The sequence below is a fragment of the Pseudomonas sp. RL_15y_Pfl2_60 genome, from assembly GCF_963970595.1.
Taxonomy (GTDB): Bacteria; Pseudomonadota; Gammaproteobacteria; order Pseudomonadales; family Pseudomonadaceae; genus Aquipseudomonas.
The window spans coordinates 346,029-403,699 of the sequence record NZ_CAXAOE010000005.1; the positions used below are offsets into that span (position 1 = coordinate 346,029).

At 55.9% G+C, this 57,671-nt stretch carries 47 protein-coding genes and 2 pseudogenes (2 of these 49 cut by a window edge); 19 read left to right on the forward strand and 30 right to left on the reverse strand.

Annotation, left to right across the window (positions count from 1 at the left end; genetic code table 11):
- Positions 1-79, forward strand: the end of a protein-coding gene (locus tag AACY26_RS15810) for a hypothetical protein (RefSeq protein WP_339515556.1). Its footprint begins 224 nt before the window's first position; the window shows 79 of its 303 coding nt (coding positions 225-303); its start codon lies beyond the left edge, outside the window; it ends in the stop codon at positions 77-79.
- 168 nt (positions 80-247) lie between these two features.
- On the opposite strand, the gene AACY26_RS15815 is transcribed toward AACY26_RS15810, so the two are convergent.
- A complete protein-coding gene (locus tag AACY26_RS15815) occupies positions 248-877 on the reverse strand; it encodes a glutathione S-transferase family protein (RefSeq protein WP_445261312.1) in 630 nt (209 codons plus the stop codon).
- Between the two features lie 245 nt (positions 878-1,122).
- Here AACY26_RS15815 and AACY26_RS15820 point away from each other — a divergent pair, with 245 nt between their 5' ends.
- Both AACY26_RS15820 and AACY26_RS15825 read left to right on the forward strand, forming a co-directional pair.
- Complete coding sequence (locus tag AACY26_RS15820; RefSeq protein WP_339515557.1) at positions 1,123-1,389, forward strand: DUF4212 domain-containing protein; 267 nt, start codon at positions 1,123-1,125, stop codon at positions 1,387-1,389.
- A gap of 10 nt (positions 1,390-1,399) precedes the next feature.
- A complete protein-coding gene (locus AACY26_RS15825) occupies positions 1,400-3,166 on the forward strand; it encodes a sodium:solute symporter family protein (protein ID WP_339515558.1) in 1,767 nt (588 codons plus the stop codon).
- A 140-nt stretch (positions 3,167-3,306) separates the two neighbouring features.
- On the opposite strand, the gene AACY26_RS15830 is transcribed toward AACY26_RS15825, so the two are convergent.
- The 5 genes from AACY26_RS15830 to AACY26_RS15850 all read right to left on the reverse strand — a co-directional run bounded on the left by AACY26_RS15830 (position 3,307) and on the right by AACY26_RS15850 (position 8,616).
- Positions 3,307-3,492, reverse strand: coding sequence for a hypothetical protein (locus AACY26_RS15830; RefSeq protein ID WP_339515559.1), 186 nt, complete (start codon positions 3,490-3,492; stop codon positions 3,307-3,309).
- Positions 3,489-4,619 (reverse strand): PepSY-associated TM helix domain-containing protein, encoded by a 1,131-nt coding sequence (locus AACY26_RS15835; RefSeq protein ID WP_339515560.1) that lies wholly within the window; start codon positions 4,617-4,619, stop codon positions 3,489-3,491. Before AACY26_RS15835 ends, AACY26_RS15830 begins: the two co-directional genes overlap by 4 nt.
- A gap of 48 nt (positions 4,620-4,667) precedes the next feature.
- Positions 4,668-7,070, reverse strand: coding sequence for a TonB-dependent receptor (locus tag AACY26_RS15840; protein WP_339515561.1), 2,403 nt, complete (start codon positions 7,068-7,070; stop codon positions 4,668-4,670).
- Between the two features lie 98 nt (positions 7,071-7,168).
- Entirely contained in the window at positions 7,169-8,140 is a 972-nt protein-coding gene (locus AACY26_RS15845; protein ID WP_339515562.1) for a FecR family protein, read from the reverse strand.
- On the reverse strand, positions 8,137-8,616 hold the full coding sequence (locus AACY26_RS15850) for a sigma-70 family RNA polymerase sigma factor (RefSeq protein ID WP_445261313.1): 480 nt from the start codon (positions 8,614-8,616) through the stop codon (positions 8,137-8,139). Before AACY26_RS15850 ends, AACY26_RS15845 begins: the two co-directional genes overlap by 4 nt.
- A gap of 279 nt (positions 8,617-8,895) precedes the next feature.
- Here AACY26_RS15850 and trhP point away from each other — a divergent pair, with 279 nt between their 5' ends.
- Complete coding sequence (gene trhP / locus AACY26_RS15855) at positions 8,896-10,302, forward strand: prephenate-dependent tRNA uridine(34) hydroxylase TrhP (protein ID WP_339515564.1); 1,407 nt, start codon at positions 8,896-8,898, stop codon at positions 10,300-10,302.
- On the opposite strand, the gene AACY26_RS15860 is transcribed toward trhP, so the two are convergent.
- The 12 genes and pseudogenes from AACY26_RS15860 to AACY26_RS15910 form a co-directional block, all read right to left on the reverse strand.
- Positions 10,262-10,969: a 3'-5' exonuclease gene (locus tag AACY26_RS15860; RefSeq protein ID WP_339515565.1), complete on the reverse strand. Its 708-nt coding sequence runs from the start codon at positions 10,967-10,969 to the stop codon at positions 10,262-10,264. The genes trhP and AACY26_RS15860 overlap by 41 nt on opposite strands.
- Complete coding sequence (locus AACY26_RS15865) at positions 10,966-12,894, reverse strand: putative nucleotidyltransferase substrate binding domain-containing protein (protein WP_339515566.1); 1,929 nt, start codon at positions 12,892-12,894, stop codon at positions 10,966-10,968. Before AACY26_RS15865 ends, AACY26_RS15860 begins: the two co-directional genes overlap by 4 nt.
- A gap of 143 nt (positions 12,895-13,037) precedes the next feature.
- Positions 13,038-13,523, reverse strand: a complete 486-nt coding sequence (gene pgaD, locus AACY26_RS15870; RefSeq protein ID WP_339515567.1) for a poly-beta-1,6-N-acetyl-D-glucosamine biosynthesis protein PgaD — start codon at positions 13,521-13,523, stop codon at positions 13,038-13,040.
- A complete protein-coding gene (pgaC, locus tag AACY26_RS15875) occupies positions 13,520-14,860 on the reverse strand; it encodes a poly-beta-1,6-N-acetyl-D-glucosamine synthase (protein ID WP_339515568.1) in 1,341 nt (446 codons plus the stop codon). Before pgaC ends, pgaD begins: the two co-directional genes overlap by 4 nt.
- On the reverse strand, positions 14,857-16,863 hold the full coding sequence (pgaB, locus tag AACY26_RS15880) for a poly-beta-1,6-N-acetyl-D-glucosamine N-deacetylase PgaB (protein WP_339515569.1): 2,007 nt from the start codon (positions 16,861-16,863) through the stop codon (positions 14,857-14,859). The genes pgaC and pgaB overlap by 4 nt, the downstream gene beginning before the upstream one ends.
- Positions 16,864-16,874: 11 nt before the next feature.
- A complete protein-coding gene (gene pgaA / locus AACY26_RS15885) occupies positions 16,875-19,301 on the reverse strand; it encodes a poly-beta-1,6 N-acetyl-D-glucosamine export porin PgaA (RefSeq protein WP_339515570.1) in 2,427 nt (808 codons plus the stop codon).
- A gap of 494 nt (positions 19,302-19,795) precedes the next feature.
- Positions 19,796-20,824, reverse strand: coding sequence for a hypothetical protein (locus AACY26_RS15890; protein ID WP_339515571.1), 1,029 nt, complete (start codon positions 20,822-20,824; stop codon positions 19,796-19,798).
- Positions 20,825-20,892: 68 nt separating this feature from the next.
- The gene (locus AACY26_RS15895; protein ID WP_339515572.1) at positions 20,893-21,738 is read right to left on the reverse strand and encodes an OmpA family protein; all 846 of its coding nucleotides are present in this window, start codon (positions 21,736-21,738) and stop codon (positions 20,893-20,895) included.
- 65 nt (positions 21,739-21,803) lie between these two features.
- Positions 21,804-22,838: a YadA family autotransporter adhesin gene (locus AACY26_RS15900; RefSeq protein ID WP_339515573.1), complete on the reverse strand. Its 1,035-nt coding sequence runs from the start codon at positions 22,836-22,838 to the stop codon at positions 21,804-21,806.
- Positions 22,839-22,942: 104 nt separating this feature from the next.
- Positions 22,943-23,054 (reverse strand): annotated as a pseudogene (locus AACY26_RS21390) (hypothetical protein); the annotation flags it as partial.
- A gap of 360 nt (positions 23,055-23,414) precedes the next feature.
- Positions 23,415-24,821 (reverse strand): annotated as a pseudogene (locus AACY26_RS15905) (ESPR-type extended signal peptide-containing protein); the annotation flags it as partial.
- Positions 24,822-26,128: 1,307 nt separating this feature from the next.
- Entirely contained in the window at positions 26,129-28,306 is a 2,178-nt protein-coding gene (locus tag AACY26_RS15910) for a malate synthase G (protein WP_339515575.1), read from the reverse strand.
- A gap of 351 nt (positions 28,307-28,657) precedes the next feature.
- Between AACY26_RS15910 and AACY26_RS15915 the strand changes: the two genes are divergently transcribed.
- Positions 28,658-29,110, forward strand: a complete 453-nt coding sequence (locus AACY26_RS15915) for a GNAT family N-acetyltransferase (protein WP_339515576.1) — start codon at positions 28,658-28,660, stop codon at positions 29,108-29,110.
- 123 nt (positions 29,111-29,233) lie between these two features.
- Entirely contained in the window at positions 29,234-29,752 is a 519-nt protein-coding gene (locus AACY26_RS15920; protein ID WP_339515577.1) for a glycine cleavage system protein R, read from the forward strand.
- Positions 29,753-30,180: 428 nt separating this feature from the next.
- Here the strand turns inward: AACY26_RS15920 and rarD are convergent, their stop codons facing one another.
- From rarD to AACY26_RS15945, 5 genes are all read right to left on the reverse strand, one after another.
- The gene (gene rarD / locus AACY26_RS15925; RefSeq protein WP_339515578.1) at positions 30,181-31,077 is read right to left on the reverse strand and encodes an EamA family transporter RarD; all 897 of its coding nucleotides are present in this window, start codon (positions 31,075-31,077) and stop codon (positions 30,181-30,183) included.
- Between the two features lie 175 nt (positions 31,078-31,252).
- Positions 31,253-32,227: a serine/threonine protein kinase gene (locus AACY26_RS15930; protein ID WP_339515579.1), complete on the reverse strand. Its 975-nt coding sequence runs from the start codon at positions 32,225-32,227 to the stop codon at positions 31,253-31,255.
- A gap of 198 nt (positions 32,228-32,425) precedes the next feature.
- Complete coding sequence (locus AACY26_RS15935; protein ID WP_339515580.1) at positions 32,426-34,339, reverse strand: PhoX family protein; 1,914 nt, start codon at positions 34,337-34,339, stop codon at positions 32,426-32,428.
- Positions 34,340-34,418: 79 nt separating this feature from the next.
- A complete protein-coding gene (locus AACY26_RS15940; protein ID WP_339515581.1) occupies positions 34,419-35,183 on the reverse strand; it encodes a TOBE domain-containing protein in 765 nt (254 codons plus the stop codon).
- Between the two features lie 46 nt (positions 35,184-35,229).
- On the reverse strand, positions 35,230-35,979 hold the full coding sequence (locus AACY26_RS15945; RefSeq protein ID WP_339515582.1) for a ComF family protein: 750 nt from the start codon (positions 35,977-35,979) through the stop codon (positions 35,230-35,232).
- 174 nt (positions 35,980-36,153) lie between these two features.
- Here AACY26_RS15945 and bioB point away from each other — a divergent pair, with 174 nt between their 5' ends.
- The 7 genes from bioB (at position 36,154) to AACY26_RS15980 (ending at position 43,282) form a co-directional block, all read left to right on the forward strand.
- Positions 36,154-37,209, forward strand: coding sequence for a biotin synthase BioB (gene bioB, locus AACY26_RS15950; RefSeq protein WP_339515583.1), 1,056 nt, complete (start codon positions 36,154-36,156; stop codon positions 37,207-37,209).
- Between the two features lie 85 nt (positions 37,210-37,294).
- Positions 37,295-38,467 carry an 8-amino-7-oxononanoate synthase gene (gene bioF, locus AACY26_RS15955; protein WP_339515584.1) on the forward strand — a complete coding sequence of 391 codons (1,173 nt, stop codon included), beginning with the start codon at positions 37,295-37,297 and terminating at the stop codon, positions 38,465-38,467.
- A complete protein-coding gene (locus tag AACY26_RS15960) occupies positions 38,460-39,191 on the forward strand; it encodes an alpha/beta fold hydrolase (protein ID WP_339515585.1) in 732 nt (243 codons plus the stop codon). The genes bioF and AACY26_RS15960 overlap by 8 nt, the downstream gene beginning before the upstream one ends.
- Entirely contained in the window at positions 39,184-39,999 is an 816-nt protein-coding gene (gene bioC, locus AACY26_RS15965; protein ID WP_339515586.1) for a malonyl-ACP O-methyltransferase BioC, read from the forward strand. The genes AACY26_RS15960 and bioC overlap by 8 nt, the downstream gene beginning before the upstream one ends.
- The gene (bioD, locus tag AACY26_RS15970; protein WP_339515587.1) at positions 39,996-40,679 is read left to right on the forward strand and encodes a dethiobiotin synthase; all 684 of its coding nucleotides are present in this window, start codon (positions 39,996-39,998) and stop codon (positions 40,677-40,679) included. Before bioC ends, bioD begins: the two co-directional genes overlap by 4 nt.
- A gap of 85 nt (positions 40,680-40,764) precedes the next feature.
- Positions 40,765-41,013 (forward strand): hypothetical protein, encoded by a 249-nt coding sequence (locus AACY26_RS15975; protein WP_339515588.1) that lies wholly within the window; start codon positions 40,765-40,767, stop codon positions 41,011-41,013.
- A gap of 463 nt (positions 41,014-41,476) precedes the next feature.
- Complete coding sequence (locus tag AACY26_RS15980) at positions 41,477-43,282, forward strand: phenylacyl-CoA dehydrogenase (protein WP_339515589.1); 1,806 nt, start codon at positions 41,477-41,479, stop codon at positions 43,280-43,282.
- 199 nt (positions 43,283-43,481) lie between these two features.
- Here the strand turns inward: AACY26_RS15980 and AACY26_RS15985 are convergent, their stop codons facing one another.
- The 5 genes from AACY26_RS15985 to AACY26_RS16005 all read right to left on the reverse strand — a co-directional run bounded on the left by AACY26_RS15985 (position 43,482) and on the right by AACY26_RS16005 (position 49,123).
- Positions 43,482-43,997, reverse strand: coding sequence for an Hcp family type VI secretion system effector (locus tag AACY26_RS15985; protein ID WP_339515590.1), 516 nt, complete (start codon positions 43,995-43,997; stop codon positions 43,482-43,484).
- A gap of 283 nt (positions 43,998-44,280) precedes the next feature.
- Positions 44,281-44,487, reverse strand: coding sequence for a ribosome modulation factor (gene rmf / locus AACY26_RS15990; RefSeq protein ID WP_339515591.1), 207 nt, complete (start codon positions 44,485-44,487; stop codon positions 44,281-44,283).
- Between the two features lie 158 nt (positions 44,488-44,645).
- Positions 44,646-46,238 carry a glutamate--cysteine ligase gene (gene gshA, locus AACY26_RS15995; RefSeq protein ID WP_339515592.1) on the reverse strand — a complete coding sequence of 531 codons (1,593 nt, stop codon included), beginning with the start codon at positions 46,236-46,238 and terminating at the stop codon, positions 44,646-44,648.
- 180 nt (positions 46,239-46,418) lie between these two features.
- A complete protein-coding gene (locus AACY26_RS16000; protein ID WP_339515593.1) occupies positions 46,419-46,805 on the reverse strand; it encodes a PaaI family thioesterase in 387 nt (128 codons plus the stop codon).
- On the reverse strand, positions 46,802-49,123 hold the full coding sequence (locus AACY26_RS16005) for a Tex family protein (protein WP_339515594.1): 2,322 nt from the start codon (positions 49,121-49,123) through the stop codon (positions 46,802-46,804). Before AACY26_RS16005 ends, AACY26_RS16000 begins: the two co-directional genes overlap by 4 nt.
- A gap of 331 nt (positions 49,124-49,454) precedes the next feature.
- On the opposite strand from AACY26_RS16005, the gene ompR reads away from it, so the two are divergent.
- Both ompR and AACY26_RS16015 read left to right on the forward strand, forming a co-directional pair.
- Positions 49,455-50,192 (forward strand): osmolarity response regulator transcription factor OmpR, encoded by a 738-nt coding sequence (gene ompR / locus AACY26_RS16010; protein ID WP_339515595.1) that lies wholly within the window; start codon positions 49,455-49,457, stop codon positions 50,190-50,192.
- 87 nt (positions 50,193-50,279) lie between these two features.
- Positions 50,280-51,593: an ATP-binding protein gene (locus AACY26_RS16015; protein WP_339515596.1), complete on the forward strand. Its 1,314-nt coding sequence runs from the start codon at positions 50,280-50,282 to the stop codon at positions 51,591-51,593.
- An 82-nt stretch (positions 51,594-51,675) separates the two neighbouring features.
- Here the strand turns inward: AACY26_RS16015 and rimK are convergent, their stop codons facing one another.
- Positions 51,676-52,581 (reverse strand): 30S ribosomal protein S6--L-glutamate ligase, encoded by a 906-nt coding sequence (gene rimK / locus AACY26_RS16020; RefSeq protein ID WP_089361234.1) that lies wholly within the window; start codon positions 52,579-52,581, stop codon positions 51,676-51,678.
- Complete coding sequence (gene rimB, locus AACY26_RS16025; RefSeq protein WP_445261314.1) at positions 52,578-53,045, reverse strand: retropepsin-like aspartic endopeptidase RimB; 468 nt, start codon at positions 53,043-53,045, stop codon at positions 52,578-52,580. Before rimB ends, rimK begins: the two co-directional genes overlap by 4 nt.
- Positions 53,046-53,120: 75 nt before the next feature.
- Between rimB and AACY26_RS16030 the strand changes: the two genes are divergently transcribed.
- The 4 genes from AACY26_RS16030 to AACY26_RS16045 all read left to right on the forward strand — a co-directional run.
- Complete coding sequence (locus tag AACY26_RS16030; protein WP_339515597.1) at positions 53,121-53,519, forward strand: RNA-binding S4 domain-containing protein; 399 nt, start codon at positions 53,121-53,123, stop codon at positions 53,517-53,519.
- Positions 53,520-53,647: 128 nt separating this feature from the next.
- A complete protein-coding gene (hslO, locus tag AACY26_RS16035; RefSeq protein WP_339515598.1) occupies positions 53,648-54,535 on the forward strand; it encodes an Hsp33 family molecular chaperone HslO in 888 nt (295 codons plus the stop codon).
- Between the two features lie 240 nt (positions 54,536-54,775).
- Positions 54,776-56,317, forward strand: coding sequence for a phosphoenolpyruvate carboxykinase (locus AACY26_RS16040; RefSeq protein WP_339515599.1), 1,542 nt, complete (start codon positions 54,776-54,778; stop codon positions 56,315-56,317).
- Between the two features lie 218 nt (positions 56,318-56,535).
- On the forward strand, positions 56,536-57,671 hold the 5' portion of the coding sequence (locus AACY26_RS16045; protein WP_339515600.1) for an acyl-CoA dehydrogenase C-terminal domain-containing protein. Its footprint extends 664 nt past the window's final position; only the first 1,136 of its 1,800 coding nucleotides appear in the window; the start codon lies at positions 56,536-56,538; the stop codon falls past the right edge of the window.

Consider the following 57,671-nt stretch of genomic DNA (forward strand, 5'->3'; position numbering starts at 1 on the left):
CGCCCAGCTTTGCGCCGCACTTGGGCAGTTGGCGTTGGTACTGGGTGGCGGTTTTTATTATCTCTGGTATCGCCGATGAGCAGGCATATCGGCTTGCGCGAGGATGCACGATACGGGGCCCGGTTGGCTCGGCAGATTGCCCAGTTGTTTGCGCCTTCTGCCAAGCGCTTTGAGCGGATCAAAACGCCCCGTTGCACGCGCGATAGCGCTGAGTTCAGAGGCTAGTCAACCACGGTGAAGCCCGTACTCAGGTCGGGGGCTGGGTGCTGAGCATCGACTCGCGCTTGCTGATGTCTTCGTACCAGCTTGCCAGGCGGGCAAAACGCTCGCGCCACCCTAGTTGCGGCTGGCGAAAGTCTAAATAGCCCAGCGCGCAGGCAATACTGATTGAGGCGATATCAAAGCGTTGCAATTGCCCGGTATCGGCTTGAGTCTCCAGCTCGCTTAATGCGCGCTCGATCTTTTCCTGCTGGGCGTCCAGCCAGGTCGGCCAGTGCAGCTCTTGTGGACGTAGAAAGGTTTCATAGCGGATCAAAATAGCCGCGTCGAGGATCGCGTCAGCCAGCGAGGCGAGGGTCAGGCGCTGCCAGCGTCTTGCACCGTTCCGGGGAATCAGTGGTTCACCGCTGTGCTGGTGGTCGAGGTAGTCAAGGATTACCCGGCTGTCGTGCAGGGTATCGCCATTGGCCAGCTCAAGTGCCGGGATCTTGCCCGATGGGTTGCGTGCGATGACGTCTCCGCTTGGGCTTACCGGACTGAGCTGAACATCGAAAAGCTCGACATTTGCCAGTTGCCCGGTCTCATGCAACAGCACTATGACCTTGCGTGCGAAGGGCGAAGCTGGTGAGTAAAACAGGGTCATGTCTTTACAGGGCATTGGCCTACTTCCAGTGTTTTTGAGTGGTGCGTCACATTAGCTGTTTGTTTCTAGTGAGGAGGCAGTATACGACCTTGGTCGTGGGTGCGCAGGGCAACTGGGGCACGGCTGCGCTACATAGCCTATAAACATTGAAGACTTGCACATGGCTTGATTGCACTCGACCAAAGTCTCACTGGCGCTTACGCCCTGTGCTGCTAAGTTGCAGGTGTCAAAACAACAAAAACAATTGAGGAGAACCTCACATGTCTGCGTCTAAGCAAGAGGCTGCGAAAGCCTATTGGAAAGACAACCTGCGGCTGATGTTGACGCTTTTGGTTGTCTGGTTTGTGGTGTCATTCGGCTGCGGTATTTTGTTCGTTGATGAGCTTAATGCCATTCAGTTCTTCGGTTTCCCACTGGGATTCTGGTTTGCCCAGCAAGGGTCTATCTACGTATTTGTGCTGATGATTTTCTTCTACGTGTGGAAGATGAATCAATACGATCGCAAACACGACGTCCACGAAGAATAAGGCGCCGACAATGGATACCCAAACTCTGATTTATCTGTTTGTCGGTGCAACCTTTGCACTGTACATCGGCATCGCCATCTGGACCCGTGCCGGGTCTACCAGTGAATACTACGTTGCCAGTAAAGGCGTTCACCCGGTGCTCAACGGTATGGCTACGGGCGCCGACTGGATGTCCGCGGCTTCGTTTATCTCAATGGCGGGGATTATTTCCTTCACCGGCTTCGACGGCAGCGTTTACCTGATGGGCTGGACCGGCGGCTACGTGCTCCTGGCCATGTGCCTGGCACCGTACCTGCGCAAGTTCGGCAAATTCACCGTGCCTGAGTTTATCGGCGAGCGTTACTACTCGCAGACAGCTCGTGTGGTTGCGGTAATCTGCGTGATCTTCATTTCCTTCACCTACGTGGCCGGGCAAATGCGCGGCGTTGGTATCGTCTTCTCGCGTTATCTGGAAGTAGACATCAACACCGGTGTAATCATCGGCATGTGCATCGTGTTCTTCTACTCCGTTCTTGGCGGCATGAAGGGCATCACCTACACCCAGGTGGCGCAATACTGCGTGATGATCTTCGCCTACATGGTGCCAGCGATCTACATTTCGATGCTGATCACCGGTAACCCAATCCCACAACTGGGCTTTGGTAGCGAAGTGACGGGCACTGGCCAGTCGGTTCTGGAGCGTCTCAACGGTCTGGGTACTGAGCTGGGCTTTGGCGTTTACACCGATGGCAGCAAGTCGACTATCGACGTGTTCTTCATCACCATGGCGCTTATGGTTGGTACCGCGGGCCTGCCGCACGTAATTGTGCGCTTCTTCACCACGCCAACCGTACGCGCTGCTCGCCAGTCTGCCGGTTATGCACTGCTGTTCATTGCCATTCTGTACACCACGGCCCCAGCTGTTGCTGCGTTTGCGCGCACCAACCTGCTGACGACGATTCCTGGTGTTGAATACAGTAATGCACCACAGTGGGTTAAAAACTGGGAGAAATCCGGTCTGATCGCCTGGCTCGACAAGAATGGCGACGGTAAGATTCAGTACGGCCCAGGTAATCCATTTGCGGGTGCGCCAACCTTCTCTGCTGAGCCTGGTGCTCATGGCGAACGTCAGGTCACCAATGCACCAACTGATGCTGCGACTGAACTCTACGTTGACCGCGACATCATGGTTCTGGCCAACCCGGAAATTGCTAACCTGCCAGGTTGGGTAATCGCCCTGATTGCAGCGGGTGGTTTGGCGGCGGCCTTGTCGACTGCTGCTGGCTTGCTCTTGGTGATCTCGACCTCAATCTCCCATGACTTGCTCAAGAGCAACATCATGCCGAACATCTCCGAGAAGCAGGAACTGCTCGCTGCTCGTATCGCCGCAGGCGTGGCGGTAGTGGTTGCAGGCTTGTTCGGGATTTATCCACCGGCCTTTGTGGCGCAGGTGGTGGCATTTGCCTTCGGGCTGGCTGCGGCATCCTTCTTCCCGGCCATCGTCATGGGGATTTTCTCCAAGAAGATGAACAAGGAAGGCGCGATCGCCGGTATGGTTGTGGGCTTGACCTTCACCTTCAGCTACATCGTTTACTACAAGTTCATTGACCCGACTGCTGGTGCTGCTGACTGGTGGTTTGGTATCTCGCCGGAAGGCATTGGTACCCTGGGCATGATCTTCAACTTCGTAGTGGCGGTGGCTGTAGCCTCTGTTACCAGCGCGCCACCAGAGCGCATCCAGCATCTGATCGAAGACATCCGCGTCCCACGTGGTGCGGGCGCTGCAATCGATCACTAAGTTGTAAGCGCCCGTATAGCGCGGGCGTGCTGAAACAAAAAATCCGACCTCTGCAAGGAGGTCGGATTTTTTATGGCTGAGAATATCTCAGCGGGTTATTTACGATGGTTCAAATCAAACGGGCTTTAGCCACCCGATGCCTAACGGGTGGCTGGCTTACCCTTGCGAACCAGCAGTGGCCAACAACCAAGCAGCGCCGGGATGCCCAAGCCGAGCCAGGCAAACCAATCCCACATACCATCTCCGAGCAGGGCGCAGAACAAGCCGAGCAGGCTGAGCAAGCCAATGATCAGCGGCAGGGCAAAGGTTGATTGCTTCCAGCTCATGCAGTGACTTCCTTGCTATTTGACCGAGCTGCAGCGCCATAGCGCCGCACCCACCACAAATACAAGCCGCTGATCAGTACGATAATGGTCAGCACATCAAGCACCGCCCATAGAATCTGCATGGGTCGTCCGCCGTAATCACCAAAGTGCAGCGGTTGCGACATCGACAATGCGTCCATGTACCACGGCCGTTCAGCGACTGCGGTCACTTCAAGGGTGCGCGCATCGATCAGTACGGGTGTCCACAGGTGCGCAGTGAGGTGCGTTGCCCCCTTCATAAACACGCTGTAATGGTGCTCACTGGAGAAGCGAGTACCGGGAAACGCGATGAAATCAGGTTTCATGCCCGGTGTGGCTTGTTGGGCGATACTTATCAAATTATTGGCGGATGCGCGTTCGGTCAGCGGCGGCGCGTCTCGATAAGGCTCGACCAATGCGCTCAACGCATCATTGCGCCAGGCACTGATCAATATATCGGCGCAAGCGCTGATCACGCCGGTAGTGCCGACCACAATGGCCCAGGTCAGGGTCACTATCCCAATCAGGTTGTGCAAATCGAGCCAGCGGGTTCGGGCGGACTTTTGATGACGCACCGTGGCGAAATCGAGTCGGCGCATAAACGGTACGTACAGCACCGCGCCGGAGACGCAGGCGACGACAAACAACAGGCCCATGAACGCCAGTAACAGCTTGCCGGGCAAACCGGCAAACATATCCACATGCAGACGCAGGATAAACATCAACACGCCGCCATTGGCCGCAGGCATCGCCACGGCTTCGCCGGTGCGGGCGTCGAGCATAAAGGTGTGCGAGGAGTTGGGCTCGGTACCTGCTGTAGCCGCTGTGATAGCGATCACGCCATTGCTGTCATCTTCGTCGTAACCAATGTACTGAATGACTTCGCCGGGGCGGCTGCTTTCTGCTTTATCGACAAGCTGTTGCAAGCTGAGCCGAGGCGTATCTTCGGGCATCTGCCTTAACTCGGGCGCCTCGCCGAGCAGATGCTCAAGCTCATGGTGAAAAATCAGTGGCAGGCCGGTAAGGGCCAGCATAAGCAAGAAAACAGTGCAGATCAGGCTGGTCCAGGTGTGTATTTGTGACCAGCGTTTAATGGTGCTGCTGCGCATAACGGGGTCCATCAAAATGAGCGGCCAGAGGACTGGCCGCTACTCGATTTAGAATTCGAGTTGAGCCGAGAAGGTCAATGTGCGGGGCGCGCCGAGGTAATAGCTGCTCAGCCAGTATTCTTTGTCTGCCAAGTTGCTGACATTGGCGCGCAGCGTCAGATTGCTATCGTTGGACACTGCCGTGCGATAACGCATGCCTGCATCGAAGGTCGTCACCGAAGGCAGGCTGTGGTTGTTGGCTTCGTCGGTGTAGATCTTGCCTGTGTAGTAGGCGCCACCAGTCAATGCCACGCCCGGCAGGGCATTGAGTTCGTATTCGTTATAGAGCTTGGCAAACTGGCTAGCGACGTTGGTCGGCTTCTGACCTTCGCTGGCGGCATTGCTTGAGTCTTTGACTTTAGGATCAAGCAGGGTCAAGCCACCCACAACAGTCCACTGTGGAATAACCTTGCCGGTTATACCGAGTTCAACCCCGCGGTTTTCCTGCTGGCCATCGTCGCTGTAAATACCCTGGCTATTGGTGTAGCTGTTGGGTTTCTCGATATTGAACAAGGCCATGGTCAGCAGGGTTTCGCCTACGGTCGCTTTTACGCCCAGCTCGTATTGTTCGCTTACTTGTGGGGCCAATGCCTGGCCCGCGTTGAGTGCTGTATTGGGCGCAATTCCACCTGCCTCCAGGCCTTCAATGTAGCTGGCGTAGGTGGTCAGCCAAGGCAACGGCTTGTAGATCAGCGAGATATTTGGTGTGGTTTCGCTTTCTTTGTAGGTGGTGGCGGTTTCGTCATAGCCAAAGGGGCCGGCAAAAACGAAGTCGTTGCTGTAGGTCTCGATGGTGCTGTGGGTCAGGCCAAGAATGGTCGACCACTGCTCGTTGAAGGTGATGATGTCGCCGATCAGCCAATTATCACTCTGGGTGCGGCTGGACAGGCGTTGATCGCCATTGCCTATGCTGTAGCTGGGCTTATTAACCTGCGGTTGCTGATTGAATGGCAGGTCTGGAGTCACAGAGATGTACTGTGGGCCCGGGTATGGAATGTAGTCTTCATAGTTGCGCTCACGGGACACATTGCCTTGATAGCCCATGGTCACTTTGTGGCCAATGCTGCCGGTGTTAAATACTGAGTCGAGGTACAGGTAGCCTGAGGTTTCTTCGGTTTCAACCGGGGCAAAGGCATACAGCGGCTGGCTGTAGACATTGGCGCTGTAAACCGTTGGACCTGTGTAGGTGTATTCGTTTTCGTACTGGGTGTAACCCAGGGCGCCGCGCATGGTGAAGGTGTCGTTGAGACGCCAGTTGAAGCGGCTGCCAATGCGGTCGTGTTCGCTGTCAGAAAACGCCCAGCGCTGGCTGTAGAGTTTGTCATTGTCCAGTTTGTCGGCATCAGGACGCAGGGCTTGGTCACCAAAGTACCAATAGCTGGTCAGACCGCGGGTTTCGCTCTTCTTGTGCGAGGCATCGAACTGGATCAACAGATCGTCGCTGACGTTCCAGTCAAGCGCCAGCGAAACCATCTCACGACGGTCTTTTTGCATATCTATCGCTGTCTCGCCATCTTGGGCCAGGACATTGAGGCGGTATGCGAACACACCTGCTTCATCAATGGTGCCACCGAAGTCTCCGTGCAGGTAATAGTTCTCGCCGCCAGCGTTGCCGAGGGTGACGCTGTTATAGCGCTGGTAAGTCGGGCGCTTGAGCACGTAGTTAACCAAGCCGCCAGGGCTGGCAGGGCCGTAGAGGAAACCGCTGAGACCGGTGAGGATTTCCAGCTGTTCCATTTCCTCCACATAGTTGCCGCTGTCATAGCCGTTGCTGAAACGCAGGCCATCGTTGGCCAGGCTCAAGTTACCCGAGCTACTGAAGCCACGCATGCTTACGGAGCTGGCGTAGCCTGCGGAGCTTGGCGAGGTGAACTGTGTCGACGGGTTGAGCTTGTAGACGTCATCCATCGAGGTGGCCTGGATATTTTTCAACAAGTCACTGCTGATCACGTTGACCGAGTAAGGCGTGTCACGCAAAGGCATGCCACCGAGCGCGCCAACGTTTTGCACCGACTCATTGCGGTAGCCGTCGGCTTCGCTGCCTGTGGTCAACTGGGTGCCGATAACTGTTGCATCAGGCAGTGCCGCAGCGGATAAATCGCTGGCTGTTGCTTTGAGGCTGTAACTGCCTGCGCTGTTGCGCTCCAGCTGCAGGCCGCTACCTTGCAAGGCAGCTTCAAGGGCTTGGGTCGCCTCGTATTCACCCTGAACCGGTTGCGACATCTTGTTTGCGGTCAACTTGGGGTCAATGCTCAGTGCTATTCCCGACTGCGCGGCAATGCTGTTGAGTGTACTGGCCAGCGGCGCTGCAGGCAGTTGATAGGTTTCAGCCTTGGCAATGGTTGCGGCGCTGCTCAAAGTGATCGCTGCCAGCAACAGGCTTGGGCGGAAACGTGCAGGGAATAGTGGCATTGTGAATTGCTCCCAAAAGGAAATATGTCTCATTACCTTAATTACCGAAGCAGATTCGAAAAGTGTCAGGGCGGGAGTGAAATATTTTTACCAGCGCCTTATTCAGCCGCTGCTGGTGTCTGTTGGGCAGGCACGACGCGCACCCACCATTTGCTGTGTTGTTCGATGCGCACCGGCAAGCTAGGCGGTATGGTCGCAAGCGCAAGATCGCTGTTGTTCAGCGGGAAGCTGCCACTGATACGCAGATTGGCGACTGCTGGATCTACGCTCAAATAGCCGCTGCGATATTGCGCAAGAGTCGCCACCAGATCGGCCAAGCGTTGGTTCTCGACCACCAGCATGCCGTGAATCCACGCATCCGCAGCCATGGGCGCAGGGCCAGGCTGACTTAAGCCCTGTTCAGTAATCAGCACTTGCTGACCGGCATTGATGATGCGCCGAACCGATCCTTGTGCCGGCTCAGCTGCGACCGCAGACTTCAGCACGATCAGGCGTGTGGTTTGGTTCGTTTCGCGCACCAGAAAACGTGTGCCGAGCGCTTGCAGGCGACCTTGTTCGGTCTCGACAATAAATGGGCGTTTATCGTCGTGGGCGGTTTCCACCAGGATCTCACCATTGTGCAGGACCAGGCGACGCTCATTGGCATTGAACTCGATATCGACCGAGGTGCGACTGTTGAGGCGCAGCATGCTGTTGTCGTCCAGCTGGACTTGCAGCTGCTCGCCGCTTGCCGTTACCTGGTCCGCAAGCCAGTCGCTGAGTGGGCGCTGATGATTGGCCCAGCCGGCGCTCAATACCGCGAGCAGCGCAATACTGAGCAACGACTTCTTGAGCGTGCCGGTTTTGGCCGATGGCTTGTCTTTAATCAGTGCTGCCCGCACCAGTGGTGAGGCATCACGGCTGATGTCCTGTTCTATCAGCTCCAGGCGCTCCCAGGCCTGCGCATGTTCGGGCGCTGCATTCAGCCATGCTTGAAACGCCCGGTGTTGAGCAGGGTCTTGATCTTGCGAGCTGAGTTCAAGACGCCAGTGGATGGCTCTATCCAATATGGCGCGGCTTATTTCATTCATTGCGGCGCGCCGTAGCGGGCGATGTAGCATTGGCGCAGGGCCTGGGCCAGGTATTGGCGTACCCGCGAAACCGAGACGCCCAGCTTCTCGGCGATTTCCATATGCTTGAGGCCATCGATCTGGCTATACAGAAACGCCGCGCGGGCGTTGGCCGACAACTCGCCAAGCAACTGGTCGATTCGAAGCAGGGCCTGGAGCGCTATTTGCTGTTGTTCGGGGTCTGGCTGCAAGGGCTCTGGCAGTTGGGCCAATTCCGCCAGGTAAGCCTGTTCGAGGCGGTTGCGCCGGTGCTGGTCGATTAGCAAGCCTTTGGCGATGGTGGTCAGCAGGGCACGCGGTTCATTAGGTGCAAGCAGGTCTGAGCGCCCAAGCAGGCGCACAAAGGTGTCTTGGCTGATGTCTTCAGCGCGTTGGGTGCAGTTGAGGCTTTTGCGTAACCAGCCGAATAACCAATCCCGGTGGTCACGATAAAGCATGCCCACCTGCTGATGGTTAATGGAGTTTGCCGAGGTCACGCGAATTGCTCTGTTATCTAAATAGAAAATACATCGAGAACTATTCGCATATATTCGCAGGAATGCAGTGTCGGCTGCAATCTACTGCGGGCAAATGATAGATCAGTGGTCATGCGTTGCCGCCTGCGAACGCGGGCTGACCAGTGGAATAAGCATCAGGTCGTCCATAGATGCAGATCAATAAGTTGGGCTTGAGTATGTCTTAACCTCAGGCTTTCGCCTTTTGTTGTGAACCATGCCATGACCTCTCCCCGCAAAACCGAACTGCTTTCACCTGCTGGCAGCTTGAAAAACATGCGTTATGCCTTCGCGTATGGCGCCGATGCCGTGTATGCCGGGCAGCCGCGTTATAGCTTGCGGGTGCGCAATAACGAGTTCGATCATGAGCACCTGGCGCTGGGGATCAACGAGGCCCATGCACTCGGCAAGCAGTTTTATGTGGTGGTCAACATCGCAGCCCACAACGCCAAGCTGAAAACCTTTATCAAGGACTTGAAGCCTGTGGTCGAAATGGGCCCTGATGCGCTGATCATGTCTGATCCGGGGCTGATTATGCTGGTGCGAGAGGCCTTCCCACAGATGCCCGTGCACTTGTCGGTGCAGGCCAATGCGGTTAACTGGGCAAGTGTTAAGTTCTGGCAGCAAATGGGATTGAGCCGGGTGATCTTGTCCCGCGAGTTGTCGCTGGAGGAAATCGCCGAAATTCGGCAACAGGTCCCGGAGATGGAGCTTGAAGTCTTTGTTCATGGCGCCTTGTGCATGGCGTATTCGGGGCGTTGCCTGCTCTCTGGCTACATGAATAAGCGCGACCCTAACCAAGGTGCTTGCACCAACGCTTGTCGCTGGCAATACAAGGCGCTTGAAGGCCGTGAGAATGAACTGGGTAATATTGTCGCGTCCGACAAACAGGACTGCAGTTGCGTTAACCCGGTAGAACCAACCCTTGGGCAGGGCGCGCCAACCGACAAGGTTTTCGTGCTGGAGGAAAGCACTCGACCGGGCGAAAGCATGTCGGCGTTTGAGGACGAGCACGGCACCTACATCATGAACTCAAAGGACCTGCGCGCGATCCAGCACGTTACTCAATTGGTAACCATGGGCGTGCATTCGCTGAAAATTGAAGGGCGTACCAAGTCTCACTTCTATTGCGCTCGCACTGCACAAGCCTATCGCCAGGCGATTGATGACGCCGTGGCGGGCAAGCCGTTTTCCATGGAGCTGATGGATACACTTGAGTCATTGGCCCACCGTGGCTACACCGAAGGCTTTTTGCGTCGGCATGTGCATGACCAGTACCAGAACTACGAGCGCGGCTCGTCTGTTTCGGAGCGGCAGCAGTTTGTTGGTGAGTTCACCGGCGCGCGCATTTCAGGCAGGGCGGAGGTGCAGGTAAAGAATCGCTTTGCGATTGGCGACGGGCTTGAGTTGATGACGCCCAAAGGCAATCTGCGGTTTACCCTGACCGGACTCTATGGCAAGTGTGGCCAGAACCTGCTCGTCGCCCCCGGAGACGGTCATGTCGTTTACCTGGCCGTGCCAGATGACATTGACCTCGACTACGCCTTGTTATTGCGTGATCTGGATACTGTAGAAGCGCCAAGCCAAGTCAAAGCGAGTGCCTGCCCGGTCGGCGAAGCCACAGGTTAAGCCGTTGTTGCAGCGCGAGCAGGCTGTCGAGCTTTTGCTGGCGCGCCTTACTGAGCAGGATCAAGCTCAGTTCGGCGGTGGCCAATGCATCAGCACTGGCGTTATGGCGCTGCTGCACCTGCAAGCCAAAATGCTGGGTCCAGCTATCCAGCCCAGCATGCTTCAGCGAGGCATCCGGGCATAACATCGGAGCAAGCTGGGCGACGTCGAAAAAATCGTGCTGCAGACGATAATCAAGGCTTTGCTTGAGTGCCCGGCTGAGCATGCGCTGGTCGAATGCGGCATGAAACGCGAGCAGCGGGCTGCTGCCGACAAATGTCATAAAGTCCAAGAGCGCTTCGGTCGGCTCGGTTCCGGCAGCGATCATGCTCGGCGCCAGGCCGTGGATCAGTACGCTGGCGCTGACCTTATGATTCTCGCGGAACAAGGTGCATTCGAATTGCTGGGCGAGGTCGATGGCGCCGTTTTCAATGACCACCGCACCAATCGCCAGCAATTGGTCGCGCTTGACATTCAAACCGCTGGTTTCCACATCCACAACCACCATGCGCTGTTGGGTGAGTGCGCATGTGTCGAGTGCTGCGGGCGCCGCTAACTGCTCAAGTCGCTGCTGTTGTTCGCTGCTTAATTGTGTTGGGCGGCCGGTCAGCCAATTCAATGCATTCATAGTTGATAACGTAGCGCCAGGCTGGCTTGCAGGCGTTTAGCCTGACGAAATGATTCACGCAGGATGCGCCGGTCGAGATGGTTGAGCCTGTCTGGATCAATCCGGTTGGAATAAGCCAAACCTTGTTTGGCTTGTTGTTGATGATGCTGCATACGGGTTTGCTGAATGAAGTGGTAGGCCTCCTCATAAGCGGCGCCGTCCAGGGCATCAATCACACCTTTGTCGATCAGGCTCTGCAATCGCTCAAGGGTGTTGCTGCTTTCGATGCCGTTGGCCAGCGCCAGCAGGCGAGCCCCGTCAACAAATGGAGTGAGACCCTGAACCTTGAGGTCGAGGGTATCTTTTTCCGCACCTTTGCGCGCCACCACGAAATCTCTAAATCGTCCGACTGGAGGGCGTTGACGCAGGGCGTTTTCGGCAAGCATGCGCTGGCTTAGGGTGTTCTTGGCAAATTTTTCCAATAGCTCGGTGCGTAACTGCGCGCAGCCCTGCGGCTCGCCCCAGACCACACGTAGATCAAAGTAGATACAGGAGCCGAGCAGGTTCTCGGGGGTGGCATTGGTAATAAAGTCGTCGAAGCGTTGTGACCATTCCTGTTGCGACAGGCACAACTCGGGGTTGCCTGCCATGATGTTGCCTTTGCACAAGGTGAAACCGCACCCGGCAAGGTGTAGGTTGATTGCATGGGCCAGGGGCAGCAGCCGATCGCGTTTGGCGGCTGCGTCCGCCGCGTTTTCAGCTGCAAACATGATGCCGTTGTCCTGGTCGGTCAACAGCGTCTGTTCGCGCCGCCCCTCGCTGCCGAAACATAGCCAGGTAAATGCAATGCCTGGATCACCGAGTTCCTCGATGGTCAGTTCGATCACCCGACATACCGTGTGGTCGTTGAGTTGGGTGATCAATTGGGTGATCTGTGTCGAGCTAGCACCGTGTGCCAGCATTCGATCAACCAACTGCTGGATGTTGCTGCGTAGGTTGATCAGCGTTTCCAGCTTGCTTGCATTGCGGATGCTGCGCGCCAGGTACACCAGGTCAACCCGCTGCAACGAGAATAGGTCACGCTCTGAAACCACACCGCTGAGCTGGCCATGTTCGACAACGCAGACGTGAGCGATATTGTGCTCTGTCATGGCAATGGCGGCATCAAAGGTGCTGGCGCTGGCAGGGAGGCGAAAGGGATTTGGCGTCATTAATTGTTCGATGGGTAACTCGAGGGAACTGCCATCTGCAATGACCCGGCGCAAGTCACGCAGGGTAAATATGCCCAGCGGTTGCAGGCGTTGGCTGACAATCACGATGCTGCCGACATGTTGCTCATGCATTATTTTGACGGCTTCGCGCACAGTGGTCTCCAGCGCGCAGTTGACTGGTTTACGCATCAACCGTTCGCTCAGTTTGCTATCCAGCGAGTATTGCGAGCCCAGGCTTTCGGTTGCGCGCAGCTGTACCTGTTGGTTGACTTGATCGAGCAGGCTGCTGACACCACGCAAGGCAAAATCGCGCAGCGGTGCGGAAAGCTCAAACAACTTGATAAATATCGCCTTGCGCAACAGCAGGCAAAAACTGTCTTCGGCGGCGATATGTTCGGTTCGCGTTGCGCGTTCGCCGATCAGCGCCGAAAGGGGGAAGCACTCGCCTGTAGTGATTTCGAAGGTGGCTTCGTTGTTCGCATTTGCTGCATGGGGGCGGGCGCCACGAATAAGCCCCTGTTTGACGATGTAAAAATAATCGACCGGGCCGTCACTGGGCTTGAGTATGCTCTCGCCTTGGCTGTAGAAACGCAGTTGGCAGTGTTCAACCAAATAGACGAGGTGAGTCAAATCCATTTGGTTGAAAGGTGGGAATTTTTGCAGGAACTCAACCGTGCCGTGGATGTTCTGTGACACCGCGGTTTTACCTGCACGTTCGAATTCATTCTCAGCCATGCCAGCGTTCCTGTTTTGAGCATGGTGCGTTGCTTGTTGCAACGCGCCCATTCGACGTAAGTCTAGTCGCTGCAGGTATTGCGGCTCGCTAGAGCGCTGCCAACGCCGGCTAGCCAGGCTTTCTGTGGCTGGCAGGCTGTGGCCTATAATGCTGTGGGCGACATGTGCCTGTTGATACTGCGCACTTTTGGCTGCAGTGATCTTGGGTTTTCGATCCAGGCCAGGTTGCCATGTTCGGTGTTGTGCAAGATAAGCACCTGGATGCTGTGCAAGGTGCTGAGATCCTCGCTGGATACCGAGAAACTCTTCGACAGCCCCCAGTCGCAGAGGCTCGGGCTGTACCCGCGACGAGAGCGACGCGGGGCGCGCAGTTGATTGTATTTGGCCCATGTGACCAGTATTGCGCCAAGTAATGCGCCTTCAAGCAAGTAGAACGAGATTTGCTTGATCAGCGGCATGAACGAGCGGACAAACAAATTCTGGTATTGCTCGGGGTTGGCAACCACTTGCTTAATAAAGGGTGCTGCACTGTTGGTCGTGAGGTAGATAAAGCCCGCCCAGGCCGCCAATGTGAGCAGGGTGTCGACGCTTTTCGGCAGCCAGTTTTGTTCTGTTCTGATGATGCTCATGGTTCACTCCGTTTGATGCCACGATCAGGGCTGGTCCAACGCGCTCGTTTACCTCGAGCGCTAATCATTACTTTCGGGAAGCTCACCAACGTAGTGAAAAACGTCAGTAGCCAGAAGGCCAGGGGATACCAGATTGTCCAGAACAGGGCTTTGCCCAGGCCTTTTTCATAGTTGCGCTCGATTAACAGGCTGAGCCCGAATTGCGCCAGGCAGACTGTCGCGAGCAGCACACCAGTGAATCCAGGCGGCAACATGTCGTGGACTTGGTAGTTTGGCGGCACATCGAAAAACTGGCTGATAACCCACAACACCAGTGATAGCGCCAAGGCAAAAGCCCAGGTCGCCGACATGGCGAACTCCAGCAGCAATGGCCACATGTAGCGATAACGCCAAGACCAGATGGTGCGTATGTTTTTCAGCAGGACTTCGGCGCCGCCTTGTGCCCAGCGCTTGCGTTGTTTCCAGAGCCCAGACAGGGTTTCTGGCATCAGAATCCAGCACAATGCGCGCGGCTCGTAGAAGATCGTCCAGCTGTCGAGTTGTAGCTTCCAGCTGACATCAATGTCTTCGGTAATCATGTCCGGGCTCCAGTAGTCAATGCGGTCCAACGCATTGCGGCGAAAGCTCGCAACAACCCCTGAAATAGTAAATACACGCCCGTAGACCCGTTGCGCACGCTTGATCAAGCCGATAATTGAAGAGAACTCCCCAACCTGAATACGACCCACCAGGGTCGAGCGTGTACGAATTCTCGGGTTGCCGGTGACGGCGCCAACGCGAGGGTTCTCGATCAATGGCTTGACCAGAAATGCAGCGGTGTCGCGACTCAGCAGCGCGTCACCATCAATGCACACCAGGTATTCGCTGTTGGCGGCGAGCGCGCCCATGCGCAGGGCCACGGCCTTACCCTGATTCTGCGCAAGGTGGAGCACACGCAGGCGTGGCTCGCGCGCAGCAATTTGGTTGAGGACTTCGGCGGTGTTGTCCTTTGAACCGTCGTTTACTGCGATGACTTCGATATTCGGATAGCGCTGGCCCAGGGCAGCACGAATGGTTTCGTGGGCATTATCGCCCTCGTCATAGCAAGGAATGATGATTGAAATTAACGGCTCGCCATCCAGGGCTGGTGCTGGGTTGTCGCCATCATGCGACCACTTCCAATGGCGCTCCCAGTGAAGCCAGAAGTACAGCCCGCCGGCAATCCAAAGCATCGACATCAGCAATGGGTAGATAAAGATAAAGTTCAGCATCACTGCACTGCTGATGCCTTCAGCCAAGCCAAATGGGAGACCAATAACGATGGCTAGGACTATTAGTGCGATGAGTCGATCTATCATGGTTGCGGTGTCCAGGCGTTGGAGAATGCCGGGCGAATCTCTTCCAGCGCAGGTTCGTTGCGGACGAAATTGTCTGGGTAATAGCCGTAGTTGGCGACGCCTTTCCACTGCAGGCGCTGCATCCACTGGGCAAGTTGTTTGGCATCGATTGCCGGTGCGTTGGGCTTGCTCCAGTCACGCGCCTGAAGCTCGAACACTGTGCGTTTCAGGGCGCCTGGACGTTTGTCGATAATAGCCACCATTTTTTCCAGCCAGGCGTTGGAATCCTCCAGCTTGACCCCCTCCATCAACGGCATCGCCATTGGCGCCGTCCAGTCATAACTGGCCAGGAAGTTGTCGAGGTTTTGCGCGAACCAGGTTTCACTCTCCGGGTTCATGATGGGCTCGGCGTAAATGTTACGTGCAGTGCGTACGTGCGGGCCGCGAATGGCTTTTACTTTATCTGCCAGTTCAAGGGTGAAGTCGGTCAGGTACGCGGTCTTGAACTCAGTCCATTTCTGCAGGGTTTCGCTGTCGCCGCGAAGTTGGGCTATGTCGCCAGGCAAACCAGCTTTACGGTAGGCGGCCAGAGCATCCGGGCTGGCGTCCTCAAAGTCGGAGAGCAGCGCGTCATCATGGAAAAGCACGCCGTTGAAGTTGCTATAGCGGGCGAGGTCCTGGTAGAGCGCAGTGATCTGCTTGCGCGCTTCGGCATTGAAGGGCGACAGCCGCTGATATTGCTTGGGGTCAACCGATAGAGCGCCGGTTTCAGGATCCCAGCGTTGTACACGAGGCAGCTTTTTGTCGAGGTCGAAGCTCAACACCGGCATCCAGGCGTAGACCTGCACATGAGCGCGAGTCTGCAACTGCCAGGAAGCGCGGTTGAACAGGTCTGCGCGCATCGGCAGTACGCTATTGGGAAAGTAGGTTTCGCTCACGGTGCCGTCGCCTTTCGGGTCGGCAAATGCTTGCAGGAAGACCGTGTTGATGCCCAGGTCATAGATGCGTTGAATCAAGCTGCCAATGTTTTTATCCATCTGCTGCGGATCAGGGTCGTACACGTAGTCGAGGTCTACATGGGCAACGCGCATTGAACCGGTTTCAGCAATGTTCAAGATGGCAGAGGCAAACTGGTCAATTTCTGGGTCGCCACTGACCAGGTAGCGGGGCCCTTCCTTCAGGTCTGAAATACTGCTCATGCCATCATTCAGGGTGAGCGCAATGCTGTAGCCGTTCTCGGCAACAATGTTCAGTACCTCGCCATTTTGCTGACCATAAGGCCACACCCAAACCCGTGGCTTGCGGCCGGTGGCGCGCTGGATTTTTGTGCTGATCTGGGCAATATCCTCGCTCCAGCGTGCCTTGGCTTCTGCATCCGTCTCATAGCGCTTTTGCACCGGGTCGTAATGACGGTTTGCTGCTGATGGCTCCAGGTTGCCTTGCGGGTTTGCCAGGGCGCCGGTGTGCATGTTGTTGGTGTGCGCCGCAATCTCGACCAGAGGATTGTTGGCCATGCGCTTGATTTGATCCCAGGTCGCGAATTTCTTGCGCTCAGTGGGCATGCCAGCAAAGTCGACCGGGCTGTTCAGAGGTGTGCTGACCCAGGCGCCGACAGGGGCAAACACGGCAGGCCAATTGTAGGCTTCGAGCAGGGGTAATACACGGTCATAGAAGCTGCTGTAGCCGTCATCGAAGGTCAGCAAGATCGCTTTTTCAGGCAGCGGTTTTTTGCCTGTTCGCGCCGCGAGGACTTGATCAATAGAAACCGCTTGATAGCCGCTGTCGTGCAGCCAGTTAAGTTGGGCGATCAGGTTCGCGGTGCGCACCGAGACATAGTTCTGGTCAGCTTCTTGGTCTTCAATGTCGTGATAGCAAATTGCTAAGACCTTGCCTTCTGGCCAAGGCGCTTCGCTGGTGGGCAAGGCGCGGGCGAGTGGCGGTACAAAGGGCGGGCCTTCGGATGCACAGGCCGTGAGGAATATCAGGCTCAAGGCCAAAAAGATGAATTTATAAAGAAGGCGCATGGAAGTACTCATCAAAAACGGTACGAAAGGTCGAACACAAGCCGATATTCGGTTTCGCGTTCACCATCGTAGGGGCGACTAAGTGCAGAGGCGGTTGCACCGAAGTTGAGCTGGTCATCCAGGCTCACGCGTTGGCCGTAGCTGATAAAGCCAATGGGGTCGGTGCCGTAATTGCGCTGGTTATAACTGCCCAAACCGAACTGAGCCTGTTGGCTCCAGGTCCGCTCATAACGCTCATACAGCGAGTGCGAAAGGCGTAAGCCAGGCATGATGCTAAAGTCATTTTCTGGGCTGAAATACGGGCCTTCGCCTGGTTGGCTGTTGTGACTTGTGCCGATATCAAGCAAGGCGTCGGCAATCAGCTTGGGCGATGTATAAACCCGCTCCTGGCCTGAAATAGAGCCGCTTATGCGGTTGTTGCCATCATCAAAGCGCTGAGGTGAGAGCGATACTCGCCACATACGGCTCTCGTTTTGGCGCCACATCAGGTAACCCGAGAAACTATCGGAGGTGACGTCGCTGTTTAGCGCACGCAGGGGTGTTTCGCGGGACAACCAGTCCATCGACCAGCCGTATTGCCAGTAGTCGTTGATCTCATGGCTTGCGCTGAGCCGGAACCCTTGTTTATTGCCGTGGCCGTAATTCTGGTTGTTAATCTCAGCTTCAACGCTGTGATTGCGGCTACGCCACTCGACACCTGTACGCTGGTAGCGGTTGCGGCCTTTACCTTCCTGAAACTCACCCTGGCTGTAACCAAGGCCACCAAATACGCGCCAGTTGTAGTCAATCGGTGAGCTGTACAGGACAGTATCGATTCCAAAGTCGCCAGTGCCTGTGGCTGTATTGTCGGGACTGATACCGCCGTTACTGGAAACCCTCAACTCTGCCATGTTGTGTAGTTGGCGGGCACGATCAAGGCGTTGCGCTGCAAGCCCTTGCGGGTTGCGGGCAATCACATCGTCGGCATAGAGCTCGAACTGTCGCCATTCTTGAAGCGCTTGGGCGGTATAGCCTTGACTGAGCTCGACATCGAGCGAGCGCGGCGAGATGTTTTCTGCTTCCTTCAGTTCGGCTTCGGCGCGACGTGGCCAGCCCCGTGCTGAGTAGATATTGGCGCGCAGGGTGCGCAACTCAGTATTGCCTGGCGCACTGTTGGCCAGGTTTTGGGCTTTTGTTTCAGCCGCAGCCAAGTCGTTATTCGATTGACTGGCATTGACTTCCATGACCTTGCCGGATAACCAGTTGGGATTGGCTTTACCTTGGGGTAAGCCCTTTTGATAGAGCCGTTTGGGTTGGTCGGCAATTATCGGTACAAGCCGTGCGGCATCGGCATCTTGCTGGCTTTCTTTGAGGGCGTAGTACAGCGCTTGCAGGTCGGAGAGGTGTGCGGGTGATTTTTTATCGCCAGCGTCCAATATCTGCCGGTATAAGTTCGCCGCGTTTTCGGGTTGGCGCAGATAGAGTCGAGCACCTGCAACCCAGCGCAATGCGTAGTCTGGAAGCTGCACGCCCTGGGCATTGAAGTACTCATACTCATCCAGCACCTTTTGCATATGGCTGCGGCTGTAAAGTGCGCCAATACGGTCGATCCGCAGTGCTTTTGCATCCTCTTTCGCCTGGGCAATGGGCGCCCAGGCGGTCAGCAACCTGTCGGCTTCGAATAGGGCCTTGTCAGCCAGCTTGAAGCGTTCACTTTCTTTGGCTGTCGGCAGGTCTGACATGCGTACGTAGTCCGCCACCCTTGCTCTTTGCAACGTGCGTAACTCATGGTCATTGAGCAGGCCTGGAGTTTGCTCGGCAAGCTTGAGTGCTTTGAAGTTCAAGCCCGCGCGTTGCAAAGCCAGGAGGTATTCGCGTTTTGCACTGTTGTTTTCGGGCGCCAACCTGCGCACCTCGGCCATTTCCTGCAGCGCGCTGTATTGCTGTTGGTTGCGCATGTAGGCATAAGCGAGGGCTAAACGACGCTCGACATTCTTTGGGTGTTTGGCCACAAGTGACTGTGCCCCACGCACTGCTTCAGCTTGTTTGCCTGAGTCGGCTAAGGTCATGATCCGGCCGACAAGGGCGACGTTGTCGGCCGGTCTTAGTTGCAGCACTTGAGCGTAAGCCGCCAGCGCCTGTGGCCACTGCTGCAAGTTGCGATATGCCCATGCAACAGTGGCCAAGACATCGGCGTTGGCTGTTAAAAAGGCGCGGCTGTTTTCATACTGGCCGACAACTTCCTTATCCAGTCCGGCCCAGCCTGCAATGAGTATGTGGTCACTGGCATAAAGCTGTGAGTGCTGAGCTTTATTAGCATCACGCAAGAAATTAAGGGCAGGCGCAAAATTGCCATCGCGCGCACCAATCACAAGTTGGTCATAGCTTGACGTTTGTGCCGCCACCACGGTGCTTGAACACACCAACGCCACGAAACAGAGAGGGCGGGCAGTGAGCACGAGGGCGTGAGCCCTTCTGCGCAAATGCAGTAAGGGTGAATTAGGATTTAGTATCACGTTAGCCATCTTTTAAATGGGTGAGCGGCCTATGAGTTAAAACTCATTGGAAGGCGCTGCTCTGGGAGCCCGTACGATGGCATTGGCGGCCATTACCCACTTTATGGAGGCGGCCGAATACTGATGCCAGGCTGAACCAATCTCAGTTGGTTAGTACGGTTCTTGTCAGTGCTTACTGGGCTGAGCATTGAATAGTCGGGTAACACCGATATTGAGTCGTCAGCGCATAAAGAGAAGCACTTGTGGTTTACAAGTGTTTCTCTGTAGGCGGATTATTTCAGCGCTGTTTGGAGAGAAGGGGAATCGGAAAGAATTTTTCAGATTTGTCGCTGCTGGCCTTTTGGCAAGAGGCCGGTGTTTGACCGAAAGTTGCCCGCGCCAAGCGCAGACGACACCCCCGCTAGACAAACGCCTCGCAGGGTGTCGGAGTGCTGGGCTTATTGTTTGTCCGGAGCCAGCAAGGTGTTGACCGACGTATCGAAATAAGCCACTTGCAGGGGATAGTCCCGGCCCAGTAACTTGCCTTGGCCGTACCAGACGATGCCATTTTGCCGAAGTATCAAGCCGTCAGCGCCGAACTCAAACACAGTGCCTGTCGAGGCGCTAAAAACAAATTGCTCGGCGTCCGCTCGCAACAGGTTATAGCGTGTTCCCGCAGCGGGCAGTTGCTGCTTGATTCGCTTTAAATATACCGGTGCAAGTTTGGCGAACAGCTGGGTGGTCAATTGGTAGTATTGATCAATCGACAGCCCAGGCCGGCGCTGCAATTCGCTGGCAATCAAGGCAAATACATCGGCATTTGCCCGCGCAACTGCAAGTTTGATTGGCAATGTTACGGCCAGGCTTTTCTGATCAATGCGCAGCTCTGCCTTGGTCTCGGGTTTGGCTGCAATTTGTGTCTGGTCGCTTTTGTCTTTTGAGTCCTGCTCGGCAGGTGGAGTGGAGGCTTGAGGCTTTACCTGGCTCCAGACCATAAATTCCTTGGCATCCACCGACGAAAGAACGCCCGTTGCGAGGTAAGCCGCGCAGGCGGTGCTTTGCCCAGCTTGGTCGCCATTGACCAGCAGTGACAACGGATTTCCTTGTTTGGGCACTGTGTCTGGTTCAACTTTGTTCTGTTGAAGAAATGCATTCACTTGGTCCTGGCCAAGGTCTCCCCGAGCCAAGCCACAGATCTGCATCATCAGCTCGGATTCGTTCTGCTTGTCCAGGTTAAGCTTTAGCGAAAACACCCCTTCTTGAATGATTGGTAGCGCCGGAATGCTTAGCCAATTGCGCTGAGAGGAAACTGCGGGCGTGTTGGGCTGATTAAAACCTAACGCCTCTTGAATGGCTGGCAGCACAGGAGTGCCTAGCAAACTGCGCTCAGCGGAAGTTGCCTGTTCAGTCGGGGTGTTGGACTGATCACAACCTGTTAGCGCCAGTAACCCAACCAAAGAAACTGCAGTAAGACAACGAAACGCCATGGCGCGACCTCACAATATTTAATGATGACCCTGGATTGAAGCTGACAGCGGCAACTTGGCAGATTAACTCAAATTTTTCTGAAACCAATATCGGTGTATTGGGCGGCACCGCGCCGCCCGAGGTCGGTTTTACTTTGAATGAATAGTGATATAGTGGTGCGTCGGTTAGGTGCCAGGCACTCAATAATTCGAGCAGACTTAGCGCCAGCGCACACCACCAAAGGCTCATCAGCGCCACGGCCTTCTGCGCTGATCAGCGATTGAGGAATGCCTTTTTCAAGCAAGTACTCCCGGACTGCAACAGCGCGCTCGATCGACAGTGAATCATTGTAGGCGAGACTACCAAAGTGATCGGTATGACCTGTCACTTCAATCCGATCCACCTGCGCCATGTCAATCTCATTGGCCAGTTTGTCCAGGCTTGCGCGGCCTTGTGAACTCAAGATTGCGCTATCAAACCCAAAGCTCGCATCGGCAGACAAATCCACGCTTTTCACGGCTGGCACTTCTGGTGTGGGCGTCATGCAGTCGGTAGGAGAAAAGAAGAACGACTGCGCCAGCACGTCCTTGTCAAACAGCACTTTGTACTGACAGACCTTGTCTGCTCCCTCTGGCTGGCGGAACTTGAAGATATAGTCCCACTCACGTACACCAAACATGCCTTCATTGAATTGTGGATGACCGATCAAGGCCATGATCTGCTTCTTGGTCATGCCGGCACGGATACTGGCCAAGTTATCCTGGTTGACGTAGTAGCCCTCGGGCATGCTTGCATCGCTCATCTCGGGGAAAACCGGTTGGTCGGTCTTGCCGGCATCATCGACATTACTGACGGTGCTGCAAGCCGCCAGTGTGGCGAGCGTAGTAGCAGCCAGTGCCAGTCGTAAACCGCTGTGGATAAATTGCTTATACATCTTAAACACCTCTAAACCTGTGCAAAGGTGAGCCCGGTCGAAACCGGGCTCGCTGACCTAGTTGCTTACCACTGGTAACCAACACCCACTGACACACCGAACTCGCCTTGTGAATCAGCGGTGCCCGCCAACTTACTTACCCACTTGCCGTTATCCGAGATGGTCGAAACACCAATCGCCAGGGAACTTTGACCGCGGTAATTACCAGCACCGGCCGAGACCATGCTCGCGCCCGGAGAGTATGGCTGTGGCAATGCGGCTGCAGCCATGGCGCCGGCGATACCCGCACTCAGCGTATCGTCCTGATCCTTCAGGTCATGCCGGAGTGAGTTGTAGGTGTTATCGATCCGGTTGTTGATATCGCCAGTAGATTTTTCGAGCTGCGACACGTTGACCGCGTCGGTATCAGCCGTGCCGGCTGCTACGTTGGTGATCTGCCGCTCATTACCCGCGGTACCCACCGAGACACTGTTATCGCGACTGGCGACCGAGTTGCTACCCAGTGCGACCGAGTTGCTGGTGGTTGCCTTGGCGTTATTACCGATTGCTACGCTGCTGGCAGCGGCCGCTTGCGCACCGTCACCCATTGCGACAGCAGATTTACCTGCAGCTGAAGCGTTGGTGCCAGCAGCAATGGCGTTGTTACCTGTTGCGCCATCGTTGTTGTAGTTAGCCGACTGCTTGCCGCCATCATTGACGCTGTAGTAATGGGTCTTGCTCGCTTCAATCTCATCACTGGTGGCATCACCGGCAGCCTTGAGCTGAGCCACGTTGACCGCATCGCTGTCTTCGCTACCTGCAGCCACGCCAGTGATCTGGCGGAACTGACCGCTAGCGGCATCACCCACACTGACAGCACCTTGAGTGCTGGTGGTCGCGGCAATTGCAGCTTGCTGAGTATCGCTGGCACCGTCTGGAACATAACCTGCTGTACCTGCCGCGCGATCAGCCATCGAACCACCGCCCAGTGCCACGCCGCCTTCAGCACTGGCATTAGCACCATTGCCCACGGCTACGCTGTTGCCAGCGCTGGCTTGAGCTTCATGACCTGCTGCCACTGCCGATTCGCCAGCGGCGGAAGCTGCGATACCTGCAGCCATGGCGTTAGTGCCAGTAGCGCCGGTGTTGTCGTAGTTAGCCCTTTGGATGCCGTTGTCGTTAAGGCTGTAGTAGTGAGCACCGGAAGTCCCAATCGCTTAGGAGACCACGCCTTTCAACTGAGCCACGTTCACTGCATCGCTGTCTGCGGTACCGGCAGCCACACCAGTGATCTGGCGGAACTGACCGTTGGCAACATCACCTACGCTGACTGCACCCAAGGTGCTGGTGGTCGCGTTGATCGCCGAGCGTTGCAGGGCGTTGGCGCTAGTTGGAATATATCCGGCAAGGCCTGCCCCGGTGAGGGCAACCGAACCACTACCCAGTGCGACTCCGCCAGCTATGTTAACACTGGCGTTATTGCCGATAACCATGGCATCAGCGACGTTGACGGTATTGTTGTTGCCGATAATCCGGCTGCCGTCAGCGTCCACGCTCAGTGCGTTGTTGTTGCCGAATACACCGGATTCGTTGGCATCAATAGTGTTGTCGTTGCCCAGTGAATACGAACTCGAACCGCTGATGGTGGTCGGGTCGCCAATAGCGCCGCTGCCGGTACCGTTGACGATATTGCCGGTACCAATGCTGATGCTGTTGGTTCCATTGGCCTGGGCGCCACTGCCAATGGCCACTGCATTATTGCGAGCCGTAGTTCCTCGACCAAGCGCTACCGAGCTCCCACCCGCCGAATTACTCATGTATCCAATAGCAATGCTGTCGTTCTGGCTGGCGGTAGCGTTGCGGCCCAGCGCAACCGCGCGGGCCGCACTGCTGTTACTGAAGGCGCCAATGGCAACGGCAGAAGTTGCACTGGTTTGGGCACCAGCCCCTATTGTCGTGGTGCTGGTACCGCCTATGTTTCTCGCCGAAGAGCCCAGTACTGTTGCGCCAGATCCGGTAGCTAAAGTCCTCTGGCCAATGATCGTCGACTGGCCTCCGGACAAATCAGTTGCGCCATCGCCAATGGCGATATTGGAAGACCCGGTTAAACTGGCAGCGCGGCCGATAGCGATTGAACCCGCCATGCTGGCGCTTGCATTATTGCCGATCGCTACTGAAGCAACACCCACTGCCGAGGCCCCCACGCCAGCAGCCATCGCATTGATGCCGGTAGCTCCATCATTAGCGAAGTTAACGCCTTGCACGCCATTATCATTGACGCTGTAGTAGTGGGTTTGGCTGGCTTCCAGTTGTGCCACGTTGACTGCATCGCTGTCTTCGCTACCGGCAGCGACACCAGTGATCTGGCGGAATTGGCCGTTGTCAGCATCCCCGACGCTGATCGCACCCAAAGTGCTGGTGGTGGCAGTGATTGCGGTTTGTTGTGAGGTCGAGGCATTGATGGGCACGAAACCCGCTACGCCACCTGCGGTACTGGCCACCGAACTGCTGCCCAGGGCCACGCCACCGGCTACGGTTACATCTGCGTTGTTGCCGATGACCATCGCGTTGGCGACATCCACATTGTTGCCGTTGCCGATGATGCGGCTGCCGTCGGCATCGATGCCCAGCACGCTGTTGTTGCCGAACACACCTGCTTCGTCAGCATCGATAGTGTTGTCATTGCCCAGCGAATAAGAACCTGCGCCGTTGATGGTGGTCGGATCGCCGATGGCGCCACTGCCGGCACCGTTGACGATATTGCTGGTACCGATGCTCAGGCTGTTGACACCGTTAGCCTGGCTATCGGTGCCTATTGCAACGGAATTGGTGCCGGAGGCGATGCTATTGTGGCCCATGGCAGTGCCCTGGGAGGTATCATTCGCCATAGTATTTTTAGAGGCGCTTTGAACCGCTCCATCACCTGCTACATAAGCGGCGGCAGACATTGAGAATAAAGTCAAGGTTGGCGCAGTTAGCAGGCAGCTCAAAGCCATAGTGGCTGCGCGTACCGTTTTGGACTTACTGCGACGTGTAGCAAGTTCAGAGGTAACAACATAGCGGCCAAGTTTATGGCTCCAAATGATGTTGTATATCTTGTTCATGATGCCTCAATCAGCGCACTTGGCGCATGCATGTGTTGTGAGTTGAAAATATTTTTCTTAAGCGTAGACGCAAAAAATGCATTCTTTGTTTTCAAGATAGTTAATTAATACGAAAGCTTATTCGCTAGCCGGTTGAGCTATCGTTATGTTGGCGACTCAGCAAAACGGCTTTTTAGATAAAACAGTAAGTTAAATCTGTGCTGATATAACCAAAATAAATAAGCTTTATCTGAAACGATCACCTAGCTCTGACTGGTTGCAGTTTCTACCGACTTTTAATGTGATTAATCGACCCATAGGATCTAGATCAGTCATCTTTCCCTATTTTGTCGCTACGCGAGGACCTCGCAGTAGCTATTTTTTTCTTAAACAGGGTGAGCTTTATGAGCCTTAGGTTTCTCTAACCGACTCAAAAGCACTGTTCGCTAGCGACAAACAGCGTTTATGGGTTCGATTATTCCAGTGCTGGCGTGGGTGTTGGGGAATCTGAAAGAGTTTTTCAGATTTATGGCTATTGGCTATCCGATCTTTTGATAGCTTGCGCCGGCGATATCTCGTTGACAAGGCTGAGCGCTGGGGCCTCGCTGGATACAGTGCCGCGTTTCCACCATTAATTCATTCAGGTGAAGGCGTACTGCAGAGACTGGCTTTTTGAAGGGGAGCTAGAAAAGTGCATCGTCGGGTGCGATGCAATCTGACAAAAAGGCTGCTTTGCAGCATGCAGTAGCACCCGCCAGGTATTAAAAAATGCGCAGAATAAAACACCCTGCGAAGCCTAGTCTGTAGGGTGTTGAAATAACAAGAATATGCATCGTAAAAGCGGGTTGTGTTTACTAATTCCATAATAGGTGTGCGGTTATTTGTTGGTTGGACTTGCTTGGTACTGAACTCTGATATTGTTTAGCGTTTAATGATGTTGCCACTGGTTTATTGCTTGTCCGGGGTTAATAAAGCGTTGATCAACGCATCGAAATAAGCCACCTGCAAGGGGTAGTATTGACCCAGCAATTTGCCTTGGCCATACTAGATAACGCCATTTTGTCGAAGTATCAAACCATCAGCGCCGAACTCAAATAAATAGTCTGTCGAGGTGCTAAAAGCAAATTGCTCGGTATCTGTGCGCAACAGTCTATAATGCGTTCCCGCAACTGTACTTACAGTTCAACGTATTTTAAATAAATTGACGCCAGTTTATTGTTAGTGATTAAAGATGCGTAACATCTTTTGGATAATGTGGTTGCAACATACAAAATGCGTAGCCTTAAACTAAAAAACCGCCCAATTGGGCGGTTTTTTAGTTGCTAAACTCAGAGGCCGTTCTTGGCCTTGAACTCGCGACGACGACGGTGCAGGACCGGCTCTGTGTAGCCGTTAGGCTGCTTGGCGCCTTCAACCACCAGCTCCAATGCCGCTTGGAAGGCAATGTTGCTGTCGAAGTCTGGAGCCAGTGGGCGATACGACGGATCGTTGGCGTTCTGACGGTCAACCACCGGCGCCATGCGCTTGAGGCTGGCGACAATCTGCTCTTCAGTGGCGATGCCGTGACGCAACCAGTTGGCCAGCAGTTGGCTGGAGATACGCAGGGTGGCACGGTCTTCCATCAAGCCAACATCGCTGATGTCAGGCACTTTCGAGCAGCCTACGCCAGCATCGATCCAACGCACGACATAACCCAGGATGCCCTGTGAGTTGTTGTCGAGCTCATTCTGGATTTCTTCAGCCGACCAGTTGGTGTTGCTGGCCAGAGGGATGGTCAGAATGTCATCGACCGAGGCTGCGGTGCGGCTCTTGAGCTCTTCCTGACGGGCGAACACATCAACCTTGTGATAATGCAAGGCATGCAGTGTTGCCGCGGTAGGCGATGGTACCCAAGCGGTGTTGGCGCCGGACATTGGGTGACCAATCTTCTGCTCAAGCATCGCTGCCATCAGGTCCGGCATGGCCCACATGCCTTTGCCGATTTGCGCACGACCTTGCAGGCCGGTGGCCAAGCCAACGTCGACGTTGTTGTTTTCGTAAGCGCCAATCCATTTCTCGGCTTTCATGGCAGCTTTACGCACAACAGGGCCAGCTTCCATCGAGGTGTGGATTTCATCACCGGTGCGGTCGAGGAAGCCGGTGTTGATAAACACCACGCGCTCGCTGGCAGCCTTGATACAGGCCTTGAGGTTCACCGTGGTGCGACGCTCTTCGTCCATGATGCCGACTTTCAGCGTATTACGCGTCAAGCCAAGGGCATCTTCAACGCGGCTGAACAGCTCGCTGGTGAAGGCGACTTCTTCAGGGCCGTGCATCTTCGGTTTTACGATATAGACCGAGCCGGTGCGGGTGTTCTTGCGGCTGGTGTTGCCATTGAGGTTGTGCATGGCGATCAGGCTGGTCAGCAGACCGTCCATGATGCCTTCTGGCACTTCAAAACCCTCTTTGTCGATGATTGCGTCGATGGTCATCAGGTGGCCAACGTTACGCACGAACAACAGCGAGCGGCCGTGCAGGCTCAGCTCTGTGCCATCGGGCTTGGTGTAGACGCGATCCGGGTTCATGGTGCGGGTGAAGGTGGTGCCGCCCTTGGCGACTTCTTCCGCCAGGTCGCCTTTCATCAGGCCGAGCCAGTTACGGTAGATCACAACCTTGTCATCGGCATCGACTGCGGCGACGGAGTCTTCGCAGTCCATGATGGTGGTCAGTGCCGCTTCCATCAGAATGTCTTTAACGCCAGCTGCGTCAGTGCTGCCAACTGGAGTATTTGCGTCAATCTGGATTTCGAAGTGCAGGCCGTTGTGTTTTAGCAACACGGCGATTGGTGCGTTGGCGTCGCCCTGAAAGCCCATCAACTGAGTGTCATCTTGCAGGCCGGTATTGCTACCGCCTTTCAGGTTGACGAGCAGCTTGCCATCGACAATTTTGTAGCCTGTGGCATCGGTGTGCGATGCAGCAGCCAAGGGAGCGGCTTCATCAAGGAAGGCGCGCGCGAAGGCGATGACCTTGTCGCCGCGAACCTTGTTGTAGCCTTTGCCTTTTTCGGCGCCGTCTGCTTCGCTGATCACGTCTGTGCCGTAAAGCGCGTCATACAACGAGCCCCAGCGGGCGTTGGATGCGTTCAGGGCGAAACGTGCGTTCATCACCGGCACAACGAGTTGTGGGCCAGCCAGATGCGCGATTTCTTCATCGACATTGGTTGTAGTGGCCTGGAAGTCAGCTGGCTCAGGGAGCAGGTAGCCGATTTCTTCAAGGAATGCTTTGTAGGCAACGGCATCGTGCGCTTGACCGGCGCGAGCCTGGTGCCAGCTGTCAATCTGTGCCTGGATTTCGTCGCGCTTGGCCAGCAAGGCGCGGTTTTTCGGTGCTAGCTCGTTAATTACGGCCTCGGCGCCGGTCCAGAACTTCTCGCTGGAAATGCCGGTACCACCAATGGCTTCGTTGTTAACGAAGTCGAACAGCACTTTGGCGACCTGCAGGCCACCGACTTGAACGCGTTCAGTCATCACTTGCCTCACTCTGCTCAGCTTTACTTATTAGCCGCTTAGGCATCTCTGAAAAACTACTGCGCGGGCTACCTTTTTCAGAAGCTCCTACGGGCTCGGGACTCAGTCTTGTAGTCCAGGCCGCGGCATACTACATCAAGATCTATGGAAAATCAGTGGGGTTGCGTCGTTATGCGACCCAAAAGCGCTTAGCAGTCACGGCTAGAACTTTGTGCATGCAAAAACAACCAATATTGTTTCATAAAACTGATAAAACGGTACACGATTTGTTGCATTGATCTTCTTCGCTATTTCCACCGCGCCAAAATGGTTGGCAACCTATACTGCTGGCAGGTTCTAGGAAGATTAAGCATGCATATTATTCAGGCCACGGCGGATGACCTTGATCCGCTCAGCCACTTATTCGTCGATTACCTAACTTTTTATCAGGTCGATAAGCCGCTCAGTGCGGTGCAGGCATTTCTGGCTGCGCGGATAGAGCAGGGCAGTTCGACAATATTCATCGCCCGTGACGATGTCGGTCATGCCCTGGGTTTTGTGCAGTTATACCCGCTGTATGCCTCACTGGCATTGGCGCCGATGTGGTTGCTCAGTGACTTGTATGTGAATCCGCAAGCGCGTCGTCAAGGCATTGCCGAGGCGTTGATGAACACGGCGCGTGATCATGCACAGGCCGCTGGAGCCTGTGGCTTGCAGTTGGAGACCGCGAAAAATAATTACCCGGGGCAAGCGCTTTATGAGCGACTCGGGTATGTTCGGGATCAAGCCTTTTATACCTATTGGCTGGCATTGCCTGACCAGTAGATTAAACTGCGGCCTGCCTGAATGTGCCGCTAGGGAATCTCTGAAAAACTACTGCGCTCGCTACCTTTTTCAGAGGATTCCTAAGATCGTCTTTATAGATGTCACAACAAAGTGAGGCCTGCCATGGATCATCTGGTATTAACCGTTATCGCTCAGGATCAACCCGGATTGGTTGAGCGCGTTGCCCAATGCGTGGCTAATCATGGCGGCAACTGGCTTGAGAGCCGCATGTCGCGTATGGCTGGGCAGTTTGCCGGGATACTGCGCGTGGCTGTACCTGCTGAGTCGCATGCTGAGTTGGTCAGCGCATTGCAAGAACTCAATGCGCATGGCATTCGCGTGCTGCTGGCTGAAAGTGGTGCCGAGCCTTCCTGTACCTGGAAACCGATCATGCTCGATCTGGTTGGCAATGACCGCCCTGGCATTGTCCGCGACATTACCCGCTTGCTTACTGAGTTGGGGGTTAACGTCGAAAGCCTGCAGACAGAGGTGATGCCAGCACCGATGAGCAGCGAGCCGTTGTTCCATGCCGAGTCGATGCTCGCGGTGCCGCTGGGGCTTTCGCTGGATGAGCTCAAGACCCAGTTGGAAACCTTGGCGGATGATTTGATGGTAGAGCTGAATATCCGCACAGACAGCTAAGGAATCTCTGAAAAACTACTGCGCTAGGTATTACTGCGTTGAAAAGCTGCTCAAAATGCTCATTTAGGACAACTAAACTGCGCTTTTTCGCATCTGTTCGCCTTGTACTCCCTTCGCTCGCTACCTTTTTCAGAAGATCCCTAGTTTCTGACTTGCAACATATCCACGGCCTGTGTGCGCAGGGCTGTGGATAACTTGAGGGTACTTGAATCGCCCGTTAGTGCTGCGCAGCTTTCCGCAATATGGTTAAAAAACCAACAATTTCAGATGCTTGTGCACAAAGGGCGGGGATGGATCTGTGGATAAGGTTGGGATGATCAGCTGCAGCCCAGGGTTGACTAGGCTTGGCGCAAATTGATCGTTTTTTGAACAGTTGTTTGTGGGTAATAGTTGGGTGGCAGTCATTGGCCTGCCACCCCAAACGATCGTTATTTACGAACTTTGCTTCGACGAATGGTCAGCCATGCATCGACGCTGTAGATCACCAAGCCAGCCCAGATGCAGATGAATGCCAGCAGCTTGCTTGAGTCGAAGTGCTCGCCGAACAAGAAGATCGCTTGTAGCAGCACCAAGGTAGGCGCCAAGTACTGTAGAAAACCTAGGGTTGTGTAGGGCAGATGCCGCGCCGCAGCGTTAAAGCATACCAAGGGCACTAGGGTGATCGGCCCGGCAACGATCAGCCAGAACGCCTCAGAGGTTGTCCAGAACTCAGCATGGCTGCTCACCGCGTCTGGGTTGAGGGCAATCCAGGCAATCGCCAGCGGCAATAATATCCAGGTTTCGATCACCAGCCCCGGCAAGGCCTTAACTGGCGCTTGCTTGCGGATCAAGCCATAAAAGCCGAATGTCAGGGCCAGAACCAGCGACACCCATGGAATGCTGCCGACTTGCCAAAGTTGTTGCAGCACACCCAGCGCGGCCAAGCCCACGGCAATCCATTGCAGGCGGCGCAGGCGTTCGCCAAGAATGAGCAGGCCCAGCAAGACGTTAATCAGTGGGTTGATGTAGTAACCCAGGCTGGCTTCAAGCATGCGCCCATGATTAACCGCCCAGACGTAAACCAGCCAGTTGCTGGCGATCAATACACCGCTAAAACCCAGTACGGCAAATTGCTTGGGGTTTTCGCGCAGTTCGCGCAGCCAGCCAGGGTGCTTCCAGACTAGCAGTAACAGCGCGCCAAAGATTGCCGACCAGACGGCGCGATGGACGACAATTTCCAGCGCAGGCACTTCGGCGATGGCTTTGAAATACAGCGGGAACAAGCCCCAGATAATGTAGGCGCTAAGGCCCAGAATATAGCCGCGCTGTGGGTTTGCGGTGGACATGGGGATCCTTGCTTAGGGTGCTAACGATGGATTCTCAATTCTAGTCGTGAGCACCGCTATTTGTCTGTGTGCTCAGCTTTTTATTGTCAGCTGGCCAATTGATAAGCGTAAGGCTTTTGTTACATCCGCCAAGCATCGACACGCCGCGCTTCTGATCCAGCACGGCGCCAGTTATTTAAAACAGCTTGAGCGGCTCTTCATCCAGGGCCGACAACTGTTCGCGCAGCATCAGTATGTGCTCGCCCCAATAACGCTCGGTGCCAAACCAAGGAAAGCTGTGCGGGAATGCTGGATCGTCCCAGCGCCGAGCCAGCCATGCGCTGTAATGCATCAGGCGCAAGGAGCGCAGGCCTTCGATCAAGGGCAGCTCGCGGGGATTAAAATCATGAAATTCCTGATAGCCATCCATTAATTCCGAAAGCTGGCCAAGGCGCTCGTGGCGCTCACCGGCCAACATCATCCACAGGTCTTGCACGGCTGGGCCCATGCGGCAGTCATCGAGATCGACCATGTGAAAGGTTTCATCACGGCACAGCAGGTTGCCAGGGTGACAGTCACCGTGCAGGCGAATTGCAGTGACGGGATGATTGGCGAACAGGCTGTCGAGGCGCTTGAGCAAATCACGGGCAACCGACTCGTATGCGGGCAACAGGCTTTTGGGGATGAAGCCGCCGTCGAGCAAGGTTTTCAGTGACGCGTGGCCGTAGTTCTCGACTTTTAAACTCTCACGATGGGCGAAGGGTTTAGTTGCGCCGACCGCATGCATGCGACCCAGTAACTGGCCGAGACGATACAGCTGTTCGAGATTGCCAGGCTCTGGCGCACGGCCGCCGCGCCGTGGAAACAGGGTGAAGCGAAAACCGGCGTGTTCGAAAAGGGTTTCGCCATCACGCTGCATCGGCGCAACCACCGGAACATCGCATTCGGCCAACTCGAAGGTAAAGCTGTGTTCTTCGCGGATCGCCGCATCTGTCCAGCGATCCGGACGATAAAACTTGGCGATGATCGGTGTCTCATCCTCAATGCCAACTTGATAGACCCGGTTTTCGTAGCTGTTCAGGGCTAAAACCCGCGCATCGCTGAGAAAGCCAATACTTTCGACGGCGTCGAGAACCAGATCTTGAGTCAGTGCTGCAAAAGGATGGGACATGGGAACTCCTGCGCGCAGCAGGTCGCCGCGTTCGACCGAACATGGTAACGCAGGTTAAGGGGTTTGGGCTGTTTGTTGGCTGGGCTAAGTGTTCAACTGCGGACGAGCTGCGCGCTGTTTCATTGAATGCCTCTTACGGATGACGCAGTGATCATCCGCCAGAGGCGATTGCAGGTGCCGACTATTCAAGTCGCATGTCTAGGCGCCGATGATGCCGCCATCTTCGCGGGTAATGACCATAACCGAAGAGCGCGGTTTGCCATTCGGCAGGTGCTCCGGGAAGGTCGAGCCGCCTTTTTCGCCCGGATGCTGGATACCCACGAACATCGTGCGCTGATCTGGAGCGAAGGCGATGCCGGTCACTTCGCAGCCTACAGGGCCGACCATAAAGCGACGAATCTCTCCGCTGTCCGGGTCGGCGCAGAGCATCTGATTATTGCCCATGCCTGCATAGTCGCCGGCGTTGCTGCTGTCACCGTCGGTCTGGATCCACAGGCGCCCGGCGTCATCAAAGCTCAGGCCATCCGGGCTGTTGAACATGTTTTGCGGGGTGATGTTGGTTGAGCCAGCGGTAGGTTGGCCAGCGTGCACGGCAGGGTTGCCCGCGACTACGAACAGGTCCCAGGCAAAGGCGGTCGAGGCGTGATCGTCATTGGCTTCGCGCCAGCGCAAAATCTGTCCGTAAATATTGTTCGCGCGTGGGTTTGGACCATTGACCGGTTGCTCGGCCTGACCCCGCTTGACGTTGTTGGTCAGGGTGCAATAGACCTTGCCATCTTTAGGGCTCACTACCAGCCACTCGGGGCGGTCCATCCGGGTTGCCGCCACAGTGCTGGCGGCCAGGCGTGCGTGGATCAGCACCTCGGCTTGGCTGTTGAAGCCGTTGCTGGCATCCAGGCCGTTTTTACCAAAGCTCAGCTCGACCCAGCGACCGTGACCCTTTGGCAGGTTCGGGTTTTTGTCACCTGCATCGAAACGGGCAACATAGAGCGTGCCTTGATCCAGGATGTGACGGTTGTGCTTGATCGCATCCGGGCCTTGGCCGCGCTTGATTTTGTCTTTACTGATGAACTTGTAGATAAACTCGCCGCGCTCATCGTCGCCCATGTACACCACCGCGCGACCGTCTTTGGTCTCGGTAAATGCGGCGTTCTCGTGCTTGAAGCGACCTAGCGCGGTGCGTTTGATCGGGGTGGAGTCTGGGTCGAACGGATCAATCTCGACTATCCAACCGTGGCGGTTGAACTCGTTGGGGGTCTTGGCCATGTCGAAGCGCGGGTTGTGCAGATGCCAGTCGTTACCGTCGCCTGTGGTGGAGGCGCCGTATCGTGATTGGGCTTCATCGAACTGTTGCGCCGGGTCTGTGCTGCCAAAGCAATCGTCGAAGTTTTCTTCGCAGGTCAGGTAGGTGCCCCAAGGCGTTTTACCGTTGGAGCAGTTCTGGAACGTGCCAAGCACATGCATGCCTGTTGGGTCATCTGCGGTTTTCAGCCAGTTGTGGCCTGCGGCGGGTCCACTGACGCTGATTGGCGTGTTGCCGTGAATCCGGCGGTTGTACTTCGAGCCCTGCACAAACTGCCATTTACCATCGAGCTTTTGCACTTCGATTACCGAGACACCTTCACTGGCCAGGGCCTTGTGAACGTCTTCGGCGGATTTGGGCAGGCCAGCGTGGTCGAGTAAATACTGGTAGTTGGTGTATTCATTGTTGATCGCCATCAGCGCGCGATTTTCATCGTCGGTGAAGGGGAAGAAGCTCATGCCGTCGTTGTTGTCGCCGAACTGCAGTTCGTGAGCGGCCGCAGAGTCTTTGCCGGTTGGATCGAAGGCCGGGCCGTTGGCTGCCAAAGGTTGGCCCCAACTGATCAACACCGATGACTTGTACCCGGCAGGCAGAGTGATTGTGTCAGTGGTTGCGCTGGCAATGCTGTCAAAACCGAGCAGCGTGCTGTTTGCGCTGCCGACGCTGGCAGCCAATACGCTGCGGCTGAGCAGGTTGCCGCCCAGGAACATGGCTGCACCGCACAAGGCGCCCGCGCTGATAAACCGGCGGCGGCTGATACCGCTCATCTGTTCTAGATCGGTTAATTGGTTGTCTTCTAAACGCTTCATCACAGTAAGGCTCCGTGCCAAGAATGGCAGTACCTTAATCAGCGGTTATGACGAAACGGTTGCAAGCACCGTGATTGCCTTAAATTGGCGTACCTAGCAATACCTGGGTTGGGGAGCACTGCACGCGAACAGTGCTGCCAATTGTCAGCTGCAAGGCGTCGAGCTGTTCTTGATGGGCCTGGGCGCATAAGGTTTGACCGCTTGGCAGGATGATTTTGACTTCAGTCGGGCCGTCGGCCGCGCTCAGCAGCTCCTCTATCCGGCCTTGCATGCAGTTGTAGCCGGGCGTTATGGGCTGTTGCAGTGTTTGCAGTTCCAGCCAGCCAGCCTTGATCAGGGCAATAACCTGGCTACCGATTTCCAGCTCAAGGTTTTGCGTGCTGTCGTGGGTAATCTGCGCCGTCAAATATTGCCCGCCTGCCAGTTCGAGGCGTATTTCGTCATTGCGCCCATGACTATCGATTGCAACGACCTGGCCATGCAATTGGTTGCGCGCGCTGGTGCGCAACATCAGGCGGCTGAGTAAATCCAGGTCACTGATGTCTTCAGCCGCTTCCAGCACTTGGGCTTGCAGGGCTTGCAAACGCTGATACAGACGCAGAACGCGCTCGCCTTCCAGCGATAACCGCGCACCGCCGCCACCTTTGCCGCCAACACTGCGTTCAACCAATGGTTTTTGCGCAAGGTTGTTCAGTTCATCAATCGCGTCCCAGGCTGATTTGTAGCTCAGACCGGCGCTTTTGGCGGCGCGTGTGATCGAGCCTTGCTCGGAAATATGCTGGAGCAAGGCGATGCGCTGCGGGCGACGAACAATGTATTGGGCGAGCACGGAGGTAAGCGACATAAGGGTTTGGCGTGTATGGAGGAGATTTTCAACGGTGGCGATTTGCTCAGTACAAGTCAAGCAGGGTTCCGGGTTTTGGTGTTCGGGCCAGGCAATAAACGTCCACCCGGGTAGCGCCTGCGTTTAATAGCAACTTGCTCAGGATTTGCGCAGTGGCACCGGTGGTCAAAACGTCATCTACCAGCGCCAGGTGCAGTCCTTGAACCTGCGCTTTTGGTGGGACAAGAAATGCGTTGCGCAGGTTCTTTTTCCGGCTGGCGGCATCCAGCCCTTGCTGGGCGGGAGCATCGATGACGCGAGTCAAACCGTGATTCAACAGCGCAATATGCAACTGCTTGCCCAGACTATTGGCAAGTATTTGTGCTTGGTTAAAGCCGCGTTGGCGCTGACGCTGCGGAGTCAGCGGAACAGGCAAAAGCGCGTCGGGAGGGGCCAGGCCATCAGCAAAGCTGTGCTGTATATGATCGCTTAGCAAGTCACCGAGCAAGCGTCCCAGCGGCCACTGTGCTTGATGTTTGAAACGGTTGATCATGCTCTGGACTGGAAAGCTGTAACTCCAAGGCACCACGACTTTTTCGAATAGCGGCGGGTTTCTCTGGCATTCGCCACAAATCAACTCAGCACCGTGCATGGGCAAGGCGCAGACACTGCAATGCGCGCGCAACCATGGCAGCTCGCTTTCACAGTCGGTGCATATCGGCAGTCGTTTGCTTTCAGTGGTTTCATCACAGAGCAGGCACTTCAAGCAAGGTTGAAGGGTTGTGAGCTGATGTTTGAGCCGTTGCCAAATAGTCATAACACTCTTCCTTGAGGTTAATAGAGGTGTGTTCGTTTTTTGATCAGATGTAAACCTGTGTCTTGTCTTGGGTTGACAGCGTCGAAACACAACTTATGATGCCTTGAAGCCTGATTCGCGGCGCTTGGCCCGCACCCTGACAACAGACGCAGTTGAGCGTCGAAGGAACTCTTCATGAATGCCACCGCATCCATCGCAACTCGCCACGACTGGTCGCTAGCCGAAGTTAAGGCTCTGTTCGAGCAACCGTTCAACGACTTGCTGTTCAATGCGCAGACTGTGCACCGCGCGCATTTCGATCAGAACCGGGTTCAGGTCTCAACCTTGCTGTCGATCAAAACCGGCGCCTGCCCGGAAGATTGCAAATACTGCCCACAGTCGGGTCACTACAACACCGGGCTTGAGAAAGAGAAACTGCTGGAAGTTCAGAAAGTCCTGCAAGCAGCCGCTGATGCCAAGGCCATTGGCTCAACCCGTTTCTGCATGGGCGCGGCCTGGAAGCATCCATCGGCCAAAGATATGCCTTACGTGCTGGAAATGGTCAAAGGCGTGAAAGCGCTGGGCCTGGAAACCTGCATGACGTTGGGCAAGCTCGACAAGGATCAAACCCAGTCGCTGGCCGAAGCCGGGTTGGACTACTACAACCACAACCTCGACACCTCGCCGGAGTTCTACGGCAATATCATCACCACCCGCACCTACGCCGACCGTCTTGAGACGCTGGCGCATGTGCGTGACGCCGGGATGAAGATCTGCTCGGGCGGCATTCTTGGCCTGGGTGAGTCGCTGGACGACCGCGCAGGCTTGTTGATCCAACTGGCGAATTTGCCGGAGCACCCTGAGTCAGTGCCGATCAATATGCTGGTCAAGGTTAAAGGCACGCCGTTGGAGAATGAAAAGGATGTCGATCCGTTCGACTTTATCCGCACCCTCGCCGTTGCGCGGATCATGATGCCTAAGTCCCACGTGCGCTTGTCCGCTGGCCGTGAGGCGATGAATGATCAAATGCAGGCGCTGGCTTTCTTTGCCGGTGCCAACTCGATTTTCTATGGCGAGAAACTGCTGACCACGGTCAACCCGCAAGCAAACAAGGACATGGAGTTGTTCGCCCGCCTGGGCATCAAGCCGGAGGAGCGGGAAGAGCATGCCGATGAAGTGCATCAGGCGGCTATCGAGCAGGCGTTGGTTGAACAGAAAAGCAGCGAGCAGTTTTACAACGCTGCAGTTTGATCTGCCATCTGGCCGTCGTCTTGATCTGGCTTCTTGAACCTCGCTGCCTGCGAGGTTCAAGCGGCTGCGTAAACAGGTAAATACCATGTCTTTTGACCTCGCCAGTCGCTTGGCCGAGCGCCGTGCCGCACAGTTATATCGGCAGCGCCCGCTGCTTGAGTCGCCGCAAGGGCCGCAGGTTGTGGTGGACGGTCGTGAGCTGCTTGCATTCTGTTCCAACGATTATCTTGGTCTGGCTAATCATCCCCAGGTGATTGAAGCCTGGCAGGCCGGGGCCGCGCGTTGGGGTGTCGGTGGCGGAGCTTCGCACTTGGTGATTGGCCACAGCACGCCGCATCATCAGCTCGAAGAGGCGCTTGCCGAATTCACCGGGCGTCCGCGTGCGTTGCTGTTCACCACCGGCTACATGGCCAATCTTGGCGCGGTGACTGCTTTGGTCGGGCAAGGCGATACGGTGCTCGAGGACCGCCTCAATCACGCCTCCTTGCTCGATGCCGGTTTGCTCAGTAATGCGCGCTTTTCGCGGTTTCTGCACAACGATGCCAGCAGCCTCGCGGGCCGCCTTGGTAAAGCCGTGGGCAATGCATTGGTGGTGACCGACGGCGTGTTCAGCATGGATGGCGATCAGGCTGATTTGCCAGCACTGTGCGCCGAGGCGAAAAAGCGCAATGCCTGGGTCATGGTCGATGATGCCCACGGTTTTGGTCCATTGGGCGCAACCGGTGGCGGTATTGTCGAGCAGCAAGGCCTGGGCATTGATGATGTGCAGGTGTTGGTCGGCACGCTAGGCAAGGCTTTCGGCACGTCCGGGGCGTTTGTGGCGGGCAGCGAAGAGTTGATTGAGGCGCTGGTGCAATTCGCCCGTCCTTATATCTACACCACCAGCCAGCCGCCTGCGCTGGCCTGCGCCACCCTGAAAAGCCTTGAACTGCTGCGCAGCGAACACTGGCGCCGCGAGCATCTCAATGCGCTGATCAAGCAGTTCCGTGATGGCGCACAAGCGCTTGGCTTGCAGTTGATGACCAGCTCAACGCCAATTCAACCTATTGTTATTGGTGACAGTGGCCGCGCCATGCGCCTGTCCCAACTGTTGCGTGAGCGCGGCATTCTGGTCACCGCGATTCGCCCGCCAACGGTGCCTGCAGGCAGTGCCCGCTTGCGGGTGACTTTATCGGCGGCGCATAGCAGTGATCAGGTCGATTTATTACTGTCTGCGCTGGCTGAGTGTGGCGCGGCTGAGGAGCAACTGGATGCGTGATCGCTTGGTGTTATTGCCAGGTTGGGGCTTGGGTACTGCGCCTCTTGAACCGCTGGCCGAAGCATTGCGTGGGCTCGATCCACATATGCATGTGCAGGTTGAGCCGCTGCCTTTATTGGCCAGCAGTGAACTTGATGAGTGGCTCGACGAACTCGACGCCAACTTGCCGGAAGATGCCTGGCTCGGCGGCTGGTCGCTTGGTGGAATGCTCGCGGCGGAGCTGGCCGCACGGCGCGCTGAGCAATGCCCGGGACTTATCACTCTAGCCAGCAATGCCAGCTTTGTTGCCAGCACTGACTGGCCCCACGCCATGGCTGAAGAAGCCTTTGATCTGTTTCGCCAAGGCTGCGCACAAAACCCGGTTGTGACGCTTAAACGCTTTGCCGCTTTATGCGCGCAAGGCGCTGCCGATCAGCGGGGGATGGCGCGCTTGATGCTGGGTGGTGCCCCCCATGAAAGCGGGGAGCTGCTGCTGGCCAGTCTTGATCTGTTAGCGAGCCTGGATACTCGCGCGGCATTGCAGGGTTTCGTCGGCCCGCAATTGCATCTGTATGCCGGACAGGACTCGTTGGTCCCTGCTGAAGTGGCTGGCGATATCCTGGCATTGTTGGGTGATGTTGAAGTGGGCTTGATTGATCACGTCAGCCATGCCTTTTCACTTGAGTGTCCACATGAGCTTGGCGCCGCGATTCAAGGTTTTTTGCACGAGGCAGGCGATGATTGATTTGGCTCAGGATGCACATTCGAGCTTGCCGGATAAGCGTCAGGTAGCGGCATCGTTTTCCCGTGCCGCAGCCAGTTACGACAGCGTTGCAGCGTTGCAGCGTGCTGTTGGCAATCAACTATTACAGCGTCTGCCTGCGACCCTTTCACCCCAGCGCTGGCTTGATCTGGGCAGTGGCACGGGCTATTTCAGCCGGGCTCTGGCCGAGCGGTTTCCTGATGCGCAAGGCATTGCATTGGACATTGCCGAAGGCATGTTGCAACACGCCCGCCCGCTAGGCGGCGCCGAGCAGTTTGTTGCCGGTGATGCTGAGCATTTGCCATTGCAGGCTGAATCCTGCGGGCTGATTTTCTCCAGCCTGGCCCTGCAATGGTGTGATTCATTCAGTTCAGTATTGGCCGAGGCGCAGCGCGTGCTGAGCCCAGGCGGCACCTTGGCGTTCAGCAGTTTGTGTGTTGGCACCTTGCGCGAGTTACGTGACAGCTGGCGTGCGGTGGACGGTTTTGTTCACGTTAACCGTTTCCGTCATTTTGATGACTACCAGGCGCTATGCGCCGCCAGTGGTCTAAACGTCCTGTCACTGGATACCCAGCCCGAGGTATTGCACTACCCGGATTTGCGCAGCCTGACCCATGAGCTCAAGGCGTTGGGTGCGCACAATCTCAATTCCGGCAGGCCGAGCGGTCTGACCGGGCGAGCGCGCATGAGCGCCTTGGTGCAAGCCTATGAGCGCGAGCGCCAAGTGCAAGGGCTGCCTGCAACCTACCAAGTCGTATACGGTGTTTTACAAAAAAGGATTCGCCCATGAGCAGCGCTTTCTTCATCACCGGCACTGATACCGAAATCGGTAAGACCACCATAGCCGCTGGCCTGCTTTACGCGGCCAAAGAGGCGGGGATGTCGACTGCTGCGGCAAAGCCGGTTGCATCAGGTTGCACCAAAACTGCAGAGGGACTGCGCAATGAAGACGCGCTGGCACTGCTGGAGCAGTGTTCAATCGCGCTGACTTATGAGGAGGTTAACCCCTTGGCGTTTGCCCCCGCGATTGCCCCTCATCTGGCGGCTCGCGAAGCTGGTGTGGTGTTGAGCGTCGGTAGCCTGCGCGGCTCTGTGCAGCGGGTGCTGGATAAAACCGCTGATTTCACTGTGGTTGAAGGCGCAGGCGGTTGGCGCGTACCGTTGTCGGGGCAGGCGTCAATCTCAGATTTAGTGGTGAGCTTGAAGCTACCGGTGATCATGGTTGTTGGGGTGCGCCTGGGTTGCATCAATCATGCGGTCCTCACTGCCGAGGCGATCGCCGCAGATGGCTTGGAATTGGCGGGTTGGGTGGCCAACGTCGTTGATCCTGGGACCTCGCGGCTGGAAGAGAACCTCGCCACCCTGGCTGAACGTTTACCTGCGCCATGCCTGGGCTATGTACCGCGCCTGGAATCGGCTACACCGGCGGCTGTCGCAGCTTGCCTGGACCTAAGTTTGCTCGGACTTTAAGCGTTATGGCAAAAAGCTATTATCGAAAAGCGCCTGGTTCTGCTTTAATGCATGTTGTTTGCAACCCTGAACTGGAGCGAAATAGATGAATGCCATAACGGGCAGCGCCTTTAACGCCGGTCTCACGACAATTCAGTCGGGGCAGCAGCGTGTCGATCGAGCCGCGCAGGACATTGCCAGTGGCGCGGTAGCAGATTCCGCACAAGCCGGGACGCCTGAAATCACGAACCAACTGGTCGAACTGCGTGTTGGCCAGTATCACGCTCAAGCGGGTGCGCGCGTACTGGAAACAGCAGACGAAGTCCTTGGCACCTTGATTGATACCCGCGCCTGATCCTGTCAGCTCTGCATAGCTTTATCGCTAAACCCTCAATACCTCCAAATTTTGTGTCGGTGCGCGCAATGCGTTTTGCGCAGCTACTGCTTGCAATATTTAGAGGTTTTACTATCGCCCGTAGTGCTCATTACTGATGGCCAATGCTCATGTGGCGCATTTTGCTGGCGCCTTTGTTGCGAGCTGAAATTTAGACCAGCGGTACAGCACTGTCTGATTTCAAAGTGTTTCTGTCGAATGCTAATAGTTGTGCCAAGGCTCAAGCGCAGGCTTTTGAGCGCAGCGCGGCGGGATGCATATCCTTTGTCCCTGGCTTAAACCACGCTTGACAATGACTAGGCGTAAACGTATGTTTCAAACACCTGTTTGATTGTTGCTAGGTCGCAGCCTTCAAACATTCGGGAATTCCCCGTTCAAACAACTATTCGGTCACCCATACCGACCACCGCAGAGGTTATTAGCTATGCCTGATTACAAGGCCCCCTTGCGTGATATTCGTTTCGTACGTGACGAACTGCTTGGCTACGAAGCGCATTATCAGAGCCTGCCTGGCTGCGAAGATGCAACGCCAGACATGGTCAGTGCCATTCTTGAAGAAGGCGCCAAGTTTTGTGAGCAGGTGCTGTCTCCGTTGAACCGTGTGGGTGACATCGAAGGCTGTACCTGGAGTGAAGACGGCGTTAAGACGCCGACTGGCTTTAAAGAAGCCTACAAGCAGTACGTTGAAGGCGGCTGGCCAAGCCTGTCTCATGATGTCGACCACGGCGGTCAAGGCTTGCCTGAGTCGCTGGGCCTGGCCATGAGCGAAATGATCGGTACCTCAAACTGGTCGTGGGGCATGTACCCAGGTCTGTCGCATGGCGCGATGAACACCATCTCTGAGCACGGCACAGAAGAACAACAGCACACTTACCTGACCAAGCTGGTCAGCGGTGAGTGGACTGGCACCATGTGCTTGACCGAGCCACATTGCGGCACCGACCTTGGCATGCTGCGCACCAAGGCTGAGCCACAGGCTGACGGTTCTTACAAAGTTTCCGGTACCAAGATATTCATCTCGGCTGGTGAACACGACATGGCCGACAACATCGTCCACATCGTGCTTGCACGTCTGCCGGATGCCCCGGCGGGTACCAAAGGTATCTCGCTGTTCATCGTGCCTAAGTTCATGCCCAACGCTGACGGCGGCATCGGTGAGCGCAACGCAGTGAGCTGTGGCTCGCTGGAGCACAAGATGGGCATTCACGGTAACGCGACCTGTGTGATGAACTTCGATGGCGCCACTGGCTACCTGATTGGCCCAGCGAACAAAGGCCTGAACTGCATGTTCACCTTTATGAACACTGCGCGTCTGGGCACTGCGCTGCAGGGCCTGGCTCACGCCGAAGCTGGTTTCCAGGGTGGCCTGAAGTACGCTCGCGAGCGCTTGCAAATGCGCGCGTTGACTGGCCCGAAAGCGCCGGACAAGGCTGCAGATCCGATTATCGTTCACCCTGACGTACGCCGCATGCTGCTGACCATGAAAGCGTTCGCCGAAGGCAACCGCGCAATGGTTTACTTCACAGCCAAGCAGGTGGATATCGTTAAATACAGCCAAGACGCCGAAGAGAAGAAGCAAGCCGATGCGCTGCTGGCCTTCCTGACGCCGATTGCCAAAGCCTTTATGACCGAAGTTGGTTTTGAAGCCGCCAACCACGGCGTCCAGATCTACGGCGGTCACGGTTTCATCGCCGAGTGGGGCATGGAGCAGAACGTTCGCGATAGCCGCATTTCGATGCTGTATGAAGGCACCACTGGTATTCAGGCCCTCGACCTGTTGGGTCGCAAGGTGCTGATGACCCAGGGCGAAGCACTCAAGGGCTTCACCAAGATCGTGCACAAGTTCTGTCAGGCTAACGAAGGCAACGAAGCGATCAACGAGTTCGTTGCACCGCTGGCCAAGCTCAACAAAGAGTGGGCTGATGTGACCATGAAGGTCGGCATGGCTGCGATGAAAGATCGCGAAGAAGTCGGTGCGGCATCGGTTGATTACCTGATGTACAGCGGCTACGCCTGCCTGGCGTACTTCTGGGCTGACATCGCTCGTCTGGCCGCTGAGAAGCTGGCAGCCGGTACCAGCGAAGAAGCTTTCTACAAAGCCAAGCTGCAAACTGCGCGCTTCTACTTCGCACGTATCCTGCCGCGCACTCGCACTCACGTAGACGCCATGCTGTCAGGTGCTAACAACCTGATGGATATGGACGAAGAGAACTTCGCCCTGGGTTACTAAGTAGCCCGAGCGAAAGCGCTCGACATAACATTTGATTGGCCGCGGTGGTTAAACGCAGCGGCTGATCCGATGAATACTCGACACCCTGCACAGGCTCAGCTTGTGCAGGGTGTTTTGTTTTATAGCGACTATTGTTGACGCACGCACGCATCCGGGTCGCTCATATCAGAACGCTAGTCGCTATTATCGCCTCAAGCCATTAAGCGACCGGCGTGCGCCAGTCGTCAGAGCCTGAAGTGCCAGAGACTTCGTGAGTCCAGATGATTTTCCGGTAAGTCAGGTACACATCTTCCAGATGGGTAAAGTGACTCATGTTCGGGTCTTGGCAGTTGGGCATGTGGGATTGCACATCAACCACGATTGCATCTTCGAGTTCAATGGTGAAGTAGTGCTCTTGGGTTCCGGTAGATGAGGTGCGATACCACTCAAGGCGGCATTTGGTCAGGCGCTCGCCGGAGGTCAGCGCGTTGAAAATCAGTGGTGATGCCTTGTCGAAAACCTTGGTGATCATCAGTGGCTTGTGTACGCGCTGGCCCGTTGGTTGGCCGGATTGCGGGTCACGGGGGATGATCACCTGATGATTGAAACCCTGCACCAGAATCTGGTCTTCGTGGCCTTCCTGGTAGATGTTGCCTACTGAGTCTTCGGTGAATGTGTTGGCCGTCATCAGGCCTTGCTTGGTCCCTTCGAGGGTTAAATATGCAGGTGTTGGCATGAGAGCGTTCCTTGCTGAAATGGGTGAATCAGGATTGATTCACTCAACAAGGCAGAGCGATTCTCGTGCCACTCTTTTTATAAGTTATGTAAATCAACGGGTTGGGTTTTTTTTGGGCTTGAGCCTTGAGAGGATGCTCAGGATCGGGCTGTTTCTTGTGCAAGTTGTTGCGCAGCGCTGTGCAGATTGTTGCGCAACCTGTGCACGGCCAGTGTTGGCGGGGGATCGGGGCGGATATTAGGCTGCGGGTGGGCGTTGTCTGCGCAAGAAATGGCGCAAACTGCTAGGCAGACTCTCGTTTAACCAAGTCGTATTGTTCGTGGCCGTCATCCCAGCCTGCTTCCCAAGCTGCACTGAGCACTTCAGCTGTCTGCTTGGCAGGGGTTTTGGGCTGTCCGGTTAGACCGACCATATAACCTTGTTGGTAAGCCTTGTTTAGATTTTCAAGGCTCCAGTCCTGGTTTTGCTCGATCTGCGAGTCTGATGCCATGGGAGTACCCAGTTAATTCAACTAGTGCTTATGCTAGCTGGGTTGAGCATCTATAACTGAGCCGCTGGTCTCGCCTTTTGCTCCACTGGTTGGTTTTGTGACCTGTGCCTCCATCTGCTGGCCGCTTGGTTTGCGCAGCAGATGGCCCGGTTAATTGCTTAACTTGGCAGAGGCTGATCGTGGCCAAGAATGCTGGCTTGGTAAGTGGCGACAAAGGTGTCGAAGTCGCCTTCTTGGTTGGCTTCAATCTCAGCTTGCTCACGCAGTGAATCAGCACTGGCCTGCTCAAGTGCTGCGTTTTGCTCAGGGCTTAGCGGCTGGTTATTGAAGTAGTCGGCATGCAGCTTGCTCTGGCGCAGCGCAAACTGGGCAAAGCTTTCATTCTGCAGCTGTTCCAATACCTGCGCGGATGGCGTCAGGCGGGCATCTGCCACTTTATCGCGTTGGGCCTGCAAGGCCTGGCCGTGTGCCTTGCCGCCGTTGCTGTGGTCGAGCAGATCGGCCATTTGCTGGATTTCATCGAGCAATTGACCGGCCCAGACCTTGAGTTCGACCTGTGCGCCTTTGCGCTGCAAATGCAAGCCAGGGCGACGGCCTTCTTTAACCACCTTGAGGAAGTTTTCGGTACAGGCCATGCACTCGTCATGTTCGAGAGCCGGGCTTTCCTGGAGCGCACAGTAAAGCAGGAATGCATCGAGGAACTGTGCTTGCTCAAGGTTGATGCCCATGGGCAAGAACGGGTTGATATCGAGGCAGCGGACTTCAATGTACTGCACGCCGCGGGCAACCAGCGCCTGAATCGGGCGTTCGCCGCTGTAAGTCACGCGCTTGGGGCGAATGCTTGAGTAGTATTCGTTTTCAATCTGCAAAATGTTGGTGTTGAGCTGCAGCCAATCGCCATTGGCGCTGCGCGTGCCGATTTCAACATAGGGCAAGTAAGGTGTGCCGACCGCTTGGCGCAGGCTATCGGTGTAGCTGGCCAAGTCGTTATAGCAAGGTGTCAGCTCCGCTTGGGCATGGCTTTGATAGCCGAGGTCACTCATGCGCAGGCTGGTTGCGTAAGGCAGGTACAGGGTGTCTGCATCAAGCTGTTGCAGTGAGTGCGGACGACCGCGCATAAAGCCGACATCGAGCGCTGGCGAGGCGCCAAACAGATACATCAGCAGCCAGCTGTAGCGGCGGAAGTTACGGATCATCGCAATGTAGCTAACGGATTGATAATCCCGCGCGCACTGGTTGCAGCTATCGAGGCTTTGCAGCAGCGGCCAGAGTTGATCCGGCAAGGAGAAGTTGTAGTGGATGCCGGCAATGCATTGCATGGTCTTGCCATAGCGCAGGGCCAAACCCTGGCGGTACACGTACTTCAGCTTGCCAATATGCGAGTCGCCATATTGGGCGATCGGGATAACCTCTTCAGCCGGCAATGCGCAGGGCATTGATTGGCTCCAAAGGTATTCGCCGCCCAGCTTGCTGTAGGTATAGCGGTGGGTTTGTTCCAGGCTCGCGAGGGTGCTTGCCGGGTTTGCCTCGGCCGGGGTGATGAACTCCAGCAGCGCCTCGGAATAGTCAGTGGTGATCTGCGGGTGAGTCAATGCAGAGCCCAGCGCCTCGGGGTGGGGCGTCAGTGCAAGCTGGCCATCGCTATCAACCCGCAGGCACTCGCGCTCGATGCCATGCAGGCACTGAGTCAGCAGCGAGAGGTGGTTTGGCTCGCCAAGCAGTGCCACGCGGCGGGATAACAAATTGCTCAAAGTCGAATTCCTTCACCCATCAGTCGGGCCAATATGGGGGCACGCTGAGCCATCTGCAAGGGGGCGCTAGTAATTTGCATGACCTTTCTGGCGATGACCCGCGCAGCGCAGTGATGCAAGCATGCTCTACTGCGGCGAGGGTATGCCAGGCTGTTTATACAGCAGCATAGCTCAGGCTAATTACACCCGAGCGAAGGTGCCTTGTGCTGTAGCGACTAATTTGTCGCCTTGATGCACTTGCGCTTCGACTACTAAAGTTCGGCGGCCTGAGTGCAATACTTTGGCGACGCAGATCACCGAGCCTTGGTCGATTGCGCGGATGTAGTTGACCTTGCATTCGAGCGTGACGCTGCCCTGATCGAAGCCGTGGGCGCTGGAGCAGGCCAGTCCCATGGCAATGTCGATCAATGAAAACAGTGCGCCACCATGCAGTTTTTTGTGTCGATTGCGCAGTGGGTCGGTGAGTTCCAGGCGCACCCGAGCCTCACCGTCAGCCACGCTCAGCGGTTCTACGCCGAGCAGTTGGCTGAATGCGCTAGAGGTTAATTCCTCTGGCAGATCGGTCATTTTTTCTTCAACTGTTTGGCATTGGCGAACAACGAGGCCATTGCATTGTTGACTGGCGCTGGCTTGTTTTCCTGACGCGGGGCGGGCGTGTTGCTGCGCGAGTTATTACCACGATTACCGCCGCTGCGAGGGCCTTCTACCTTCTCGCCCGGGGTGTCGCTCATGCGCATGCTCAGGGCAATCCGGTTACGCGGAATGTCGACCTCCATGACTTTGACCTTGACCACTTCACCGGCTTTGACCGCCTCGTGCGGGTCCTTGATGAACTTCTCGGACAGTGCAGAGATGTGCACCAAGCCATCTTGATGCACGCCGATATCGACAAAGGCGCCGAAGTTGGTGACGTTGGTGACTACGCCTTCGAGAATCATCCCCAGCTGCAAGTCATTGAGGGTCTCGACGCCTTCCTGGAACTCAGCGGTCTTGAACTCTGGGCGCGGATCGCGTCCCGGCTTTTCCAGTTCCTGAAGAATGTCGCCAATGGTGACCAAACCGAAGGTTTCATCGGTGTATTGCTTAGGATCCAGGCGCTTGAGGAAGCTGCTGTCGCCAATCAACGAGCGAATATCGCGGTTGGTGTCTTTGGCGATGCGTTGCACCAATGGATAGGTTTCCGGGTGAACGGCTGAGGCGTCCAACGGGTTGTCGCCATTCATGATGCGCAAGAAGCCCGCCGCTTGCTCGAAGGTCTTGTCGCCCAGGCGCGGGACTTTCTTCAGGTCATCACGGGATTTAAACGCGCCGTTGGCATCGCGGTGGGCAACGATATTCTGCGCCAAGGTGCTGTTGAGGCCGGAGATGCGCGCGAGCAGAGCACTGGAGGCGGTGTTTACATCGACGCCGACGGCGTTCACGCAGTCTTCCACCACGGCGTCCAGACCGCGGGCCAGTTTCAGTTGGGACACGTCATGCTGGTATTGGCCGACGCCAATGGATTTCGGATCAATTTTTACCAGCTCCGCCAGCGGGTCTTGCAGGCGACGGGCGATGGACACTGCGCCGCGGATGGTCACATCCAGATCTGGGAATTCCTTGGCTGCCAATTCAGACGCCGAATACACCGAGGCGCCTGCTTCGGAGACCATGACTTTGGTGGCCTTGAGGGCTGGATATTTTTTGATCAGTTCAATTGCCAGCTTGTCGCTCTCACGGCTCGCGGTGCCGTTACCAATGGCAATCAGGTCAACCGAGTGCTTGGCGCACATTGCTGCCAGAACCGAGATGGTTTGATCCCATTGGTTCTTCGGTGCGTGTGGATAAACAGTGGCGCTGTCGAGCAACTTGCCGGTGGCGTCGACTACGGCGATTTTGCAGCCGGTGCGCAAGCCAGGATCCAGGCCCAGCGTGGCTCGTGGCCCAGCAGGGGCGGCAAGCAGCAGGTCGTTGAGATTGCGGGCGAATACCGAGATGGCCTCATTTTCAGCCTGTTCGCGCAGGTCGCTGAGCAAGTCGGTTTCAAGGTGAGTGTAAAGCTTGACCTTCCAGGTCCAGCGCACCACTTCAGCCAGCCATTTGTCTGCGGGTCGTGCTTGATTGCTGATGCCGAAGCGCTCGGCAATCATGCCTTCGCACGGGTGCATGGTGCCCGGCAGCTCGTCACCCACTTTCAGGCTGGTGCTGAGAATGCCTTCATTGCGTCCCCGGAAAATGGCCAGGGCCCGGTGTGACGGCATGCCTTTGAGTTTTTCATCATGCTCGAAGTAATCGCGGAACTTGGCGCCTTCGGCCTCCTTGCCAGCAATCAGACGGGCACTGATGGTTGCGTTGTCGTTCATGAAGCTACGCAAGCTGGCGAGCAGTGTAGCGTCTTCAGCGAAACGCTCCATGAGAATGTACTTGGCGCCTTCGAGCACGGCCTTGCTGTCGGCAAAGCCTTTTTCGGCATCGATAAAGCGCGCGGCTTCGGTTTCAGGTGTCAGGCTTGGATCGCTAAACAGTGCGTCGGCCAGCTCGCCAATGCCTGCTTCGAGGGCGATCTGGCCCTTGGTGCGGCGCTTTTGTTTGTACGGCAGGTACAAATCTTCAAGGCGAGTCTTGGTGTCGGCCAGGCTGATTTCGCGCTGCAACTCCGGGGTTAGCTTGCCTTGCTCTTCGATGCTGGCAAGGATGCTGGCACGGCGATCATCCAACTCGCGCAGGTAGCGCAGGCGCTCTTCCAGGTTGCGCAACTGGGTGTCATCCAGACTGCCAGTCACTTCTTTACGGTAGCGAGCGATAAAGGGTACGGTCGAACCTTCATCCAGCAGCGCCACGGCGGCGGCAACCTGTTGCGGGCGTACGCCCAGTTCTTCGGCGATGCGGTTGTTGATGCTATCCATATATAAAAAACTACCCACACTGGAACGAAAAACCAGCCTCGCAAACTATGGGTCATCCGAAAATACTGCCTATTTTGCGGCCTGAAATTTTCAAATGCACCTTGCGGGCTAGACACTAAAGCGGCGCATTATAAACACCGTAATGGAGTGAACTGAGACCGTTCGGGGAAAAATCTGCTAACAATGGGTCGCAACAGATAATCTGGCGCTTGAGCCATAATGCTTGCATTGGAGACTATCCAGTGGTTTTTACGCCTGCAAATAACGGCTGCGCCCGTGGCTGCAGGAGGTTATAAATGACTGGAACAGCGTCTCAGTCTAGGAGTTATACATGAGCGGCACTGCACCCGTGGTTGAAGGCGAAAAAATTCTGATTGTCGATGACGATGCTCGTCTTCGGCGCTTGCTTGAGCGTTTCTTTGAAGAACAAGGCTATCGCGTACGTGCGGTTGAGAACGTTGAGCAAATGGACCGGGTTCTGGCACGCGAGTTGTTCAGCCTGCTGGTGCTTGACCTGATGCTGCCTGGCGAGGACGGCCTTTCAGCCTGCCGCCGCCTGCGCGAGTCGAACAATCAAATGCCAATCATCATGCTTACCGCCAAAGGTGATGAAGCCAGTCGGATTCAAGGCCTGGAACTGGGCGCTGATGATTACCTGGCCAAGCCATTCAACCCACGTGAACTGCTGGCGCGGGTCAAAGCTGTGCTGCGTCGTCAGGCGCCAGTGGTGCCGGGCGCGCCGGGTAGCGAAGAAGCCAGCGTGAGCTTTGGTGATTACGAGTTGTCCCTGGCGACCCGTGAGCTGAAGAAGGGCGAAGAAGTGCATATGCTCACTACCGGTGAGTTTGCCGTGCTCAAGGCGCTGGTGCAGCACGCTCGTGAGCCATTGACTCGCGACAAGCTGATGAATCTGGCCCGTGGTCGTGAATGGGATGCGCTGGAGCGTTCGATTGACGTACAGATTTCGCGCCTGCGCCGTTTGATCGAGCCTGATCCGTCCAAGCCGCGCTATATCCAGACCGTCTGGGGTGTTGGTTATGTCTTCGTGCCGGACGGCAACAAGTCCTGATCGGCAGGCGACGCTGCTTGATTGATACCGCATAAAGGCTGGGCGCTTCGGCGCCCGGTTGTCATTTACCTGGCTTGAAAGTGACTGATGAAAGCACCGCTGTGGTTCCCACAAAGTTTCTTCGCACGCACCTTGTGGCTGGTGTTGATCGTCGTACTGTTTTCCAAAGCCTTGACCCTGGTTTATCTGTTGATGAACGAGGATATGCTGGTTGATCGTCAATACAGTCACGGCGCCGCGCTAACGCTACGCGCCTATTGGGCTGCTGATCCGGAAGACCGTGATCGCATTGCGCAAGCCGCTGACCTCAAGCAAGTGCCCCGTAAAGTAGTGCCTGCCAGCGAGCAGCACTGGCCCTACAGCGAGATTTTCCAGCGCCAGATGCAATCCGAGCTGGGCCCCGAGACTGAAGTGCGGGTGCGCGCCAAGAGTCCGCCGGCCTTGTGGGTCCATGCGCCAACCTTGGGTGAAGGCTGGATTCGCGTGCCCTTGTATCCACATCCATTGCGTAGCCAGCAAATCTGGAGTGTGCTTGGCTGGTTCCTGGGCATTGGCTTGCTCTCCACTGCTGCTGCGTGGATTTTCGTTCGCCAGTTGAGTGCGCCGCTCAAGGGCTTGGTGTTTGCTGCGCGGCAGTTGGGTAAAGGCCGCAGCGTGCGCTTGCCGGTCAGTGATACGCCCAATGAGATGATGGAGGTGTATCGCGCCTTCAACCAGATGGCCGAGGATGTCGAGCAGGCGGCACGCGAGCGTGAGCTGATGCTCGCCGGGGTTTCCCATGATCTGCGCACCCCCTTGACGCGCCTGCGTTTGTCATTGGAGTTCCTGCAGAACGACTCGGAACTGACCGATGACATGGTCCGCGATATTGAGGACATGGATGCAATCCTCGATCAGTTCCTGGCCTTTATCCGCGATGGCCGTGACGAACCTGTCGAAGAACTTGATCTGTTGGCGTTGGTGCGTGAGGTGGTGACGCCCTATAACCAGCAGCAGGAAAAGGTCCGTTTGTGCCTTGAACCGGTACCGGTGTTTCCGTTGCGCCGAATATCGATCAAGCGCTTATTGACCAACCTGATCGAAAATGCCCTGCGCTACGGCGGCGAGACTGCGGAAGTTGCGGTGTCGATGTCGGGCGACAGTGGTGCGCCCTATGTGGTGTTGAGCGTGCTTGATCGTGGTGTCGGGATTGATCCAGCCGAACTCAACAGCATTACCAATCCGTTTATTCGCGGCGATCGTGCGCGTGGCGGCCAGGGGGCGGGACTGGGCTTAGCAATCGTCAAGCGCATTGCTGCCTTGCATGGCGGCAGTGTTGAGTTGCGCAACCGCTCTGGCGGCGGACTTGAGGCGCGTATCTGCCTGCCGCTAGGCTTGTTGTTGCCGCGCGATGCGGTTTGAGCCAGTCAAGGCAGGGTGGAAACAGCAGGCTAACGCTGGCGGTCAAGACAAGGCCTGACCTCCAGCGCAGGGTGTTGGCCGGTTAGCCTTTGCCTTTAGTACGGGTCAGGCGTGGGCTGCTGTTCTTTTCGAGGTATTGAATGATGATCCCGGCGACATCCTTGCCCGTGGTTGACTCAATGCCTTCAAGGCCTGGTGAAGAATTGACTTCCATCACCAGCGGACCGTGATTGGAGCGCAAAATATCTACACCGGCGACGCTCAGTCCCATCACCTTTGCGGCGCGAATCGCGGTCATGCGCTCTTCCGGGGTGATCTTGATCAAGCTGGCAGAGCCGCCGCGATGCAGGTTGGAGCGAAACTCACCCGGTTTGGCTTGACGCTTCATGGCGGCAATGACTTTGTCACCGACCACAAAGCAGCGAATGTCAGCTCCGCCTGCTTCCTTGATGTATTCCTGAACCATGATGTCTTGCTTGAGGCTCATAAATGCCTCGATCACCGATTCAGCGGCCTTTTCCGTTTCGCACAGCACCACGCCGATACCCTGGGTGCCTTCCAGCACCTTGATTACCAGTGGCGCGCCATTGACCATGTGGATCAAGTCCGGGATGTCATCGGGGGAGTGGGCAAAACCGGTCACAGGCAGGCCAATGCCACGTCGAGAGAGCAGTTGCAGTGAGCGCAGTTTGTCGCGCGAGCGGGCAATCGCCACCGACTCATTGAGTGGCACCACGCCCATCATTTCGAACTGACGCAACACCGCGCAGCCGTAGAATGTCACCGAGGCGCCGATCCGCGGGATCACCGCATCAAAACCTTCAAGTGGCGCGCCTCGATAATGGATCTGCGGTTTATGGCTGGCGATATTCATATAGGCGCGCAGGGTGTCGATAACCATCATTTCATGCCCTCGCTGCTGGCCAGCTTCGACCAGGCGACGGGTTGAGTAAAGTCGCGGGTTACGCGACAGCACAGCGATTTTCATTGAGCACCCGAGAGGTCGTTAAGCGAAGGTTTGTCTTGTACGTAGGTGAGCGCGGGATTGACCACGAGCTGGCCGGCAATCAGTGCCTTTGAGCCGAGTAAAACCCTGTAGCGCATGGTTTTGCGGCATGCGAGAGTAAATTCAATTGGCCATAATCGGTCGCCAAGCGACAGGTTGGTACGAATCACATAGCGATTTTGCGTCTGGCCATTGGAGCTTTTAATCCGTTTAACTGTAACCAACGGCGCTTCGCAGCGATGCCGGCTTTGCACCAGTGTGCCGATGTGCGCGGTAAAACGTACCCATTGCTCGCCGTCGCGCTCGAAGGCTTGGATGTCCGAGGCATGCAAGGTCGAGGTGCTGGCGCCGGTATCGATTTTAGCGCGAATGCCGATCATTCCCAGGTCTGGGAGGTTGATCCACTCGCGTAAACCGATCACGTTTAAATGGTCAAATGTCTTCAATAGCGTACGCCCACGTTAATTCCCGGCATTCTAGACAACTGCAACAGGCAATATTCACAAAATATGGCTGAAATAATGAACGATAAAGATGACGACAAAGTTCGCTTGGACAAATGGCTCTGGGCTGCACGTTTTTTCAAAACCCGAGCCCTGGCCAAAGCGGCGATTGAAGGGGGCAAGGTGCATCATCGCGGTGAGCGCTGCAAACCCTCCAAAGAGCCCAAGGTCGGTGATGAACTGGTTATTCGCAGCGGCTTTGATGAGCGTACGATTATAGTCCAGCTATTGTCCGGCGTGCGTCGTGGGGCGCCTGAAGCGCAAACCCTGTACAGCGAAACCCCAGACAGTATTGAGCGCCGCGAACAGGCCGCCGCGCAACGTAAAGCCGGAGCCTTGGGCATGCAGACCGATGGCCGGCCAAGCAAGAAACAGCGCCGCCAGATTCATCAGTTTCGTGATAATCAGGATGGCTGAAGCGCTAAAGGATAAGGGTTTGCAGTGGTTCATAGCCTTTTTTGTGGGGTTCGATAGATAAGAGGCGCTTGGTCAGCTCGGCATTTGCGCCTAAAATCCACGGCCCGGTCACTTTTTGTGAAGTAGGCATGTCCGATTCTACTCAACGCTTTTTGTTCGACGACACCGATATCCGCGGTGAAATGGTTAGCCTGACTGACACCTACAGCCATGTGCTGGCTAAACATCCGTACCCGCAGCCCGTCGCCCAGCTGTTGGGCGAACTGCTGGCGGCAGCCTCGCTGCTTATTGGCACCCTGAAATTCGAAGGCTTGCTTATCCTGCAGGCTCGCTCCTCCGGCGCAGTGCCGCTGTTGATGGTCGAGTGTTCCAGCGCTGGCGAGTTGCGCGGTATTGCCCGCTATGATGAAGCGCAAATCACGGCAGATGCCGGTTTGCGCGAGCTAATGCCCGAAGGCATGCTGGCAATGACCATCGATCCGGCCAAGGGCCAGCGCTACCAAGGTATTGTCGGCTTGGAAGGCGATAATCTGGCCGAGTGCTTCTCGAACTATTTTGCAACGTCCGAGCAGTTGCCGACCCGTTTCTGGCTGAGCGCCGACGGGCAACGCGCACGTGGCTTGCTGCTGCAGCAATTGCCAGCCGACCGGATTAAAGACGCCGAAGGCCGTGAAGCCAGCTGGCAGCATATCTCAACCCTGGCCAATACCTTGAAGACCGAGGAATTGCTGGGCCTGGACAATGAAACTGTGTTGCACAGGCTGTATCACGAGGAGCCTTTGCGGGTATTTGAGCCACGCGCTTTGCAGTTCCGTTGCAGTTGCTCGCGTGAACGCTCAGCCAATGCGCTGGTCAGTCTAGGTCAGGAAGATGCCGTTCAATTGCTCGATGAGCACGAGGGCAATGTGGTTATTGACTGCCAATTCTGTAATCAGCGTTATTCGTTTGACGCAGCAGATGTCGCCCAATTGTTTGCCGGTGGTGGTAGTCAGTCTCCGTCAGACACTCGCCATTGAAGGAGTGTGCTGAACGACTATTGTGCAGGTGTTGCGCCTTGCAAACCTGCCGAGTGTCGCCCGTTTTAGAGGGCGCATACAGCAGCAAACACTAACGATGCGTTAATTTAGTCTGATCAGAGGCTGCACTTTTCAGTTTCTTTTCTGGCATAATCCGGCGCACTTTTTTCTATGTAGTAGCGTGTACGCCTTACTACAACACGCACGAAGAAATCGGCCAGCCGGCCGACGGGGACTCACATGACGCAAGCCAAAAACGCCGTGTATACCGACATCAGCGCCGCCCAACTGGTTGAAGAGGCCCTGCGTCGCAGTGAAGGCGAATTAGCCGATAACGGTTCACTGGTCGTTCGCACTGGTCACCGTACCGGCCGCTCACCTGCTGATCGTTATATCGTTCAAGAGCCAAGCACAGAGTCGAAAATTGCCTGGGGCGCAATCAACCGCCCATTCCCAGCAGACAAGTTCGATGCGCTGTGGGACCGCGTTCAAGCCTTCTCCGATGCTCAAGACAGCTTTGTATCGCACGTCCATGTTGGTTCGGCTGAGGCTCACTACCTGCCGGTCAAGATGACCACCCAGACTGCATGGCAGAACCTGTTTGGCCGTTGCCTGTTCATCAATCCTGAACAGTACAACCCAGCCGGTCGTGACGAGTGGCAAGTGCTCAACGTGGCCAACTTCGAGTGCGTGCCAGAGCGTGACGGCACCAACTCCGATGGCTGCGTGATTCTTAACTTCGCCGCCAAGAAAGTCCTGATCGCTGGCATGCGTTACGCTGGCGAAATGAAGAAAGCCATGTTCTCGGTGCAGAACTTCCTGCTCCCGGAAGCTGACGTGCTGCCAATGCACTGCGCGGCAAACATCGGCGAAGAAGGCGACGTAACCTTGTTCTTCGGTTTGTCCGGCACAGGTAAAACCACCTTGTCGGCTGACGAAAGCCGCTACCTGATCGGTGACGACGAGCACGGCTGGGGCAAGGGTGTTGTGTTCAATATCGAAGGTGGTTGCTACGCCAAGTGCATCGACCTGTCCGAGAAGAACGAGCCGGTCATCTGGAAAGCCATTCAGTTTGGCGCCGTGCTGGAAAACGTCGTGCTCGACGAAAACCGCACCCCGGACTACGCCGATGACAGCCTGACGCAGAACAGCCGTGCGGCTTATCCGCTGGAGCTGATCGAGAAGCGCTCCGAGAAGAACCTCGGTGGCGAGCCTAACGCTGTAATCTTCCTGACTTGTGACCTGACTGGCGTATTGCCGCCGGTGTCGATCCTGAACGAAGAGCAGGCGGCTTATCACTTCCTGTCGGGTTACACCGCATTGGTGGGTTCGACTGAAATGGGTTCTGGCGGCGGTATCAAGTCGACGTTCTCGACCTGCTTCGGCGCGCCGTTCTTCCCGCGTCCGGCAGGTGAATACGCTGAACTGCTGATCAAGCGCATCCAGGGCTTCGGCTCCAAGGTCTACCTGGTCAACACCGGCTGGACGGGTGGCGGTTACGGCGTCGGCAAGCGTTTCAACATCCCGACAACCCGTGGTGTTATCGCTGCGATCCAGAGCGGCGCGCTGATCGGTACTGAAACCGAGCACTTGCCAATCATCAACCTGAGCGTGCCTAAGTCGGTACCGGGCGTTGAAACCAACTTGCTCAACCCACGTAATACCTGGGCTGACAAAGACGCCTACGATGAGGCTGCCAAAGGCTTGGCCAAGCTGTTCGTCGATAACTTTGCCAAGTTCGATGTGTCGGATGCAATCCGCAACGCAGGCCCGCAACTCTAAGCGGTTGCTGGCAGCTTAGGCTGCACCTGACGTTCGGCCAAACACCCCGCGCTAGCCAGCCTAGCGCGGGGTGTTTTGTTTTCAGGCAAAGGTGCCTGCATGCGGCTGGCTAGTTTATGGCAACGCATTCATCGAGATGAGCTTGATTGTCCAGTGTTGGCTGTCAAAGTAGCTTGAGGTCACTACGCGCCACGCGCGCCTGTTGATGGAGAGCGAACATGCCTGATTACAAAGCGCCAATGCGCGATATGCGTTTCCTGGTCGATGAAGTTTTTGATTTCCATACAAGCTATGCAGCGCTTGGCGCGACCGATGCCTCGCCGGATATGGTCAGCGCAATTCTTGAGGAAGGTGCAAAGTTTTGCGAGCAGGTGCTGGCGCCGATCAATCGCTCGGGTGATGAGCAAGAATGCCAGTTCGACAATGGCGTGGTGACCACGCCCGAAGGATTTAAAGAAGCCTTTGCCCTTTACGTAGAAGGTGGCTGGAATGGTTTGGCTGCCGATCCTGCCTATGGCGGGCAGGGCCTGCCGCATTCATTGGGGCTGATGATCAGTGAAATGGTTGGTGCCAGCAATACCTCATGGGGCATGTATCCGGGGCTGACCCATGGCGCCATGTCGGCGATTCATGCCCACGGCAGTGAAGCGCAGAAGCAAGCCTACCTGACCAAGCTCACCGAAGGCACCTGGACCGGCACCATGTGCCTGACCGAAGCACATTGCGGCACCGATCTGGGCATCATCAAGACCCGTGCGGTGCCGCAAGCAGATGGCAGCTATTCGCTAACTGGGAGCAAGATTTTCATCTCTGCCGGTGAACACGACATGAGTGAGAATATCGTCCACCTGGTACTGGCCAAGCTGCCGGATGCACCAGCAGGCACCAAAGGTATTTCACTGTTTATCGTGCCTAAGTTTCTCCCTGATCCGGCAACGGGCGAGGCGGGCGAGCGCAACGGTGTGTCGTGCGGTTCAATCGAACACAAGATGGGCATCAAGGCTTCAGCGACTTGCGTGATCAACTTTGACGGTGCCCGTGGCTTCTTGATTGGAGAGCTGAACAAGGGCCTGAACTGCATGTTCACCATGATGAACCATGCACGTTTGGGCACGGGCATGCAGGGCCTGTGCTTGGGTGAGGCCAGTTTCCAGGGCGCGATCAAATACGCTAACGAGCGGCTGCAAATGCGCTCCCTAACTGGGCCTAAAGCGCCGGAGAAGGCCGCTGATCCGATCATCGTCCATCCCGATGTGCGCCGTATGCTGCTGATCATGAAGGCCTTCAACCAGGGCAATCGCGCCTTGGCCTACTTCACTGCACAACTGCTTGATCAAGCGCACCGTGCAGCCAG

Bases quoted from the DNA above. Each gene is read 5' to 3' on its own strand.
- bioB (WP_339515583.1), top strand. From the start codon at position 36,154: ATGAATGCCACCGCATCCATCGCAACTCGCCACGACTGGTCGCTAGCC.
- bioC (WP_339515586.1), top strand. From the start codon at position 39,184: ATGATTGATTTGGCTCAGGATGCACATTCGAGCTTGCCGGATAAGCGT.
- ompR (WP_339515595.1), top strand. From the start codon at position 49,455: ATGAGCGGCACTGCACCCGTGGTTGAAGGCGAAAAAATTCTGATTGTC.
- AACY26_RS15865 (WP_339515566.1), bottom strand. From the start codon at position 12,894: ATGGCTGAGAATGAATTCGAACGTGCAGGTAAAACCGCGGTGTCACAG.
- AACY26_RS16000 (WP_339515593.1), bottom strand. From the start codon at position 46,805: ATGACCGATCTGCCAGAGGAATTAACCTCTAGCGCATTCAGCCAACTG.
- AACY26_RS15840 (WP_339515561.1), bottom strand. From the start codon at position 7,070: ATGCCACTATTCCCTGCACGTTTCCGCCCAAGCCTGTTGCTGGCAGCG.
- AACY26_RS15900 (WP_339515573.1), bottom strand. From the start codon at position 22,838: ATGGCTGCAGGTATCGCAGCTTCCGCCGCTGGCGAATCGGCAGTGGCA.
- AACY26_RS15845 (WP_339515562.1), bottom strand. From the start codon at position 8,140: ATGAATGAAATAAGCCGCGCCATATTGGATAGAGCCATCCACTGGCGT.
- bioF (WP_339515584.1), top strand. From the start codon at position 37,295: ATGTCTTTTGACCTCGCCAGTCGCTTGGCCGAGCGCCGTGCCGCACAG.
- AACY26_RS15830 (WP_339515559.1), bottom strand. From the start codon at position 3,492: ATGAGCTGGAAGCAATCAACCTTTGCCCTGCCGCTGATCATTGGCTTG.
- AACY26_RS15910 (WP_339515575.1), bottom strand. From the start codon at position 28,306: ATGACTGAACGCGTTCAAGTCGGTGGCCTGCAGGTCGCCAAAGTGCTG.
- pgaB (WP_339515569.1), bottom strand. From the start codon at position 16,863: ATGCGCCTTCTTTATAAATTCATCTTTTTGGCCTTGAGCCTGATATTC.
- AACY26_RS15860 (WP_339515565.1), bottom strand. From the start codon at position 10,969: ATGAATGCATTGAATTGGCTGACCGGCCGCCCAACACAATTAAGCAGC.
- AACY26_RS15915 (WP_339515576.1), top strand. From the start codon at position 28,658: ATGCATATTATTCAGGCCACGGCGGATGACCTTGATCCGCTCAGCCAC.
- AACY26_RS15850 (WP_445261313.1), bottom strand. From the start codon at position 8,616: ATGCTTTATCGTGACCACCGGGATTGGTTATTCGGCTGGTTACGCAAA.
- AACY26_RS15890 (WP_339515571.1), bottom strand. From the start codon at position 20,824: ATGGCGTTTCGTTGTCTTACTGCAGTTTCTTTGGTTGGGTTACTGGCG.
- rimK (WP_089361234.1), bottom strand. From the start codon at position 52,581: ATGAAAATCGCTGTGCTGTCGCGTAACCCGCGACTTTACTCAACCCGT.
- pgaC (WP_339515568.1), bottom strand. From the start codon at position 14,860: ATGATAGATCGACTCATCGCACTAATAGTCCTAGCCATCGTTATTGGT.
- hslO (WP_339515598.1), top strand. From the start codon at position 53,648: ATGTCCGATTCTACTCAACGCTTTTTGTTCGACGACACCGATATCCGC.
- AACY26_RS15820 (WP_339515557.1), top strand. From the start codon at position 1,123: ATGTCTGCGTCTAAGCAAGAGGCTGCGAAAGCCTATTGGAAAGACAAC.
- AACY26_RS15985 (WP_339515590.1), bottom strand. From the start codon at position 43,997: ATGCCAACACCTGCATATTTAACCCTCGAAGGGACCAAGCAAGGCCTG.
- bioD (WP_339515587.1), top strand. From the start codon at position 39,996: ATGAGCAGCGCTTTCTTCATCACCGGCACTGATACCGAAATCGGTAAG.
- AACY26_RS15895 (WP_339515572.1), bottom strand. From the start codon at position 21,738: ATGTATAAGCAATTTATCCACAGCGGTTTACGACTGGCACTGGCTGCT.
- AACY26_RS15825 (WP_339515558.1), top strand. From the start codon at position 1,400: ATGGATACCCAAACTCTGATTTATCTGTTTGTCGGTGCAACCTTTGCA.
- AACY26_RS15935 (WP_339515580.1), bottom strand. From the start codon at position 34,339: ATGAAGCGTTTAGAAGACAACCAATTAACCGATCTAGAACAGATGAGC.
- AACY26_RS15930 (WP_339515579.1), bottom strand. From the start codon at position 32,227: ATGTCCCATCCTTTTGCAGCACTGACTCAAGATCTGGTTCTCGACGCC.
- AACY26_RS15980 (WP_339515589.1), top strand. From the start codon at position 41,477: ATGCCTGATTACAAGGCCCCCTTGCGTGATATTCGTTTCGTACGTGAC.
- AACY26_RS15815 (WP_445261312.1), bottom strand. From the start codon at position 877: ATGCCCTGTAAAGACATGACCCTGTTTTACTCACCAGCTTCGCCCTTC.
- AACY26_RS15940 (WP_339515581.1), bottom strand. From the start codon at position 35,183: ATGTCGCTTACCTCCGTGCTCGCCCAATACATTGTTCGTCGCCCGCAG.
- AACY26_RS15945 (WP_339515582.1), bottom strand. From the start codon at position 35,979: ATGACTATTTGGCAACGGCTCAAACATCAGCTCACAACCCTTCAACCT.
- AACY26_RS15975 (WP_339515588.1), top strand. From the start codon at position 40,765: ATGAATGCCATAACGGGCAGCGCCTTTAACGCCGGTCTCACGACAATT.
- AACY26_RS16040 (WP_339515599.1), top strand. From the start codon at position 54,776: ATGACGCAAGCCAAAAACGCCGTGTATACCGACATCAGCGCCGCCCAA.
- AACY26_RS15920 (WP_339515577.1), top strand. From the start codon at position 29,234: ATGGATCATCTGGTATTAACCGTTATCGCTCAGGATCAACCCGGATTG.
- AACY26_RS15835 (WP_339515560.1), bottom strand. From the start codon at position 4,619: ATGCGCAGCAGCACCATTAAACGCTGGTCACAAATACACACCTGGACC.
- rmf (WP_339515591.1), bottom strand. From the start codon at position 44,487: ATGGCATCAGACTCGCAGATCGAGCAAAACCAGGACTGGAGCCTTGAA.
- AACY26_RS15960 (WP_339515585.1), top strand. From the start codon at position 38,460: ATGCGTGATCGCTTGGTGTTATTGCCAGGTTGGGGCTTGGGTACTGCG.
- pgaD (WP_339515567.1), bottom strand. From the start codon at position 13,523: ATGAGCATCATCAGAACAGAACAAAACTGGCTGCCGAAAAGCGTCGAC.
- AACY26_RS16030 (WP_339515597.1), top strand. From the start codon at position 53,121: ATGAACGATAAAGATGACGACAAAGTTCGCTTGGACAAATGGCTCTGG.
- AACY26_RS16005 (WP_339515594.1), bottom strand. From the start codon at position 49,123: ATGGATAGCATCAACAACCGCATCGCCGAAGAACTGGGCGTACGCCCG.
- trhP (WP_339515564.1), top strand. From the start codon at position 8,896: ATGACCTCTCCCCGCAAAACCGAACTGCTTTCACCTGCTGGCAGCTTG.
- AACY26_RS16015 (WP_339515596.1), top strand. From the start codon at position 50,280: ATGAAAGCACCGCTGTGGTTCCCACAAAGTTTCTTCGCACGCACCTTG.
- rarD (WP_339515578.1), bottom strand. From the start codon at position 31,077: ATGTCCACCGCAAACCCACAGCGCGGCTATATTCTGGGCCTTAGCGCC.